Source organism: Paenibacillus sp. N22P23, from assembly GCF_059383735.1.
This window is the reverse complement of the sequence record NZ_JBXENT010000005.1, coordinates 230,687-288,357: the sequence shown is the minus strand read 5'-3', so window position 1 is coordinate 288,357 and position 57,671 is coordinate 230,687. Positions and strand designations below refer to the sequence as shown.

43 protein-coding genes (2 of these 43 running past the window's edge) are annotated in these 57,671 nt (G+C 49.2%); 37 read left to right on the top strand and 6 right to left on the bottom strand.

Annotated features, from left to right (window positions below; translation table 11 throughout):
* From AC506A_RS21445 to AC506A_RS21410, 8 genes are all read left to right on the top strand, one after another.
* A protein-coding gene (locus tag AC506A_RS21445) for a sensor histidine kinase (RefSeq protein WP_495463046.1) crosses the window boundary here: on the top strand, positions 1-1,466 show its 3' portion. Its footprint begins 325 nt before the window's first position; only the last 1,466 of its 1,791 coding nucleotides appear in the window; the start codon falls outside the window, past its left edge; it ends in the stop codon at positions 1,464-1,466.
* Positions 1,459-3,063, top strand: coding sequence for a response regulator (locus AC506A_RS21440; RefSeq protein WP_495463045.1), 1,605 nt, complete (start codon positions 1,459-1,461; stop codon positions 3,061-3,063). The genes AC506A_RS21445 and AC506A_RS21440 overlap by 8 nt, the downstream gene beginning before the upstream one ends.
* A 107-nt stretch (positions 3,064-3,170) precedes the next feature.
* Complete coding sequence (locus AC506A_RS21435; RefSeq protein ID WP_495463044.1) at positions 3,171-4,565, top strand: ABC transporter substrate-binding protein; 1,395 nt, start codon at positions 3,171-3,173, stop codon at positions 4,563-4,565.
* A 67-nt stretch (positions 4,566-4,632) separates the two neighbouring features.
* A complete protein-coding gene (locus AC506A_RS21430) occupies positions 4,633-5,511 on the top strand; it encodes a carbohydrate ABC transporter permease (protein ID WP_495463043.1) in 879 nt (292 codons plus the stop codon).
* Positions 5,511-6,329 (top strand): carbohydrate ABC transporter permease, encoded by an 819-nt coding sequence (locus AC506A_RS21425; protein WP_495463042.1) that lies wholly within the window; start codon positions 5,511-5,513, stop codon positions 6,327-6,329. The genes AC506A_RS21430 and AC506A_RS21425 overlap by 1 nt, the downstream gene beginning before the upstream one ends.
* Positions 6,330-6,362: 33 nt before the next feature.
* Positions 6,363-9,461, top strand: coding sequence for a discoidin domain-containing protein (locus tag AC506A_RS21420; RefSeq protein ID WP_495463041.1), 3,099 nt, complete (start codon positions 6,363-6,365; stop codon positions 9,459-9,461).
* Positions 9,462-9,489: 28 nt separating this feature from the next.
* Entirely contained in the window at positions 9,490-11,601 is a 2,112-nt protein-coding gene (locus tag AC506A_RS21415) for an alpha-galactosidase (protein ID WP_495463040.1), read from the top strand.
* 15 nt (positions 11,602-11,616) lie between these two features.
* Complete coding sequence (locus tag AC506A_RS21410; protein ID WP_495463039.1) at positions 11,617-12,537, top strand: aldose epimerase family protein; 921 nt, start codon at positions 11,617-11,619, stop codon at positions 12,535-12,537.
* A 50-nt stretch (positions 12,538-12,587) separates the two neighbouring features.
* On the opposite strand, the gene AC506A_RS21405 is transcribed toward AC506A_RS21410, so the two are convergent.
* A complete protein-coding gene (locus AC506A_RS21405; RefSeq protein WP_495463038.1) occupies positions 12,588-13,460 on the bottom strand; it encodes a helix-turn-helix domain-containing protein in 873 nt (290 codons plus the stop codon).
* A 203-nt stretch (positions 13,461-13,663) separates the two neighbouring features.
* Here AC506A_RS21405 and AC506A_RS21400 point away from each other — a divergent pair, with 203 nt between their 5' ends.
* The 15 genes from AC506A_RS21400 to AC506A_RS21330 all read left to right on the top strand — a co-directional run bounded on the left by AC506A_RS21400 (position 13,664) and on the right by AC506A_RS21330 (position 36,409).
* On the top strand, positions 13,664-17,020 hold the full coding sequence (locus tag AC506A_RS21400) for a DUF5107 domain-containing protein (RefSeq protein WP_495463037.1): 3,357 nt from the start codon (positions 13,664-13,666) through the stop codon (positions 17,018-17,020).
* A 146-nt stretch (positions 17,021-17,166) separates the two neighbouring features.
* A complete protein-coding gene (locus AC506A_RS21395; RefSeq protein ID WP_495463036.1) occupies positions 17,167-18,762 on the top strand; it encodes an ATP-binding protein in 1,596 nt (531 codons plus the stop codon).
* 164 nt (positions 18,763-18,926) lie between these two features.
* Positions 18,927-20,474, top strand: coding sequence for a response regulator transcription factor (locus AC506A_RS21390; RefSeq protein ID WP_495463035.1), 1,548 nt, complete (start codon positions 18,927-18,929; stop codon positions 20,472-20,474).
* Positions 20,471-22,198, top strand: coding sequence for a sensor histidine kinase (locus tag AC506A_RS21385; protein ID WP_495463034.1), 1,728 nt, complete (start codon positions 20,471-20,473; stop codon positions 22,196-22,198). Before AC506A_RS21390 ends, AC506A_RS21385 begins: the two co-directional genes overlap by 4 nt.
* Before the next feature lie 171 nt (positions 22,199-22,369).
* Complete coding sequence (locus tag AC506A_RS21380) at positions 22,370-23,332, top strand: ABC transporter permease (RefSeq protein WP_495463033.1); 963 nt, start codon at positions 22,370-22,372, stop codon at positions 23,330-23,332.
* Positions 23,326-24,222, top strand: coding sequence for a carbohydrate ABC transporter permease (locus AC506A_RS21375; RefSeq protein WP_495463032.1), 897 nt, complete (start codon positions 23,326-23,328; stop codon positions 24,220-24,222). The genes AC506A_RS21380 and AC506A_RS21375 overlap by 7 nt, the downstream gene beginning before the upstream one ends.
* Positions 24,223-24,281: 59 nt before the next feature.
* Entirely contained in the window at positions 24,282-25,928 is a 1,647-nt protein-coding gene (locus AC506A_RS21370; RefSeq protein WP_495463031.1) for a type 2 periplasmic-binding domain-containing protein, read from the top strand.
* Positions 25,929-26,030: 102 nt separating this feature from the next.
* Complete coding sequence (locus AC506A_RS21365) at positions 26,031-28,145, top strand: alpha-N-acetylglucosaminidase (RefSeq protein ID WP_495463030.1); 2,115 nt, start codon at positions 26,031-26,033, stop codon at positions 28,143-28,145.
* 9 nt (positions 28,146-28,154) lie between these two features.
* Positions 28,155-30,716: a hypothetical protein gene (locus AC506A_RS21360; protein WP_495463125.1), complete on the top strand. Its 2,562-nt coding sequence runs from the start codon at positions 28,155-28,157 to the stop codon at positions 30,714-30,716.
* A 23-nt stretch (positions 30,717-30,739) separates the two neighbouring features.
* Positions 30,740-31,978 carry an alpha-L-fucosidase gene (locus tag AC506A_RS21355; protein WP_495463029.1) on the top strand — a complete coding sequence of 413 codons (1,239 nt, stop codon included), beginning with the start codon at positions 30,740-30,742 and terminating at the stop codon, positions 31,976-31,978.
* Between the two features lie 337 nt (positions 31,979-32,315).
* On the top strand, positions 32,316-32,780 hold the full coding sequence (gene msrA / locus AC506A_RS21350; RefSeq protein WP_495463028.1) for a peptide-methionine (S)-S-oxide reductase MsrA: 465 nt from the start codon (positions 32,316-32,318) through the stop codon (positions 32,778-32,780).
* A gap of 17 nt (positions 32,781-32,797) precedes the next feature.
* On the top strand, positions 32,798-33,244 hold the full coding sequence (gene msrB / locus AC506A_RS21345) for a peptide-methionine (R)-S-oxide reductase MsrB (protein ID WP_495463027.1): 447 nt from the start codon (positions 32,798-32,800) through the stop codon (positions 33,242-33,244).
* A gap of 153 nt (positions 33,245-33,397) precedes the next feature.
* Entirely contained in the window at positions 33,398-34,282 is an 885-nt protein-coding gene (locus AC506A_RS21340; RefSeq protein ID WP_495463124.1) for a sugar phosphate isomerase/epimerase family protein, read from the top strand.
* Between the two features lie 241 nt (positions 34,283-34,523).
* The gene (locus AC506A_RS21335; protein ID WP_495463026.1) at positions 34,524-35,180 is read left to right on the top strand and encodes a GntR family transcriptional regulator; all 657 of its coding nucleotides are present in this window, start codon (positions 34,524-34,526) and stop codon (positions 35,178-35,180) included.
* Positions 35,181-35,236: 56 nt separating this feature from the next.
* Complete coding sequence (locus tag AC506A_RS21330) at positions 35,237-36,409, top strand: helix-turn-helix domain-containing protein (RefSeq protein ID WP_495463025.1); 1,173 nt, start codon at positions 35,237-35,239, stop codon at positions 36,407-36,409.
* A 75-nt stretch (positions 36,410-36,484) separates the two neighbouring features.
* Here the strand turns inward: AC506A_RS21330 and AC506A_RS21325 are convergent, their stop codons facing one another.
* Positions 36,485-37,393, bottom strand: a complete 909-nt coding sequence (locus AC506A_RS21325) for an RraA family protein (protein ID WP_495463024.1) — start codon at positions 37,391-37,393, stop codon at positions 36,485-36,487.
* A 312-nt stretch (positions 37,394-37,705) separates the two neighbouring features.
* On the opposite strand from AC506A_RS21325, the gene AC506A_RS21320 reads away from it, so the two are divergent.
* From AC506A_RS21320 to AC506A_RS21305, 4 genes are read left to right on the top strand one after another with little or no spacing between them, the layout of a single operon-like run.
* Positions 37,706-38,626, top strand: a complete 921-nt coding sequence (locus tag AC506A_RS21320) for a carbohydrate ABC transporter permease (RefSeq protein WP_495463123.1) — start codon at positions 37,706-37,708, stop codon at positions 38,624-38,626.
* Positions 38,623-39,453 (top strand): carbohydrate ABC transporter permease, encoded by an 831-nt coding sequence (locus AC506A_RS21315; protein WP_495463023.1) that lies wholly within the window; start codon positions 38,623-38,625, stop codon positions 39,451-39,453. Before AC506A_RS21320 ends, AC506A_RS21315 begins: the two co-directional genes overlap by 4 nt.
* Before the next feature lie 36 nt (positions 39,454-39,489).
* Positions 39,490-40,836 (top strand): ABC transporter substrate-binding protein, encoded by a 1,347-nt coding sequence (locus AC506A_RS21310; RefSeq protein ID WP_495463022.1) that lies wholly within the window; start codon positions 39,490-39,492, stop codon positions 40,834-40,836.
* Positions 40,837-40,857: 21 nt separating this feature from the next.
* Positions 40,858-41,820: a mannonate dehydratase gene (locus tag AC506A_RS21305; RefSeq protein ID WP_495463021.1), complete on the top strand. Its 963-nt coding sequence runs from the start codon at positions 40,858-40,860 to the stop codon at positions 41,818-41,820.
* Positions 41,821-41,874: 54 nt separating this feature from the next.
* On the opposite strand, the gene AC506A_RS21300 is transcribed toward AC506A_RS21305, so the two are convergent.
* Positions 41,875-43,263: a mandelate racemase/muconate lactonizing enzyme family protein gene (locus tag AC506A_RS21300; RefSeq protein ID WP_495463020.1), complete on the bottom strand. Its 1,389-nt coding sequence runs from the start codon at positions 43,261-43,263 to the stop codon at positions 41,875-41,877.
* Between the two features lie 248 nt (positions 43,264-43,511).
* On the opposite strand from AC506A_RS21300, the gene AC506A_RS21295 reads away from it, so the two are divergent.
* From AC506A_RS21295 to AC506A_RS21265, 7 genes are all read left to right on the top strand, one after another.
* The gene (locus AC506A_RS21295; protein ID WP_495463019.1) at positions 43,512-44,273 is read left to right on the top strand and encodes an SDR family oxidoreductase; all 762 of its coding nucleotides are present in this window, start codon (positions 43,512-43,514) and stop codon (positions 44,271-44,273) included.
* Positions 44,274-44,633: 360 nt separating this feature from the next.
* Positions 44,634-45,611 carry an ABC transporter permease gene (locus AC506A_RS21290; protein ID WP_495463018.1) on the top strand — a complete coding sequence of 326 codons (978 nt, stop codon included), beginning with the start codon at positions 44,634-44,636 and terminating at the stop codon, positions 45,609-45,611.
* Between the two features lie 15 nt (positions 45,612-45,626).
* Positions 45,627-46,493 (top strand): carbohydrate ABC transporter permease, encoded by an 867-nt coding sequence (locus AC506A_RS21285; RefSeq protein WP_495463017.1) that lies wholly within the window; start codon positions 45,627-45,629, stop codon positions 46,491-46,493.
* 42 nt (positions 46,494-46,535) lie between these two features.
* Positions 46,536-48,113: an extracellular solute-binding protein gene (locus AC506A_RS21280; protein ID WP_495463016.1), complete on the top strand. Its 1,578-nt coding sequence runs from the start codon at positions 46,536-46,538 to the stop codon at positions 48,111-48,113.
* A gap of 60 nt (positions 48,114-48,173) precedes the next feature.
* Entirely contained in the window at positions 48,174-49,100 is a 927-nt protein-coding gene (locus AC506A_RS21275) for a TauD/TfdA dioxygenase family protein (protein ID WP_495463015.1), read from the top strand.
* A 534-nt stretch (positions 49,101-49,634) separates the two neighbouring features.
* Positions 49,635-51,044 carry a sulfatase gene (locus AC506A_RS21270; RefSeq protein WP_495463014.1) on the top strand — a complete coding sequence of 470 codons (1,410 nt, stop codon included), beginning with the start codon at positions 49,635-49,637 and terminating at the stop codon, positions 51,042-51,044.
* Positions 51,037-52,548: a sulfatase family protein gene (locus AC506A_RS21265; protein ID WP_495463013.1), complete on the top strand. Its 1,512-nt coding sequence runs from the start codon at positions 51,037-51,039 to the stop codon at positions 52,546-52,548. The genes AC506A_RS21270 and AC506A_RS21265 overlap by 8 nt, the downstream gene beginning before the upstream one ends.
* Positions 52,549-52,635: 87 nt before the next feature.
* Here the strand turns inward: AC506A_RS21265 and AC506A_RS21260 are convergent, their stop codons facing one another.
* The gene (locus AC506A_RS21260) at positions 52,636-53,442 is read right to left on the bottom strand and encodes a sugar phosphate isomerase/epimerase family protein (RefSeq protein WP_495463012.1); all 807 of its coding nucleotides are present in this window, start codon (positions 53,440-53,442) and stop codon (positions 52,636-52,638) included.
* Positions 53,443-53,611: 169 nt separating this feature from the next.
* Positions 53,612-54,505: a helix-turn-helix domain-containing protein gene (locus AC506A_RS21255; protein WP_495463011.1), complete on the bottom strand. Its 894-nt coding sequence runs from the start codon at positions 54,503-54,505 to the stop codon at positions 53,612-53,614.
* 177 nt (positions 54,506-54,682) lie between these two features.
* Here AC506A_RS21255 and AC506A_RS21250 point away from each other — a divergent pair, with 177 nt between their 5' ends.
* Positions 54,683-55,579 (top strand): phytanoyl-CoA dioxygenase family protein, encoded by an 897-nt coding sequence (locus AC506A_RS21250; protein WP_495463010.1) that lies wholly within the window; start codon positions 54,683-54,685, stop codon positions 55,577-55,579.
* A gap of 194 nt (positions 55,580-55,773) precedes the next feature.
* Here the strand turns inward: AC506A_RS21250 and AC506A_RS21245 are convergent, their stop codons facing one another.
* Positions 55,774-56,157 carry a winged helix-turn-helix transcriptional regulator gene (locus AC506A_RS21245; protein WP_495463122.1) on the bottom strand — a complete coding sequence of 128 codons (384 nt, stop codon included), beginning with the start codon at positions 56,155-56,157 and terminating at the stop codon, positions 55,774-55,776.
* A 142-nt stretch (positions 56,158-56,299) separates the two neighbouring features.
* On the opposite strand from AC506A_RS21245, the gene AC506A_RS21240 reads away from it, so the two are divergent.
* Together AC506A_RS21240 and AC506A_RS21235 are read left to right on the top strand one after the other, a co-directional pair.
* Entirely contained in the window at positions 56,300-57,070 is a 771-nt protein-coding gene (locus AC506A_RS21240) for a DODA-type extradiol aromatic ring-opening family dioxygenase (protein WP_495463009.1), read from the top strand.
* A 538-nt stretch (positions 57,071-57,608) separates the two neighbouring features.
* Positions 57,609-57,671 carry the beginning of an amidohydrolase/deacetylase family metallohydrolase gene (locus AC506A_RS21235; protein WP_495463008.1) on the top strand. 1,047 nt of this gene lie beyond the right edge of the window, so only the first 63 of its 1,110 coding nucleotides appear in the window; it begins with the start codon at positions 57,609-57,611; its stop codon lies off the right edge, out of view.

Sequence of the window (57,671 nt, the reverse complement as noted above, 5' to 3'; positions counted from 1 at the left end):
TCGTTCAGAGCAAGAACAAAGATGTGATCAAGATCATGATGTACGGCCAGGACAATAAGCTGAGGGATTCTTGGTCAAGAGCAGCCAGCTACGATTCGATTCGGCTCGATGATTCCGTCCCCCACGCAGATCAATTGCTGGATTTACCGTTTCAGCATGCCCTAATGTTCACCTATTTGGACAAGGAGCAGGGAGAGCGGTTCTTCGTTTATGCCATCACCATCTATGATCCTTTCTATCGAAATAAATACGGCACGTTAGTTTTCTATACGAGGATGAGAGATTTCGTGAAGCAGATCGAAACTTACAATCGCTCCCCGAACACTATCGTCCTTCAGAACGATAAAGGCGAAACCTTTTATCGCACGAACAATCAATTCAGTGAAGCGGTCAAGACCTACATGCGTTCCGATAACTTTGCCTCTTACGGCAAGCGCGAGCTTCAATTCACGGACCACCGTCAAGCATTGATCAGCACTTCTGCGCTTGATAATGGGAATGTCGGGCTAACGCTTCTATACTCGAGCAGCGAGCTCGTACAGAACCGTAAAAATACGCTGTGGCTGACGGTTGGAGCTTTTGCCCTCGTTATGCTCGTAATAGCATTATTTTCATTTATGTCGCAGCAGTTTATTACGCGGCCTGTTCAGTCGCTAAGCAAGGCCATGCGGGCTGTCCGTAAAGGGGATTTCCATGTGACGCTTAAGCCGAGTCCGTGGCGCGACGATCTGTCCGAATTGACAAGAAACTTTAATTTCATGACAAACAAGATTCAAGAATTGATCGAGCAGGAATATCAGCTGCTTATTCGCAATAAGGAAGCGCAAATCATGGCGCTGCAAATGCAAATCAATCCGCACTTTCTTTACAATACCCTTCAAACGATTGGAGGCAAAGCCGTATTAATCGGGGAATATGACATCCATGAAATGTGCAGAGCGCTAGGTGATCTGTTCCGTTACAGTTTCTACGAAGGGAATAGCGAGTCTACAATCGGTCTGGAAATGGTCCACCTGAAAAATTATTTATATATTCAGCAGCTTCGTTTCGAAGAATCGCTCGTAACGGAGTTCGAGGTGGAGCATTCGCTGCTTGACTGCAGCGTCATCCGGTTTGTCCTGCAACCGATTGTAGAGAATGCGATTGTTCATGTACTGGGTAAAACCCAGGACAGACAGCTTCATCTGCAAATAACAGCGGTGCAGCAATCGGAACGGGTCATCATTAAGGTGCAGGATAACGGTCCTGGTATAGATGCCGAGCAGCTGGCTAGGCTTAGAGCGGTTCTGGAGCATAAAAACACCGAAGTATTCAGCGGCATATCGATCGGTTTGAAAAACGTGAACGAGAGAATTCGCATGTATTACGGATCTGACTTTGGGCTTAGAATCGAAAGCAATGAAGGCGAAGGTACGGAAGTTACGGTAACGATCCCCTACAGGAATAGAGGTATGCAGCATGTATAAGGTTATGGTAGTGGATGATGAGCCGTGGAGCCGTAAATCGATCAGTAAAATGATCAGTGAGCTTGCTCTGGAAGTCGAGGTAATCGCGGAAGCGAGGCATGGTGAAGAAGCACTAGCGCTTATCCCGATCAGACGGCCGCATATCGTTGTGACGGATATGAATATGCCGGTATTGGACGGCCAACAATTTTTGGAAGCGCTTCATGAACGGTTCGGCGATATCAAGGTAATCGTGATTAGCGGTTATTCTCAGTTCGAATATATGAAGGCGGCTGTCACGTATCAAGCATGCGAATATGTGTTAAAGCCAGTATCCGTTACGGATCTCGAGCATGCATTCAAAAAGGCGATCCAAGCCTGTAACACGTACATGAGCATTCAGCAGCAAATGCGGTTCAATCAGGAGGTTCGGCATCTCAAGCGGGAGACATTTCTGCAAACCGTTACAAGCCATCGGATTACGAATACGGCGGATATACAGCGGGAGGCAGGAGAGCTCGGCATTGCCGTGGACGGCGGTTATCGGGTTGCGGTGTGCATGTTTCGGCAGTTCAGCGAGGTGTCCCGAACGAAATTTCACGGTAACGCAGATCTGTTCTTGTTCAGTCTGGAAAATATTTTGTTCGAAGTGATGAGGGAGGACAAGCTGCATGTCTATAAATCCGATGACCGTACTCGTATTTGCTTGCTCTTCCCGGCTGTTTCCTATGAGGAACAACGGGTTCAGCAGCTACTGAATGAATATCATGAAGCTGTCAGTAAAATGCTGCTCGTCGGCGTGGTAGCTGGGCTTAGCCGTACTTATACAAAGCTCGAAGAGCTTCCTGCCGCGTATCAAGGGGCTATCGATGCGCTCCGAAATAATCGCCTGCTGGGGGAGTCATTCGCATTCTCATCGTCTGAAAGCCCGGGAGCGGTACAGCCAGTTGAGCTGCTAGGCTCCTTCGATTTGAAATCGATGAGGCAAGCGATCGGAGCCAATAATGCGAAAGACTTCAAGCGGCTGCTGAACGATTACTGCGAGAAGGTAGGCAGGCAGCCCAATGTCACCATTCGCCAGATCCAACGCGATTTGAGGCAGATTATAGAGTTATCCCTTTCCGAATTGAAGGGGATTGAGGCAACGCAGTCCGTATTGCTCGACGCTGACGAAGTGTCCCGAATTTTGGATGTAAAGGAGCTGCAGACGTTCCTCAGCCTGCTTATTCAAGCCATAGAAACCTATTGTGCCAGCGCCGGTGAGGCGGAGAATGTTCGCTCGGTTCGCGAAATCGCTCTGTTCCTGGACGAGCATTATTTTGAGGATTTCAGTCTCATCGACGTCGCGACGCGGTTCCATATGGATGCCGCGTATTTGAGCAAGCTGTTCAAGAGCATCACGCGCGAGAACTTCACCGAATATGTCACGCGCAAACGAATGGAGAAGGCTTGCGAGCTGTTGAAATCGTCTGAATGCAAAATCAACGAAATATCCGAGCTGGTCGGTTATGAGAATCAGCGTTATTTTAGCCAGGTATTCAAGCGATTTACCGGGCAGACGCCTTCCGAATACCGGGATGGAACGATTGGAGCAACAACGGAAATAACAAAAAATTGAACATTGCAAACACAAATTAATTCATTACGTGAAAAGCAGCCGACCGATAAGATAGACTCATGGACGAAACAACGTCCTCAGACAATACACGAAAAGGGGACTGGAAAATGAAAAAGAGTTTGGTCGGTCTGAGTGCCATCATCGCAATGCTTTCTCTTGCGGCATGCGGTAACTCGAACAATGATGCGTCGTCTTCCGAGAATACATCTTCAACTGCAGCTTCAAATTCGAATACAACTTCAACGGAGAACACGTCCAATGCTGCTTCAAACACAGCTTCAAACAACGCATCGTCGTCTAATGCATCGGAAGCGAGCACGGAACCGGTAACGATTTCGTTCATGCACTTCAAGAGCGACGTGACGGACGGCATTCAGAAAATCGTTGATCAGTTCGAAGCGGCTAATCCGAACATTAAAGTCGATGTTCAGCCCGTGAAATATGACGACTATTACACCATTCTGAAAACGAAATTGGCAGGCGGAGACATCCTGGACGTGTACACGTTGAATGCCGGCGCGCAAGCGAAATTGTTTGTAGACGGCGGTTACGTGGAGGATTTGACCGGGCAGGAGTTCCTGAACAACTTCGATGCGAACGTGCTGACATCGCAGGCAACGGACGGGAAGAACTATATTATGCCGCTGAACGCCGGGCCGATTGCCGTATTCTATAACAAGAATATCTACAATGAATTGAATCTTACCGTGCCAAGAACGTTCGACGCCATGATCGAGAATGCGAAGAAGATTAAAGAAGCGGGCAAAACGCCGTTCGCGCTCGGTTGGAAGGATGGCTGGCCGCTCGGTATGTGGATCGGCCGCGATTTGCCGAGTAATACGGCGCTTGCTGTGAACCAGCCGGACTTCTTCGATAAGCTGGAGACGGGCGGCTCCAAATTCGCTGACAATCCGGCGATGCAAACAACGCTTGATCATGCCCAGCAAATTTTCGATCTCGGCAACAAGGACCAGCTCGGTCTCGGTTACAACGATGTCGTCGACCTATTCGCCAAAGGCGATGTCGGCATGATGTACATGGGCACTTGGCCGCTTGCGGATATTCAGAAGAAGAATCCGGACTTGTACAATACCGGCATCGGGTACTTCCCGTATCCATTCAGCAATGACGAAAGCTTGAATAAATTAGAGTTTAACCCGGATGCATCGCTTGCGCTCGGCAGCAAATCCCAGCACAAAGACGCGGCGATGAAATTCCTTGCTTTCATGGCGAGCAAAGAAGGCGGAGACGCTTGGGTTAAGAATACGAACACGCTGAGCTACGTAAAAGGCGCAACGACCGACATCGCGCCTGCGTTGAACGATCTGCAGCCTTACTTCGATAATGGCCAACTGTACAACTCGCAAGCATACATGTCGAAAACAACGATCGATTGGACCGGTCAGCTTATCCAACATCTACAAAAAATGTTCTTTAAGAAAGAAACGCCGGAACAAGTCATTTCCGCACTGGATGACTGGGTGTCCAAGAACCATAAATAAATAATTGTATTCAAGATGACGGCATAGGCGGCGCCTATGCCGTTACCTATCGGAAAGGAAATCGTCTATGAATAGCTTAAAGCGATCGATCCGCAGCGAGATGTGGTATGTGCTGTTTATACTCCCGGGGTTGTGTCTGTTTGCGTTTGCGGTGATCGTCCCGTTAGTCATTGGCGCGAAATATTCGTTCACGGATTGGGACGGGGTCGCACCTACCGCGAAGTATATTGGATGGGATAACTACGCGCAGGCATTGCGCGATCCTGACCTGTGGGCGGCGCTTCGCAACACGTTCAAGTACGCGATACTGGTAACGCTGCTTGTGAATCTCGTGTCGCTGCTGCTTGCCGTATTGCTCGACTCTTATTTGAAATTCAGAAAGGTGTTCCGCACGATCTTCTTCCTGCCCGTTGCGATCTCCACGGTGCTGTCGGCTTATATTTGGAGCTACAACTACAGTAACGGTCTGCCAAAGCTGCTCAGCTATTTCGGCGTCGATATGACAAGCCCGCTCGGCAACCCGGATCATGCGATGACCGCGCTCATCGTCATCTCGCTATGGCAAGGGATCGGCTCACCGATGATCATTTATATCGCCGGTTTGCAGGGCATTCCGGGAGAGCTGACCGAAAGCGCTCGGATCGACGGCGCTGGAGCATTCGGCGCTTTCCGTCATATTACGCTGCCACTGCTTGCACCTTCGATCACGATTAATTTGCTGCTCGTGCTGACAGGCTCGCTTAAAGTGTTCGATCTCGTCTTCTTGACAACCGGCGGCGGTCCGGCTTTCTCGACGCAGGTGATCTCGACGTTTATTTATAACGTATCCTTCAATTCCGCTAAAGCAGGGTACGGTACAGCGTTGTCAATGCTGTTCTTCCTCATTCTCGTCATTGTCACCATCGTGCAGCTGGCTATTTTTAGAAGACGGGAGGTGGATATGTAATGAAACTGACGCATGGGATCGTCCTTACACTGATTGCCTTGCTGGCGCTCATTTTCGTTTTTCCGCTGTACGTCGCACTGCTCATGGCGCTGAAATCCGCGAAGGAAACATTCGACTCCTTCTACGCGCTGCCGTCGTCCTTGCATCTTGATAATTTCGTGCATGCATGGAAAACGTCGAAATATCCGTCCGCGATCCGAAACAGTCTGTGGGTAAACCTCATTTCCGTGGCGCTGATCATATTCGTGTCCGCGCTTGCTGGATACTCTATCGCACGGCGGAATAAACCCATCTATAAATTCATCTACGTACTGTTTCTTTCCGGGCTGATGGTTCCATTCCAGGTCATCATGCTTCCGCTGTATAAGATGGGCAAGATGGCCCATATGATCGATACCCACTGGGGAATCGCTTTGATTTACGGCGGTTTCGGTGTTCAGATGGGGGTGCTGTTCTATGCGGGCTTCATCCGCGGCATTTCGCTTGAGATCGAGGAAGCGGCGCGGATAGACGGTTGTTCGACACCGGGCATATTTGCCCGAATCGTACTTCCGCTGCTCAAGCCGGTCACCGCTACCGTCGTCGTGCTGAATGCGCTGTATATTTGGAACGACTTCCTGCTCCCGTTACTGTATCTGCAGGATAAAGCATATCGCACGATTCCGCTGCAGCAGTATTACTTCTTCGGACAGTACAGCAGTGACTTGAATTTGGCATTCGCTTATGCCGTCATGGGGCTTATTCCGATTATCGTGTTCTTCCTGTTCATGCAGAAATTTATTATTAAAGGCATTGCAGCAGGAGCTATCAAAGGATAAAGAAGATTCATCAATTTGGGAGGGACGCACAGAATGAAACGAAGCTTTCAAGGATTGTTCGTTTTGCTGCTCATATTTACGATGATTGGACCTATTAACGTTGCGGAGGCTAAACCTACGAAAGTATCTGTAGGACAGACGGGCTCTGTCGTAACCGCTGACAACGGATCGATTTCGCTCACGTACGATTTGTCGACGGGGCGCGGCAGCTTCAAGCAAGGCAGTACAATGTTGATCTCGAATTTCTATTCCGACTATGAGCTGTACGGGACAACCTCCCGCATTCATTCCTACGATCCCGGTAAGCGTTCGGCGAAGTGGGAGGCAATCGGCAATGACGGATATGGCAAGCATGGCGAGCGAATTACGATCAAGAGCGTGCTCGATTCAGGCTCGACCATCACGCTGCGGCTGACGATGTACGAGGACCAGCCTTATTTTCTGTCCGACATGACGGTGAGCAGTGCGGCAAGCCAAACGATTGACGTGCTGGAGCCGATTGCATCCGACAATCTGGATATCGGTTCGGGCACGGACAAACGGATCTATACGACGCCTTATACGAATAACTATGATTTCGGCGTAGCGCCTATCGACAATTTCGGCAAGAGCCAGAACGGTTACGATCGCCCCTACGGCGTAGAGGATCAGTGGAGCGCGTTTAACGGAACAAGCTACTGGGTCGCGGCGGTATTTGACAATGCGGCGAAGAATGGCATCATAGCCGGAGCGGCCACAACGAAAGCTTGGAAAAGCATGCAGCATCTGGGCCAGGCGGCAACACCGAACGGCCCGCTGAGTGGCTTCTCCGTCTACAATGCCGGCGGACAGCAGAGCGGTACTTCAGTGTCGTCGGATGCCTTCTTTATTGGGTATTTCGATGATTATGAGACGGGCCTCGAGACTTTCGGACAAGCCTATGCCGTCCAGGAGCCGATGCTGCAGTGGAAAGGCGACGTACCGAGGGGCTACAACACTTGGTACAACTTTTACAGCCAGTACGCCACAGCCGACGCGATGTATGCAATGACGGATTACTTCGTCGCGCATCTGAAGTCGCTTGGCTACAATTATATGAATTTGGACGCCAGCTATCAGGGAGTCAAAGGGCAGGAGCACATCCAGAATTTGAAGGATTACGTTACTTATGTACATAGCAAAGGGATGAAAGCCGGCTCTTATGAAGCGCCATTTGCGATCTGGAATAAGCTGACCGATCTTGTACCTACTACGAGCTATACGTTCGGCGATATCGCACTGAAGGATACGAACGGCAATCCGATTATGTCCTATCTGAATACGCCGATTGTCGATGCGACGCATCAGGGCGGACAGGCGTATTTGAAATGGCTGATGAACACCAATCAAGTCGAGCCGGGCTTCGACTACGTCAAACTCGACTTTCTAGAACTCGGCATGTACGAAGGCAGCTTCTATGATAAGAGCAAGAACGGGATACAGGCCTACCGAATCGGAATGAAGGTCATGCGCGATGCACTGCTCGGCGCGCGGCAGAAGATCTTCATCGACGAATCGATCGCGCCGCTGCTGCCTTCGGGGTATGCCCATGGCAGAAGAACCGGCTGCGACACGTCCATCGGCCTCAATGACGGCGCCGGCATTCATTATTCCGGCATTGAGCGCCAAGCGTTCAATGCGGCTGCATCGTGGTGGAGCAATGACACGTTGTACGCCTTTAACGATGCGGACATGTCGATGCCCGAAAATATCGTGCAAGGCGTTTACGGAAAAAATACGCTGAATCAAGCAACGCTGCTCACGACTGCGATCGTGATGGGCGGCGGTCATTTGCTGCTTGGCGACGATGTTCCGTTCATCTCGGAGGACCGGATGAAGACGCTCGTCATGAACAAGGAACTGCTGGACGTTGCAGACTTAGGCAAAGCGGCAAGACCGCTTAGCATGACGAACTTCTATTTGAAAGGCGAGCATTCGCCGGAGGCCCTGTATCTGAACGATAAGAATGGCGACGTCATCGTCGGCATTTCCAATTGGGATATGAACAACAGCAAGCCGGTCGTTATTCCCTTCAAGGATCTGCATCTCAGCGCGGACAAGGCGTACACGCTCTCCGAGTTGTACAGCCAGACGACGCTTGGATCGTTTACCGGCAGCTATTCACGCACGCTAAGACCCGGCGAATCCGTTATGATTCGCATCTCAGGTAAGGGCTCACGCAGCAACCCGGGAGCACCCGTCAACTTGGCGCTCGGCACAGGGGTAACAGCTTCGGCATCCTCATCCTACGGGGCAGGCTACGAAGCCTCGAACGTGATTGACGGCAATCTATCAACCCGTTGGAGCGCAGGCTGGCCTGCGAATAATGATTTCAGCAACCAGTGGCTCGAGATCAATTTCGGCGCACCGACGAGCGTCAACCGTGTCGTTGTCAGTGAGTACGGTTACGATAAGCAGGAATATGAAACCTGGAATTATGCGCTCCAGTATTGGGATGACGCTACATCGCAATATGTCGACCTGACCAAAGGGCTGACGCTTGGAGACCGGAGAGAGCTGGACTTCAAGACGGTCACGACTTCGAAAATCAGGCTTTATATGAAGTCCAGCCACTGGCTTGGCTCCGTCAATGAAATCGAAGCGTACAACATTCCGGGCAATACCGGTTCCGTCATTGCGCAGGACGACAGCAACGGATCGTTCTGGAGCTATTCGGACATCCGCGGGCAAACGCAGCGGATGCAAACTTTCACGCTGACGAGCGAATCTCTGCCTAAGATGGACGTGTATTATTACGAAAGCTATGTTAGCAAAGTGCCGGAAGACAATCTGTATATCGACATCGTGGAACTCGATACCAACATGAAGCCGGTGAAGAAGCTGTTTACCGCGGCCGTTCCGCCTTACAATCTCATGAGCTCCCCACAGCCGTACTCGATTTACCCGAGGCTGAGCGGGCTCGATACGACGAAGAAGTACGGATTTATTCTGCGGTCGCCGAATTCGCTGGACGACGGGTCCACCGACAACAAATACGGCTTCGCCTATAGCGGTGACGTTTATGCCGGCGGGAGCGCTCAGTATTCCGGAGACGGCGGGCAAACCTGGTCACCTCAGCCGGATACGGATTTGATTTTCACGATCTATAAATAAACTATTACACCTAAGAGGAGTGATCGCTGTGCCGATCGGCTATTTGGAAGATGCCCGTATTTTCACCATTCGCACCGCACGGTCATCCTATCTGTTCGGCATCAACGACAGCGGAACTGTGCAGCATCTCTATTGGGGGTCCCCGGTTCATGCCGGGGATTGCGCTGACTTGCTTAGAGCAAAGCATCATAGCTCCTTCGATGCTGCCGTAGACCGCGAAACGGAAGAGTACGGGGGCTGGGGCGGTTTCTTGTACGCGGAGCCGGCATTAAAAGCAACTTTCAGCGATGGCGTGCGCGATCTGTTGCTGAAGTTCAACGGCTACTCGATCGACAAGCCTGAGGAGCTGGTCGTTCATTTGGCGGATGATTACTACGCCCTGAAAGTGAATCTGCATTACAACGTGTATCCCGAATTTGATCTGATCGAGCGATACATCACGATAACGAACGGTGAGACGTCTTCCGTGCGCATCGAGCAAGTCATGTCTGCCGTCTGGTCGCTGCTTGCCCTCCCCGCATACCGGTTGACGCATGTCACGGGACGGTGGGCAGGAGAGTATCAATTGAGGACGAATGTGCTGTCCGAGGGGAAGAAAGTACTGGAGTCCAGAAGAGGCTTTACGGGTCCGCACGCTAACCCCTGGTTTGCGATCGACGACGGGACTGCCAGCGAAACGAACGGCAATGTGTGGTTTGGCGCGCTCGGCTGGAGCGGCAATTGGAAAATCATTGCAGAAAAAACGACGTTCGGACACCTCAGGGTAACCGGCGGAATCAATGATTTCGACGGCAGCTTCACGCTTGCGCCGGGCGAATCCTTTACGTCCCCCGTCTTTACGGGCGGTTTTTCCGAGAACGGCTTTGGCGAGATGAGCCGTAAGCTTCACCGCTATCAGAAAGCAGCGATCCTTCCGGGCTCACGCGAGCGAAAGGTGCTCTACAATTCGTGGGAAGCAACTGAATTCGCGGTAAACGTGCAGGATCAGAAAGCATTGGCGCGCAAAGCGGCGTCAATCGGCGTCGAGCTGTTCGTCGTCGACGATGGCTGGTTTGGCGCTCGGAGCAGCGACCGAGCAGGACTTGGTGATTGGCAGGTGAATCCGCAGAAGTTCCCGAACGGCTTAAACGAGTTGATCGACGAGGTCAAATCGCTTGGCATGGATTTCGGGATCTGGGTAGAGCCCGAATCGGTGAATCCGGACAGTGATTTGTACCGCGCGCATCCGGAATGGGTCTATCAATTCCCGACGCGTGCCGGCTCTCAGCTTCGGAATCAATTGCTGCTGAACCTCGGGCTTCCGGAAGTCAAACAGTTTGTCCTCCATTTTATGACGGATTTGCTCGATACCTATGATATTTCCTTCATTAAATGGGATATGAACCGAACGGTAACCGAGCCGGGAATTGCAGATGAGCGGCAGCAAAGGGAGCATTCGGACTGGATTCGCCACGTGAACAACCTTTATGAAATATGGGGAGAGCTCCGCAGGCGGTTCCCGAACGTCGAGTTCGAGACATGCGCCGGCGGCGGAGCACGAATCGACCTGGGCATATTGCGTTATGCGGATCAAGCATGGATCAGCGATAATACGGACGCGCTCGATCGATTGGATATTCAAGAAGGCTTCACCTACGCATATGACCCGTCTGTCATGATGTGCTGGGTCACGGAGTCCCCTCACGGTATGAATGGTAGAAGGCTTCCGCTTTCCTTCCGGTTTCATAGCGCCATGATGGGTGGTCTCGGCATAGGTGCGAACATCGACCGCTGGTCAGAAGAAGAACTGGCCGAAGCGAAGGACTATGTGGAGCAGTATAAACGAATCCGATCGATTACGATGCATGGCGATTTATATCGCTTGTCGTCATTACGGCATTCGAACATTGCGGCATGCCAGTACGTTGCCAGAGACGGGCAAGAATCCGTTGTGTTTGCTTTCCAGAATGCGCAGCATTTTGGCGCTTGGGAACGCCGGCTTGCTCTGCATGGCCTTGATCCGGATGCCTTGTATGAGGTCGATGCCGGAGACGGCCGAACGGTTGCGCTTCATGGCAGCTTCCTGTTGCGTATTGGCGTGGCATTAGGATTCTCTGGCGATTGCCAGAGCCGAATGATTCACTTAAAGCGAATTCAGTAGTGGAGAAGATGACCGATGAAAACAAGCGGTACGCAAATCTACGAAAGCAGCTATAGAGGATTCCTCTCGCTCGTAGCCGAAAATGAATCCATTCGAGTTGAAACCATACCTGAGCTCGGGGGTAAGCTCGTCTCACTTCTCTATAAACCTACGGGGAAGGAATGGCTGCTTGATGCGGGGGACCGATCTTTGCAGAAGCTGGCTTACGGATCGCCTTTCTGCGATGGAGATATGAGCGGATGGGACGAATGCTTTCCGACCATAGATGCCTGCGCAGCGGGGGAGGATGGCAGTCAGAACCTGCCCGATCATGGCGAGGTATGGGCACTTCCATGGCAGGCGGAGCTAAGCGTAGATGCGGTCGTTTGCTCAGTACAGGGGCGGCAGCTTCCTTACCGGCTGACGAGGACGCTGTCACTTCCTGGCGAGCGACACCTTCGGCTTAACTACACTGCTGAGCATATCGGCGGAGCACCGTTTTCTTTTCTATGGGCTGCGCATCCCCAGTTTGCCGTGAATGAGCCGACAAGAATTCTTACGCCAGCATCGGTGCGAGAGATGATTTGCGTTTACGGCAAGGCGGATCGCGATTTCATGATCCCCGATGTTTGGGCTTATGGACCCGAAACGACAGGCGAGGGCACCAAATTTTATTATAAGGGGTCTATTCCAGAGGGCTGGTCAGGTCTGCTTGGCATGAACAGTCAAACCTATATGATCGTTTCCGTTCCGAAGGACGCCGTACCCCACTTAGGAGTCTGGATCGACCAAGGTAAATTCAACGATCGGACTACCATTGCATTGGAGCCAGGCATTGGCTACTACGACTCGTTGGAGCGGGCTGAGCGCAATGGCACGGCAGTCCGTTTGCTAGCTGGCGAAAGTTATAACTGGTCTTTCGACATCCTGCTTGGACATGGGGAGTGGCACCAATAAGAAGATAAACAGCCCCGGATGATCATTCATCCGGGGTTTTCTTGCACAGGTTAGCCTTTAGGAATTTTTCGATATTCGGTAGGTGAGTAGCCCATGAGCTTCTTGAATAGGCGGGAGAAATAATAGGGGTCGGCAAGACCGACGGAGACGGCGATCTCTCGCACGGTTAAGTCCGTTAAATCCAGCATACTCGCGGCATGCTGCATCTTCAGGCGAAGGAAATAATCAATAGGTGAAAAACCGGTTTCCTTATTGAAGAGGTGAATCAAATGCTGCGTCGAAATGCCGGCGGATCTGGCAAGTTCGGGGAGCCGAACGGTAGTCCCCACGTGTTCATTCATATACCGCATCGCTTTCTCCAGATACTGGTCCCGTTTATGGTCTTGGCTTGCATGCATGAGTTCTTGGCCAACGCCGCTCAATACCCATCGGATGGTCTGCGAGACGTAAACGTGAGAGTGAATCGAATAGGGTCTGTCCGAAATGATCGCAAGCGATTGCTCGATGTTGGAGACGAATTCTGCAACAATCGAGTGAGGGAGAGGAACGGCCTTATGTTCGAGCCCATACAGTTGGGTCAATTCTCGAGCGTGGTCTCCCTTCAAATGGAACCAATAAATACTCCAGGGTTCTTGTTCGGAAGCCCAGTAGCGGTGAGGCATGCCAGCCGGAATCACGACAAGGCTGCCCGGCCCGATGTCGAGCGGCTCTCCGCCGTTTATTTCCACTTTCCCATGACCGTCGATGCAATAGATGAAGATATGGGCGTCCGTGCCTTCCGTCCGCTCCCTGTAGTGGTGCTTGGCACGCGGAAAAAAACCAATATCGCTAACGAACAGTTGCCGGGTCAGCTCGGTTCCGGCAAGCTCACGCTGCATATATTCCGGAAGGACGAAAAGACGTTGTTCTCGAAAACCTTCCATTTTTTTCGTAGCGTTAATAGGATCAAATCCTCTCGTTTCTCAGGGGTGCTTATTACTGCTATTGTATATAGGGTTCTGATGGTATGCAATAACAATAAATCAGAATATAGTCCATCATTATCCGTTGATGTTCAATTGTTCTAACAGATGCTGTTCGTTAATGTAGAGATTAGAAAACATATTTTAATAGGGAGTGACTGCAATTGACTCAACATAAGGGGCGTTCCCGCGTCTGGGAAGAGATCGTCGACATTCCTACGTACGCTGTAGGGAAACCCGACAAAAATCCAATGTTTCTGGAAAAACGCGTGTATCAGGGCAGTTCCGGCAAAGTGTACCCCCATCCTGTCATCGACAAAATCGAGGACGAGAAAAAGCCGCATCCCTATCGCATCGTCATCTTAGAAAACGATTATTTGCGCATCGAAATCATGCCGGAGCTCGGAGGCCGGATCTATCGCGCGGTCGATCGAACGAACAATTACGACTTCGTTTACTATAATCAGGTGATCAAGCCGGCGCTCGTCGGTTTGGCAGGACCGTGGATTTCGGGAGGTATCGAGTTCAACTGGCCGCAGCATCATCGTCCAAACACCTACGGCCCTGTAGAATACCGTCTGGAGGAAAATGAAGACGGCAGCGCCACCGTATGGGTGAGCGAAATCGACCGCATGTACGGGACGAAAGTGACTGCGGGCTTCACGCTGTATCCGGACAAAGCGTATCTGGAAATAGCGGCACAGCTCTACAACCGTACGCCGGAGCCGCAAACGTTCCTGTGGTGGGCCAACCCCGCCGTTGCGGTCAACGATCATACGCAATCGGTGTTTCCGCCGGATGTGAACGCCGTATTCGACCATGGCAAACGCGACGTGTCCAAATTTCCAATCGCCACTGGCATCTATTACAAAATGGACTATTCCGAGGGCGTCGACATCTCCCGTTACAAGAACATTCCCGTTCCGACCTCTTACATGGCGTACAAATCCGACTACAACTTCGTTGGGGGCTACGATCACGCACTGAAGGCAGGACTGCTGCACGTCGCGAATCATCATATTTCGCCGGGCAAAAAACAATGGACGTGGGGAAATGGGGAGTTCGGACAAGCGTGGGACCGCAATTTGACCGATGAAGACGGACCTTACATCGAGCTGATGACCGGCGTCTACACGGACAATCAACCCGATTTTACGTGGCTGCAGCCTTACGAAGAGAAGTCCTTTAAGCAATACTTCATGCCCTACAAAGATATCGGAGTCGTCAAAAACGCGACAACCGAAGCCGCGGTAAACTTGGAAGTCGACGAGAATCTTGCCTTGGCTGCCATCTACGTCTATACGACATCCCGAGCGGAAGGCGCAACTGTGGAGCTTTCGGGCAATGGCCAATCGTATTTCTGCGAGAAATTGACACTCACTCCGCTGCAGGGCTTTCAAGCCGAAGTTCGTCTGGCTTCAGGCGTTAAGGCGCACGAGCTAACGTTGTCGGTAAAGGATAGCCTCGGTTCATCGCTCGTGAGCTACACGCCTAAGAAACCGCAAATCGAAGAAATGCCCGAGGCGGCGAAACCTTTGCCGGAGCCGGAAGAACTGAAGACAAACGAGCAGCTGTATTTGGCAGGGCTTCACCTGGAGCAATACCGGCATGCGACCTTCGAGCCGGAAGCCTATTACCTCGAAGGATTAAAGCGGGACCCTAGCGATATCCGAATCAACGTCGCATACGGAACGCTGCTGCTCCGCAAAGGGTTGCTGGAAGAAAGCGAGCGTCACTTCCGCGTTGCGATCAAGAGCTTGACTTGGCGCAATCCAAATCCTTACGACGGCGAAGCATACTATCAGCTAGGCGTTTCGTTAAAGCTTCAAGGAAGGCAAGAAGAAGCGTTCGCGGCCTTTTACAAATCCGTATGGTCGGCAGCATGGCAAGACGTCGGCTACTTCTCCTTAGCACAAATCGCTACCGAGCAAGGTCGGCTGTCCGAAGCATTGGAGCTGGCCGAACGTTCGCTCGTCCGTAACTCGCGAAATTACAAAGCAAGAAATTTGAAGGCGGCGCTGCTTCGCAAGCTCGTTCGGCCAGAGGAAGCGATTACGTTCGCAAGCGAAACGATCCGACTGGATATCGCTGACTTCGGTGCTTACAACGAACTGAGACTGGCATTGGAAACGGCAGGGGATATCGAGAAAGCTGAGTCGGTGTATGAGGAATTCCTTTTTTTATTGAGAGCGGACGCACATAATCACTTGTCATTAGCTTCTGACTATGCCGATGTCGGGCTATACGCCGAGGCTATCGAAGTATTGAATATGATAGCAGACAGCAGTTCGGACAACACGTATCCTATGATCCATTACACGCTTGGCTATTTGTATGGCAGAGCGGGTCAACCAGCGCTGTCGATCAAGCATTTGCAAGCCGGAGGAGCGGCATCCCCGGACTATTGTTTCCCGAATTCGTTGTTCGACTTAACGGTTTTAAAATTCGCAACGAGCAACGTTCCGGGAGATGCCAAAGCGCACTATTACATCGGCAACTTGTACTACGACAAGAAAGTCGCAGACAAAGCGATTGCTCATTGGGAGACGTCTCTGTCAATTGATCCTTCCTTCCCGACCGTGAGCCGGAACTTGGCGCTTGCTTACTACAACAAGCTCGGAGACAAGGATAAAGCCCGCCAAGCATTGGAACGAGCTTTTGCTTGTAATCAGGATGATGCAAGGGTCTTCTACGAGCTGGATCAATTGTATAAAAAAATCGGTATCTCCCCTGAAGATCGGCTCGCTCGTTTGTCCGCGCACGTACATCTCGTGGAACGCAGAGACGATCTCTACTTGGAGTATGTCACGCTCCATAATCGCCTTGGCCGCCATCAGCGTGCAGTTGAACTTCTCGCAGCACGCCAGTTTCATCCATGGGAGGGCGGGGAAGGTAAAGCAACAGGCCAATACGTGTTTTCTCACGTAGAATTGGCAAAAGCATGCTTATCCGAAGAGAAATATGACGAAGCAATCGAATGGCTGAAGAAGGCGCTCGTCTATCCGGAAAATCTCGGCGAAGGAAAACTCACGGGAGCGCAAGAAAACAACGTTTACTATTATCTCGGGTGTGCGTATGCGGAGCTAGATCAAGCGGAAGAAGCCCAAACGGCATTCCGTACCGCATCGGTTGGGATCGAGGAACCGGCCAGCGCGATGTTTTACAACGATCAGCCGCCGGATATGATCTATTATCAAGGCTTGGCTTGGCTAAAGCTCGATAACGGTAAAGAAGCAAAAAGACGGTTCTACAAGCTGATCGATTACGCTGAGAAGCATATGTTCGACGACGTCAAAATCGATTATTTCGCGATTTCGCTGCCGGATTTCCTCGTATTCGAGGACGATTTGAACTTCAGGAACGAAATTCACTGCCGGTACATGAGAGGGCTGGGCTTGTTGGGACTCGGAGGCGGCAAGGAAGCAGCTGAAGAGCTTGCTTCCGTTCTCCGACTTGATGCGAATCATCTTGGTGCATTCCTTCATTCCTTCCATGCCATTTCTCAAAATAAGTCATCTTAATCTGGACATGCAAAGCCACTCGAGGCGCTCGAGTGGCTTTTTTATTCACGTGATTTTTACTTGCCTGCAAAAGGGTATTGCGTCGTGCTTATCGAATGAACAATGAGTAGGGAAATATTAACAATAAGCGCAAAGGTGACATGGATATGGCGAACAGCATTCTGTTTAAAATATTGCTCCCTGTTCTACTTGGGATTATTTCGTTTTCATCCATCTACTTAGAGCGGACGGATTACCCTCTCTTCATGATTGCTGCGGGTATTGCCGTGTTTCTGTCCATTAACCTCATGCGGAATTCTACCAAGCAAATCTACATCCAAATGGTATGCTTAATTGTTTTTCATTGGTTGAGTGAACTGAATTGGTGCCTGACTCTCTACGTGATCGTACTCATCAGACTTCTGACACGCAGTGAAAGTATGAAAAGGAGTTACTACCATGCACTTCTATTGATGGGCTTTTACAGTCTTGTACGCTACACGTATTCGGAAATAAATGATTACTCCGTGTTAGTTACGTTGTCTGACATTGCAAGCTCTTTAGTACTTGTAGCCATGATTTGGATCATAAAAAGCAAACAAAAGGAAAAAGAGGAGCTGCAGAAAAAGAACGATGAGCTATTGAAAAGGGATGTTCTTACTGGGCTGCTTAATTACCATGAATTTCGTCATGAATTAAATCGAATGCAAGAGTGTGGCGAATATTGCTTAATCATTATGAACTGTCAGGATTTGAGAGTCGTCAACATCCAGCATGGGTTTGAGAAAGCCAACAATGGGCTGAAGGATATCGCCAGACAGTTGACGGTACATTTCAGCTCCTCGAGTGTATCCCGTTACGGCGGAAGCGAATTCGCGATTGCGATGGCGTTTACCGATCAACAAGCTGCTGAAGATTATGTGAAGCATGTAATCGAAACCATAATTGAGCATTCATCCCACTTAGATATCATCTACGCTTATGCTTTTTCCAATGGACGCTCGACGAATGAAACGATAGAGGATGTAGAAGATCAGCTGTTTTTTCAAAAGAAAGAGGTTTGGTTGAAAAGAGACGAGCACTTCTTCCGTTCGGACAAGTTAAAGGTGATTGGCGAGCTGGCGGCGGGAATGGCCCACGAAATCCGCAACCCTTTGACAACGATAAAAGGGTTTCTGCAGCTGGCCTATCAGCACGGCTATAAGGATATCGATAAATACCACCCGATGATCATGGATGAAATCACGAGGGTTAGCGAGCTAACGTCCGAGTTTTTGCAATTCTCCAAACCCAATCTCTCTCAAATGAAAATCGAATCGATGCGCTCCTGTATGGAAAGGGCCCTCTCGATCATGGGCACGGAAATCGAGAGAGCAGGACATGAACTCAGGGTCGATTATCCCGAACAACCCTTATATGTGTTGATAGACAAGGACAAAATCGTGCAGGTACTCGTTAATTTGTTCAAAAACGCAATTGATGCGATGGACGATATCGGGAAAATCGGCGTTAAGATTTACGGTAGAGAGAGCGGCGTATTCATTGAATTGTCTGACACGGGAAAAGGGATGTCCGCAGATACAAGAGCGAAGCTGTTTGAACCTTTCTATACGACAAAAGCTCACGGGACAGGGCTTGGTTTGTCCATATCGCATAAGATTGTCCAAGATCATGGCGGACGAATGGAAGTGGCGGAGACGAGTGCGGCGGGGACGGTATTTGCGATCATGCTGCCTGCTGCTGCTCCGATTGAAACCGAATAATCGATACAAAGTAACAGCTGCCGGTTACACCTGGCAGCTGTTACTTTTGTTTGTAAGCTATAGAATGTTTCCCTATTAACAATAGAGGTAAACGCCAATTATTGTCGTATTTTCAGATAAGAATGTGCACAAGCTCTCACCTTCAAGCAAAGGCGGTCAACCATATGCTTCGGATGTTAATTGTAGATGATGATCAATTTGAAAGAGATGGCGTTAAATTTCTTATTGAAGAATATGGCCTGAATCTGGAAGTGTACGAAGCGGAGAGCGGGGAGCAGGCTTTAGCGTTCATAGTAGAGCATCCAGTGGACATCTTGCTTACCGATATAAGGATGCATGAAATGGATGGGCTGCAGCTGGCGGAGAAAGTCCGGGAGTTGAACCTGCCGATAAAAGTGATCTTTCTAAGCGCCTATGGGGAATTCGAGTATGCTCAGAAAGCAATTGATCTTAAAGCGAATAAGTACATTCTAAAACCGGTGCAGATCAGCGGATTTCTAAAAGAGATCTCTAAGGTTATGCAGCTCTGTGAGGAAGAACGCAGGCAGTTGGAGCATCAAGAACGTATTCTGGAGGTTCAGTCCAATGGAATGCGTTATGAAAGACAACGATTAATTTCAAATTTGCTTAGGTCGAGCTCTGCCGAAAGTGGAGACTTGTCGCTCATTAAGCTGGATGGAAGCAATCAGCTGCGTATGATTCTGTTAGACTCGAATACTCGAATCTTTGACTTGCCTGAGACTGAAGATTTTGAGAAAAGCCTAGAAGAGTTCCTGTCGCCAGCTTATGATGTCGTGCAGCTGAATGAATTTCAATGCTTAGTTTTTATTTCGGCCATCAAGGCCGCAGATGTATCGAAGGATCATCTTCTTGAGATCGGACAGCAAATCAGAAACCATATTAAAGCTCGGTTTAAGCAGGATGTCTTTATCATATTTAGCGGAGCGGTGGATGGCTTCGAACAGCTCCGCAGCGAATATAACCAGATGGAATCCATATTGGAAAATAAGTTTTTTCTGGCGCCGGGCAGCATTCAATTTACAAGTCATGCTTCGATTGAACGGGATAACATTATTGAGTTCTCGGACCAGATGCTCGAAGATATGATTGGTCATATCGGTCGTCAGGAGTTTACAGCGCTTCGGATGAAATTCGAACAATTTTTTGAGGCGATGCAGTCAGGCGGACACTTCTCAGCCGTCTACGTAAAATACATTTGTTCGGAGATTATGAAGAAGATTTATGATCTCGGTACGAAGAAATCCATTGCCGAGTTCCAAGAGAAGCTGGAGCAAATTTATCGAACGCCGCAACTAAATCAATTGAAAGCAATCGTAAGCTCCGTTATCGATCAACAAGAGCTGCAGCATGTCCCTCCTGTAGACAATGTTCGGAAAGTCATCGAGAATGTAGTAGGCATTATCGAGCAAGAGTACCACACCGATATTGCGCTCGAAGATTTAGCGGAACGCGTGTTTCTGAACCCTAGTTACCTTAGTCATCTATTTAAAAAACATAAAGGGGTCAGCATCATCAAGTTCGTGACCGAGCATCGTCTCGAGGTGGCGAGTGACCTTATTAAGGATACGAATCGGAAGATGATTGAAATTAGCCAGCAAGTAGGATACCCGAACTTCCCTTATTTCTGCACGTTGTTCAAAAACTATTATGGCGTGACGCCATCCCAATTTAGAGAGAGGTTAGGCTCATGAGCAAGTATATTTACCGCTCATTCAATAAATTGAGGTTTAAGCAGAAGCTGTTTATGTCGTACCTGATCGTGATTTTAATCCCAATTTCGATATTAGGGTTCTATTCCTATCATCAAAGCCGGTCGCTGCTCAATGATCAGTCAATGGAAAGCATCAACAAGAACGTAAGCACGATCGCAGACAGTATCAATTATAAGTTTGATCGCTACAATATGATGGTCAACCATATCATGTTCAACAATGTCATTCAGAAGATTCTGGAGAACAAGTATTATGAATTGTCCAATCTTCGGTCGGATTTAATCAACTACTTCAACCCGTATATCAATATGATCATGGCGCTGAATAAAGAGATTGAACAAATTACGATCTATTCGGGAAACAAGATTCCGGAGTATGGCAACTATATCAGCTCGATTGAGAGGGTCAAAGATAAGGCTTGGTATCCGAAGGTCATGCAGCAGTCGAAGCCCCTATGGCAGATGGAAAATAAGAACCTGTACGTCGTCTCCAGATTCAACCAATTCGCCAATCATAATCAGGACAGTGTCGTGTACATGAAGGTGGCCAGCCAGGATCTGCAAGACAATTTGAAGGATTTAACGAACGACTTTGGCGTATTAATTACGGACTCCGAGGAAAATGTATTATTCTACGACTATCATTCCATCTCGGATAAGGAAATAAGTACCGCGTCGATTCTCAAACAATCCGAGGAAATCGTGGAAATCGACGGCATGAAGATGATCATGATCAAGAAGAAAATCCCGCAAATGGAGTGGGTTCTGCATGTATTCGTACCGGTGGAGGCCGTGACGAAGAAAGCAAACTCTATTCTTAACGCGACGCTAATTGTTATTTTTATTTGTTTAATCCTGCTCTTGTTTATTATCTATATTTTCTCGAATACGATGATTAAGCGAATTCTGATCCTGAACGGATTGATGAAACGTGTTGAGATGGGAGATTTAGAGGTCGCGGTGAAGAATAACTACGGCGATGAAATCGGAGAGCTGACGAATCGGTTTGGCCTTATGCTGCGCCAAATCCGGGAGCTCATTCAGGAGGCTTATAATAATAAGCTGATTCAGAAGGAAGCAGAATTAAAGGCGCTGCAGTACCAGATGAATCCGCATTTCTTATATAACACGCTCTCGTTTATCAATTGGAAGGCGATTCGAAGCAAATCGCACGAGATCAGCCATATGGTGACGACGCTCTCTACGTTCTATCGAACAGCACTGAATAAGGGCGATAAGCTCATCTCCATTCGCGACGAAATCACCAATATAAAGTCGTACATAGAAATCCTACAGGTGATGTACAACTATCGGTTCGATGTTCAATACGACATTGATGAAGAGGTGCATGCCTTCGAGATGATTAATTTGATCTTGCAGCCGCTCGCGGAGAATGCCATTATGCACGGCCTGAACAAGAGGAAATCGACCGATGGGGGGCTGCTGCAAGTTGGTGCAAGACTGGGGAATGGGGTTATTGAATTGACGGTAACCGATAATGGCCAGGGGATGACGGAGGAGAAGAGGGAGCAGGTGCTTTCCATTCAGTCCGGCGGCTATGGGCTTCGAAATGTGAATGACCGCTTAAAGATGTTCTTCGGAGCAGAATATGGATTGTCGATCGAGAGCGCGGAAGGACAAGGTACAACGATGAAGGTTACGATTCCTATGTATCGAAGCGAGGAACCCAAATTGTTAGCTTAGCTTCAAGCAGCCTGTTCTCTATGGAGAGCAGGCTTTTTTATTTCAGAAAGTAAAGTCTCCAAAAAAAGTGAAGCATTTCAAAGATATTTGAAAATTACCGCTTTCCAGGCAGATGTTATAGTTAGTACATCGAATTGAAAGCGCTTCATGAGAGCGGAGAGGAGGCAGGTAGTGAACGATACCATAGCAGCGATAACGAGGCCGGAAACCATCGAAACTGTGAAGAAAACAAAACGAGCGAGCAGGTTTAGAGGATACGGCGGTTTATTGATTATGATGATTCCAGGGATGCTGTATTTCTTAGTCTTTCATTACTTACCTATGTATGGTGTGATTCTGGCCTTTAAAGATTTTAAAATGCTCGAAGGAATTCTGAACAGCCCATGGGTCGGGTTTAAACACTTTGACAAAGCATTTTCGGACTCGAACTTCTACAAGGTTCTCAAAAATACATTGATCATTAGCGTTTATAAATTGGTGTTCGGGTTCCCGGTGCCGATCGTGTTCGCCTTACTAGTCAATGAGATTCGAAGTGCAAGATTCAAGAAAATCGTACAAACGATCTCGTACTTGCCGCATTTTATCTCTTGGGTCGTATTGTCGGGGATATTCATCATGATTTTCTCCCTGGACGGCCCGGTCAATGTAATTATGAAGCTGCTGGGCATGGACCCCGTGCTCTTCATGGCAGACGTCTCCTACTTCCGTACGATTCTAGTTATCACCTCTATATTTCAAGGGTTTGGATGGGGCTCTATCATTTACTTCGCGGCCATCTCGGGTATCGACCCGCAGCTCTATGAAGCTGCCATCATGGACGGAGCGGGCAGATTGAAGAGAATGATCTATATCACGATCCCTATGCTGATCCCGGTCATCTCGATTCTTCTCATCCTATCGATGGCGGGTATTCTGGATGCAGGCTTTGACCAAATCTTCAACATGTACAACGCGAAAGTATACGGCGTCGCAGACATCATTGATACGTTCGTCTATCGCAAAGGATTAATTGATATGAACTACAGCTACTCTACGGCAGTCGGGCTGTTCAAATCCGTAGTGGCGCTCATCCTCATCGTGAGCGTGAACTGGATCGTGAAGATGATTGGGGGCAAGGAGCACACGTTATGGTAAAACGAACTAATAAGCGGGAGTCCTTCGGCGATCAAGTGTTCAATGTCGCTTTGTACGTGATCATGGTGATCCTTATGCTCGTTACGATATACCCATTCTGGAGCCAAGTTGTTCTATCGTTTGAAGCGGGTTCGGCGGCGTATTCTACCGGCTTTCTATTAATCCCTTCCAAATTCACATTCGAGAGCTACAAGCTGGCTCTAGAATACAAGATGCTATGGATCGGCTACGGGAATACCATTATCCGGACAGTCAGCGCTGTCATCATTAGTATCACGGTCACATCGCTTACCGCCTATCCCTTATCGAAGAAGGGACTGCCCTACAATCAGCTCTTTACGTTAATCATTTTGTTCACCATGCTGTTTGGCGGCGGTTTGATCCCGAATTATTTGCTCATTAAGAAGCTGGGTCTCTATGACACCATGTGGGCGCTGATTCTGCCGGGCACGGTAAGTGCCTTCAACGTTCTGATCATGAGAAACTTCTTTCGCTCCATTCCGGAGAGCCTGGAGGAATCGGCGAAGGTTGACGGTGCAGGCCATTTCCGCATCTTTAGCACAATTATTCTCCCATTATCTACGCCGGTGCTTGCAACGGTTGCACTGTGGGTAGGCGTTGCACACTGGAATGCGTGGTTCGACGGCATGATCTACATCTCTGATCCGAACAAGCAGGTGCTGCAGGTTATTCTCAGGCGAATAATCGTGGAGAATAATGTCACAGACCTCAATGCGCTATTGCTCAAAATGCAGAACAAGACCTCGTTTACCGGTCGCCAGCTGCAAGCGACGATGATTATGTTCTCCATCATTCCGATGTTGATTGTGTATCCGTTTGTTCAGAAGTATTTTGCGAAAGGGATTATGATCGGTGCTATAAAAGGCTAAGGGCGGATCCCCCTCAAGCCTTCCTATAGATGACAAAATCATGAAAGGGCGGTCTAAATATGAACAAGAAACAAAAACGTATCATGACAGCTGTTTTCTGTGCAGCATTCTCCGTTTCGATGCTGGCAGGCTGCGGCAGTAATGCCAACAATACATCTTCGGGCTCGAATGAAGAAACGAACACATCGGCAACGAATACCACAAACAATGCTTCAAATAATGCTTCGACGACACCATCCGATGAGAAGATGAAATTGATGTTCTGGTCCTTCTATGCGGATAAGAACAACCTTAATGGATTTGCAATGAATACGCTTCGCGAGAAATTCAACATCGATGCCGATTTCTATACGACAACGGGCGAGGCGTACAAAGAAAAGCTGCAGCTCATGCTCGCTTCCGGCGAAGTACCGGATTGGTGGAAAATGAACTGGTGGGAAGATTACGACAAATTCGTCGATCAGGGCGTTGGTGCGGAAATTCCTGAAGAGCTGCTTAATGATTATGCACCGCACTACGTAGCCTGGCTGAAGAAGAATGCCGGCGAAGGCGATCCGTTTCGCTATGTCCGCCGCAACGGAAAGATTTATTCCATGCAGGATATGTGGACGCTTGGCTCTACATACAAGGTGCTTGGATTCCGTGAGGATTGGCTGAATAAAGTCGGGATTACGAAGACTCCGGAGACGATCGATGAAATGGAAGCCGCATTGACGAAGTTCCGTAACGATGATCCGGACGGCAACGGCAAGAAGGATACGTATGGAATTACCGGCACTGCTGAAACAGTCAGTTCCATGTTCTCCTCGGTATTCGGGGCGTTTGGCGTATATCCGGGTGCATTCGTGGAGGAAAACGGCCAAGTTGTCCGCGGTGAGGTAAGTCCGAAAGCGAAGGATGCCCTTACTGTATTGAATAAGTGGTATAAACAAGAATTGATCGATCCCGAGTTTATCGTCAATAAGTCCAGCAACGTAGACGATAAAGTCGTTTCCCAGAAGGTCGGGGCGGTAGAGAACGCATGGTGGGCGTTCATTCCGAAGGATGCGTTCTACGAAGGTCTCTACTATGAGAAAATTCGCGAAACGAATCCGGATGCGAATTGGTCCATCATCGGAGGTCCTAAAGGACCGGATGGCACCTATGGCATGACGCAAGATAATCCGTTCAACGCACCCGGCATTCAATTCGGGAAGCAATTGGAGAAAGATCAACCGAAGCTAATCAAATACTTGCAGGTGTTCGATGATACGATTTCCAACCTGGATACGTGGGAGAAAACGAATTACGGCGAGAAAGGCAAGACGTTCCAAGTTACGGCCGATGGATCTTATGAATTTCTTGCTCCTTACGACAAAGAAGACGAACAAATTAAGTTTGGCGTAGGTCCTTATTATTCAATTCCAAGATCGTTTAACGACTATGATATGCAAGCCCCATTCATGACGAAGAAGGCGCTAATGCCGATTCGCCAAGAAGTGGAGAGCAAAGGAAAGGGTAAATACGACATTCTGCAGCCGCTGCAAAAGCCTGTATACAATGAGTTCGTAGAGCCCTTGCAACAACTAACGATCCAGAACTTTATTGACTTCATTACCGGGAAACGTCCAATTGACGAATTCGATAAATTCGTTGAGGAGTGGAACAACGCAGGCGGTAAACAGGTCATGGAAGAAGCACAGCAGAAGTTTGACGAAATGAAATAATAGATTGATTACGATGTCGATGCGGATAGTCATGTGCTGAGTAAGCCATCATTATCCGCATTTTCATTACTGCCTATTGGATAGGACACTAAGGAGGATACCATGTCATCTTTCATTCATGCGGTTCAAGGAGTAGTTGTCAGACTATTGAAGGCGCACGCCGATCAGTTTGAAATCGAAGAGATTGCGCAAGAGAACGGGACAGATGTATTTGAAATCGAAAGCATAAACGGGAAAGTCAGACTCCGGGGTTCCAGCGGAACGAGCATCGGCTCCGCGCTCCACTGGTATTTAAAATATACCTGTCATTGCCATGTCTCTTGGTCCGGCGATCAATTAGAGCTGCCTGAGGTGCTCCCGCAAGTAGAATCGCTGATTAGAAAAACAACGCCGTATGCCTACCGGTATCACTTGAATTTCTGTACCTTCAACTACAGCATGACATGGTGGAATTGGGAGCGTTGGGAGCGGGAAATCGATTGGATGGCGCTTCACGGTATCAATATGCCGCTTGCGATGACAGGCCAAGAAGCTGTTTGGATGAATGTAGGTCGAAGACTTGGCTTATCAACCGAGCAAATGCTGGCGTATCTGCCGGGTCCTGCTTACTTGGCATGGCATTACATGGGGAACGTAGATGGTATGGCGGGACCGCTTCCGCAGAGCTGGATCGAAGGTCAGCAGAAGCTGCAGCTGCAAATCCTTAAGCGCCAGCGCGAGCTCGGGATGACGCCGGTTCTGGCCGGATTCTATGGCCATGTCCCAGCAGCTCTGCGAAGTCTCTATCCGGAGGCGAACATCACGCAGCTGGAAGCTTGGTTTGGCATGCCGGGCATTCATTTCTTGGATCCAAGCGATCCTGTATTCGCGCAAATTGCACAGGTGTTCTATGAAGAGCAGGAGAAGCTTTATGGGACGAACCATCTCTATGCCATGGATTTGTTTCATGAAGGAAGCTCGCCGGATTCGTCGCCGGCTTATATGGCACAAGCAGCGATGAAGGTTTGCGATACAATGACCGCTAATGATGCGGATGGGGTCTGGGTGATGCAGAGCTGGTCGATGTCGGAACCGATCGTAAACGCACTGCCGGATCAGCGTGTCATTCTGCTGGATTTATATGCGGAGAAACATCCGAGATGGAAGAAAACCGATGCCTTCTACGGCAAGCCATGGATTTGGTGCATGCTGCATAATTTCGGCGGACGCAACGGCATGCATGGGGATTTGAATGGCATGCCCGGAAGCATCGCGGAGGCACAGCGGTCGCTGGATAAGGGGCAAATGTGCGGGATCGGATTTGCGCCTGAAGCGATCGAAGAGAACCCGGTCTTCTATGATCTTGTCAGCGAAATGGTGTGGCGTACAGAAGCGCCGGATATGGATGAGTGGACTGCGCAGTATGTCCGGCGCAGATACGGCGCGCAATCAGATGCAGCCGTGGAAGCCTGGAAGCTTCTTCGGCAATCGGTTTATTCGGAGAACGCGAATCCTGAAGCGCTGCTGTGCGCGCGTCCAAAGCTTGAGCTTGATCGCGTATGCAACGGTTCGATTGTTCCGTTCTACAAGATGGACATCTTGTTTGCGGCATGGGAGCTTCTTATCACTTGTGGGGATGAACTTGGTTCATCTGAGAACTACCAATATGACCTGATTAACGTAGGGCGTGAAGTGATGTCGCATCAGTCACACCACATCTACATGCGATGGATCGAAGCCTTTAAGGCAGGAGATCGCAGTGCGTTCTATGAACAAGGGGCAAACATGCAGGAGCTGATTACGGATCTTGATAAGCTGGTAGGGACGAACCGATATTTCTTAACCGGTCCTTGGCTTGCTCAAGCTGCCGCTTGGGGCTATACAGACAAGGATAAGGCGCTTTACGAGTTCAACGCGCGGGCGCAGATTTCAACCTGGTGGCCTGAAGTGAAGTTCGACGATTACGCACATAAGCAATGGTCTGGTATGTTGTCCGGATTTTACTTGGAGCGCTGGAAGCGATTTGCCGCAAGCTTGGAAGAGGCCTTGCATCAGCCAGAGAGCTTCGATGAGGCGAAATTCGATCAAGAGATTCGCCAGTGGGAGATGGAGTGGATGAATCGAACCGGTAACGAATTTGCGTGCAAGCCGTCAGGAAGCCCTGTTGAGGTATCGCGGATGATGATTACGAAGTATAAAGAGATGGTAATTCAAGCACGTGTTAACTCGGAGGTGTGAGAATTGACTATGACCGCCAGTAATAATAAGCTGCAAAAGTTGATGGAAACGTACCCGGATTCGGAATTTGTGCTGTTCGCTGCATCGCGGGAGCATCCCATTCTGACTTGGGAGGATGTTCCGGAGCTTTGGGGAAGCAGCTCCGCTTCTGCGCAAGAACCCTTTATTGCAGAGGCACGTCCGGGTGAGTTTTTCCCCCTGCAGTTGGTTGTGGCTGCGATAGGAGCACGATTGGACGATGTAGAGATCCGTTTCAATGATTTGGTTTCAGATCGGCAGGATGCCATTGCTCCGATAAGGGAAGAGGCCATGACTTGCTTTCTATCGGAAGGAACCGATTACGTAGGACGACCCTTTCATAGGAAGGTATCTGTGGCCGAAGGCGCGGTTCAATCCCTGTGGGTCGGCGTGATGATTCCCGTTGATACAGATGCTGGCATTTATACCGGCGAATGGGCGATTAGCGCCGGATCTGATGTGAAGCGGCTTCAGGTCTCTCTTCATGTATCAGGGCTGCCGCTTGAGAATGGTGGAGACGCAGAGCTGTGGAGGCTTTCACGTCTTCGCCACTTGAATTCTCGAACCGCATTGGATGACGAGGTAGCAGCTCCGTTTGTTCCTGTAAGTGTAGAAGGGCAAACCGTTTCCTTGTTAGGAAGGAAACTAACCTTAAACAATCAAGGTATGCCGGAGTCGATCGTAAGTTATTTCTCCCCTTCTGTAACTGAAGTTTTGGAGTCCGGGCGGGAGGTACTTACATCTCCGATAAAGCTTGCTGTCTCTGCTGATGGCCATGAGCTTGTGTGGGAGGGCCGCGGCTGCAAGTTTGTGAGCGATACGGATAGCCGCATAGAATGGCAGGCTAATAGCGAGAACGAGCGATTCAATATGCATGTGGCGGGAGCACTCGAATTCGACGGTATGGTGCAGTATCGCATTACGATGAAAGCGAAAACAGCCGGAGCTGTCGATGATATCCGACTTGAAGTGCATTTTCCGGCTGATGTCGCCCGTTATTCAATGGGTATGGGGAGTAAAGGAGGAACTAGGCCGGAACTAATAGAATGGAAATGGGATGCGGCGCTGAACCAGGATTCCATATGGATCGGCGATGTGAACGCAGGACTCCGCTGCTTGTTGAAAGACCGGGATTACGTGAAGCCGTTCGTCAATATTTACTATCGTCATCGTCCACTGCAAATTCCCGTGAGCTGGGGGAATGAGGGGAAAGGAGGAGCAAGGGTTCATAGTGCGGGAGAGGCCGTAATCTTGAATGCTTACTCAGGGGAGCGCGTCGTAGAAGCAGGGCAAGAGTTATATTTTGACTTCGATCTCTTGATTACACCGCTTAAATCGATTGCCATCCAAGAGCATTGGAACCGCCGCTTCTACCACAGACCACCGGAAACAGCAGTTATCTCAACCATGCAAGAGGAAGCTATTGCCAGCGGTGCGAACGTCATTAACATCCACCACGGGACAGATCTGCACCCTTACATCAATTATCCGTTCTTTGAGACGGAAGAGCTGACAACGTTTATTAGCGATGCCCACGAGAAGGATATTCGCGTAAATGTGTATTATACGGTGCGTGAGATGACGGATCGTATGAAGGAGATGGAGGCACTCCGCAGCTTGGGTGAAGAACTATTTCCAGCCCCGAACGGTTCAGCCGAAAGTATTCTTTGGCAAGGCGATGCAGCAGCATGGGTTCGACAGCATCTTGGTGATGATGTCATTCCTGCTTGGAAGCAGACGCTTATAACGCCCAAGTATGTCGGTGAAATAGACGCAGCGATTATTACTGACGGAACCTCGCGAATGGTCAACTATTATCTTGAAGGCTTGCAGTGGTTGATCGATCAGGTCGGAATAGACGGTATTTATATTGATGACGTTGCCTACGATCGCACAACGATAAGAAGAGCTCGCAAACTTCTAGATCGTGCTAAGTCGAACGCGACCATTGATTTTCACACCTGGAATCATATGAATGACTTGGCTGGCTTCTGCAACAATTTGAACATGTACATGGAGCTGCTGCCGTATTTAGATAGTCTGTGGATTGGCGAGGCTTTCGAATATGACAAAGAAAGCGCAGATTACTGGCTAATCGAGATTAGCGGTATTCCATTCGGGCTAATGGGGGATATGCTGGAAGGCGGCGGTAATCCGTGGAGAGGGATGGTCTATGGAATGACCAATCGCCTTGGATGGCATGGCCGTACGCCTGAGTTCCTCTGGCAGTTATGGGATGAATTTGGCATGGAGCAAGCCAGCATGCTTGGATATTGGCATACGGAGAACCCCGTTCGCACTGGATCTGATGAAGTACTGGCGACCGTGTACCGTAAAGAAGATCGATTGCTTATTGCAGTTGCGAGCTGGGCGAAGGAATCGGTGAAGATTTCTCTTGATGTTTCGTGGGACCAGCTAGGTTGGGATCGAAATCGTGTGAAGTTGACCATACCAGCTATTCCACAGCTTCAGGAGATAGATGATAGAGCTACACTAACCGATTTGCAAGTGGAGCCGGGAAAAGGAAAGCTGCTCATTCTTAGTATTGAATAGAACAAGAGGAGATGTATCCTATTATGGCAATGCCGATTCCGTCACCGCGAGTGGCGAAGTTCGAGAAGCAGGCTTTCGGTATGTTTATTCACTGGGGGCTCTATTCCCAGCTGGGACAAGGGGAGTGGGTGCAGCATTTGAGGAAAATCCCGATGGAAGAGTACGCGGTGTTAAAAGATACGTTTACCGCCGAGGATTTCGATGCCCGGCACATAGCGAAGACAGCCAAGCGGGCAGGCATGAATTATATCGTCTTGACTACAAGACATCATGACGGATTCTCGTTGTACGACACGCGCGGATTATCGGATTATGATGCACCTCACAGCGCGGCTAAACGGGATTTGATTGCCGAATTTGTTCAGGGGTGCAGGGAAGAGGGCATTACTCCGTTCTTCTACCATACCACTTTGGATTGGTACCAGCCGAGCTTTAACGACGATTTCGATAGCTACCTGGAATATCTGCGATCTTCTGTAGAAGTACTGTGTACGCATTACGGACAGATTGGCGGCTTCTGGTTTGACGGCAATTGGAGCAAGCCGAACGCGGATTGGAAGCTCGATGAATTATATGGGACGATCCGCCGATTACAGCCCGAAGCGATGATTATCAACAACACCGGTTTGGATCTTCGCGGTGAGCTTGGGCATCCGGAGGTGGACAGCGTTACGTTTGAGCAGGGGCGGCCTGAGCCGATGAATCGCGAAGGCATGAGCAAGTACGTCTCCGCCGAGATGTGCCAAACCATTAATGGTCATTGGGGCTTTGGACGCCAAGATTTCTCTAATAAATCAACGGGCGAGCTAATCGCCAATCTGCTTGCCTGCCGCAAGGTTGGAGCGAACTATTTGCTCAATGTGGGTCCTCTGGCCGGCGGAAGAATATCGAAGCTGCAGGAAGCTACGCTCGAGGTTATCGGAGATTGGATACACATGTATGGCAATCTCATCTACGAAGGAAAGCCGAGCACCATTAAAGGACAAGGGCATAACTTTGCGCTGGAAACGGAAGATGGAACCACCTATCTGTTTGTTCATGATATAACGATTGACGGCCATGCGAATGTGACAACCACTGTGGGTGGAACTGGACCTAGAGTGTTCACGAACGTAACGGGTAATGTATCCAGTGTTCGATGGCTCGATAACGATGAAGAATTGTCTTTCACGCATGATGCGGCGTCTGGTCTATTATGTTTCCATGCGACTGGCTATCAATACGGAGATAATTTTGTTGTGCGGGTAGCGATTATTTCTTGATGGGCAGAACGTTTCGTCATTATTCAGGTAAAGTCCATATTAGGTTGTGACAATATTCAATAAAGTATGTGTGTAAAGCCGCCAACTGTTATGGCGGCTTTTTGGCGTTCTTGATGCGTAACTACCAAAAATAATTTAAATAGTTACTTGCCATCCTTTTTGGATCATGGTATATTACATTTTGTAACCTTCTAACTAATTTTAAGTGGTTTCATTAATGGGGGAGGGAATCGCATGGACTAGTAAGCACAAGTCGTGTTTTCTAATGAAGTTCACCAATTGAACATACAACCACAACCAAACTCAAATATCCTACATTAAAAGGAGATTATATATAATGACACAACAACATGATAATTCGAAGGAGCGCTTAGAAACCGCAATTTTTGCAGGGGGTTGCTTCTGGCACACCGAGGCGGCTTTTCGAAAGCTTGATGGTGTTTCGACTGTGTATGCCGGTTATACGGGGGGATTAATGAAATATCCGACGTATCGACAAGTTGTTTCTAATACAACGGATCATCTCGAAGCCGTCGAGGTTCATTACAATCCGGACGCGATTACGTTTAACGAGTTGCTTAAGACTTTCTGGCTCAACTTTAATCCTAGGGAATCTGCTATTTATTACACCAGCCATGAACAGAAAGAGTTGGCTGAAGCATCCCAAGAGGACACGGCCAGACGTTTAGATCGACCGATTGCAACAAAGATTGCTGCTGCAACAACGTTTTATAAAGCGGAGGAAGAACATCAGAACTATTACGGGAAAAATGGTTTAGCTTCTTGCGCAATTAAATCCTGAAGGGGAGGGAATTGAACATGTCCACAAAACAAGGTTCCATTGGAAGTTTCAACAAACAAGAAAAGCTGAAATCGCTGACTGAACTTCAATATAACGTCACTCAAAATGGCGCGGACGAGCGACCTTTTCACAACGAATACTGGGATAACCAAGATGAAGGGATCTACGTAGACATTGTTTCAGGCGAGCCGCTGTTTAGCTCAAAGGACAAATACGACGCGCAGACAGGTTGGCCTAGTTTTACAAAGCCCGTGGATTCGGACAGCGTTGTGCTTAAACGCGATGGTTTTTTCGGAACCGCAGCCAGAAGCAAGAATGCGGATTCCTTCCTTGGCCATGTGTTCAACGATGGTCCTCCATCTACGGGACTGCGTTTCTGCATGAACTCTGCCGCCATGGAATTTATTCCGAAAGCGGATCTTGAGAAAAGAGGCTACGGCGCTTATAACGCATTATTTGAATAGTGAGCTGATAGGTAAAGGAACGGCAGTCGTAAGTTGGCTGCTGTTTCTTTTGTGATGTGATGCGGAAATGAGTTAGTGCCCTGCAAATCTAGTGTTACAATGGGCGTATAGTCATTATATAACTCATCAATAAAGGTGGTAGTCAAAGTGGCAATGAAGCAAATTCGAATCGGCACGGTAGTCGGCGGCGGAAACGCAGTGCAGGTGATTCCACAAATCGCGCAATATGGCTTCGAATCCTACAGCTTCACATTTGGGCAATCAACAAATGGCATAGATCTGAAAGAAACAGCAAAACAAGTCAATGAATTGGCAGCAAAGCATAACTTCGTTATCTCTTCTTTAGGTGTATACGGTAATCCGCTGACTGGAGAAGGCGACAATGCGGATACACTAGCCAGTTGGGAACGGTTGATTGATCACGCACATTTATTCGGAACGGATATCGTTGCCGGCTTTACAGGGAGACTGACGGGACAATCCATTGAGGCTTCGATTCCCGCATACGCCAAAGTATTTGGTGAGCTGTCCCGCAGAGCTGCCAGTAATAATGTTCGGATTGCGTTTGAGAATTGCGCTATGGGAGGCACATGGGCTTCCGGGGACTGGAACATCGCACATAATCCGACTGCTTGGGAGATGATGTTTCATGCCATTCCATCGGATAACATCGGCTTACAATGGGAGCCCAGTCATCAAATGGATTCGTTGATCGACCCGATTCCGCAGCTGCGTAAATGGGTGGACAAAGTGTTTCATGTTCATGGCAAAGACGCTACCATCGCCTGGGATATCATAAAGGAGTACGGTATTCGTGGGCCCAAGCGTTTTGTTTGGGATCGAACACCGGGTTTCGGCGATACGAATTGGTCGGATATTATTACCATTCTCATGCAAGCGAACTATCAAGGAACAATTGATATCGAGGGCTGGCATGATCCCGTTTATAGGGACGAGCTTGAAATGACAGGACAAGTCCATGGATTGAATTACTTAAAACAGTGCCGAGGAGGAGCCTACGTTCCCAACCCCATCTAAGCGGCAAATAGACAGCTAGGTTCCGGCCGCTTTGCATCCCTGAGGGATGCAAAGCGACCTCTATTTGCATGGAAGTAAAGTGCAAAAAGCTTATTATGAGCCGTTGGCTCTACGACTCTTTACTCAATACAAGTTACAAAATGTTACAAAACTAGCGATTGTTGCTTCGGCTGAAGAGCTCTATAATAGAGCTATACACAACATTATCGATAATCGATAATCGATAATGTTAAAAGGAGCAGTGAACGCTATACGCAGCCCTCATGTGGATTACCCGGTCAACTCGATAAGCGAACATGTTTATGCAGACTTGAAGAAGGCTATTCTCGAAGGTGTTCTTCAGCCGGGCTCCCGCATAATCGTCACGGAGATCGCGGGTAAATATCAGGTCAGTCAAGCGCCGGTACGGGAAGCGCTCGAAAGGTTGAAGCAGGAAGGCCTTATCATCGGCGTTCCGAACAAAGGCTCTGTCGTATCCACGATCACTGCGAAGGAAATAAAGGATATTTACGTGCTGCGTGAAATCATCGAAGGTTTCGCTGTCCGGCAATCCATGCCGCTGTTAACGGAAGAGGACTTTGATTATCTGCATCACATTATTGGCGAAATGGACATTGCCAATCGACAACAAGAGATGATGCGCATATTGGAGCTGGACATGGATTTCCATGCATTCTTTTATAAACGCTGCGATAATCAGGCCGTTTTGGAGCTGTGGAATCATATGCGCACCAAAGTGATGCGGTTTATGGCGATTTCCAATCGGCACTATACAACCGAGGTATTGGCCGAGTGGCATCTTCTGCTTATCGATGCCTTACGCTCGGGAGATCCGGATGCGGCAGCGTCGGCTTTTATCGAGCACATGCACGCCTATAAAATGATTGATCTTGATTAGCAGCATGAGCAGCATCGCACACCTTGGTGAACATCCATTCGTAAAGGGGATAGAGCATGCTAAGCGAAGGGCTGTTGTATAAGGATGATGTCATTTTGACTTGGATGAGAGACCGATTTCTGCAAGATCTTGTTTTGGGTCGCAAATCTAAAAGCACGAATGTGAAAGAAAACTTATCTCGTTTGAATTTGAATCCGTATTTCACTTATCCTGCATTAGCGCTACTTGAGCCGGCCCCGTCTAATTTAGGTGAGCACGAGAAAGTGCTGCTTGAGGAAATGCGGGATTATTTGGAGCAGCAGGTACCTAGTCACACCGGAACGATTGTGTTTGTAGATGATCAGAACCGAATTGGCATGTTGTTCTCGTGGGAATCCAAGGCGGATCTGGAGACGATTCAAGCCAAGCTGAGCGGGCAATTCGGCCTGCAGGTCAATATCGCTGTAGGAAACCCGTGCAGCCAATTGATTGACATCAACCAATCGTATAAACAAGCATGCTACGCACTGCAAGATAAATTTTATCGTGGAACCGGCCATATCAGCTATTACAGTGAGCTCCCAGAGTATCTGGAATGTCCGGATTATCCGGGGGATAAGGAGATTCAATTGCATGAAGCTTTAAAGACGGCAGACTCCGCTTCCGAAATTGAAGAGGCTGTTGAAGACTTTTATCATTCATTGCTTGTACAAGGACCGGTCGATATCAAGGCTATGTATGAATTAACGGCTCGCTTATTAATGGGAACGGAGAAGCTGATGCTTTCTGCAGCCAATAATGATAACGCTTACAATAAATTGGAAATTATGTGCATTGCAAAGATGCAAACCCTGCAGGAAATTAAACACTATGTCTGCCATTTCTTGTCCGGCGTAAGAGACGTCATGTCAACCGATCAGAAGGAGAGCCACCGCAGCATTATTAAGAAAACGATTTACCACATGGAGCAGGAGTACCAGGAGTTGTCCCTGCAAAGCGTAGCGCAGAAGGTCTATATGACACCGACCTACTTAAGTCTTCTCTTCAAGCTGAACACCGGCAAAACCTTTATCGAGCATTTGACTGACATCCGGATTGAGAAGGCTAAGAAGCTGCTCTGCAGCACGCATTATAAGAATTATGAAGTGGCCGAGCAGGTCGGTTACCAAGATCCTCGTTATTTCAGCCAAATTTTCAAGAAGAAGGTTGGCGTGTCCCCGACGGAATATCGGGAAACGGTAGTGAATTAGACGATTCGTCAGCCAAAGAAAAAGACTCCGGAGAGCGTTCTAAACGCATCCGGAGTCTTTCTTATTTGCTCATAACTACAAACGTACCTCATGACTGTGACTGTCACCGTCGTCTTTTTGCGCTGCTGCTTCAAGTTCCGATTCCCACGTTAAATGGCGGTATTCCTCTGCTGCCTGATCACCCTCGAACCAGCCCATAAAGTCATTCCACATGGCAATCGTCCAAGGGGAATCGATTTGGGCCGTGGAGTAGACGCCTGCCTTCAGACGGACGAAACCGAAGATGTCGCGGACCTGCGATTTCTCAGCCTGCACGACCGTAAGCTCGGCGAGGTGCGGCGGAATGAAGATTACGCCTGCAGGGGTACCGAGCACGATATCGCCGGGAAGGCAAATCGCCTTGCCGATGCGAGTGGGTACATTCATGCCTACCATCGTAACATCCGCGATGGCAGTAGGATCGCTCCCCCGATAATAAACATTGATATTGTCGATTTCGACAATCTGCTGGTTATCGCGAATGCCGCCCCATATGACTGCGCCGCCGCGTTTCGTGCGGGTCGATATCGCAGTGCTCAGATTGCCGCCAACATACGTGCCGAGGTGAACCTTGTCGAACATATCGACAACGACGACATCATCCTCCACAAGGGAATCAATCACCCACTGGTTGAAGAACCCTTTCCGTCCTTCCTGCTCATGGCCATACTTTAGAAGCGTTTCATGCAGATCGGGACGCTTAGGAACCATGACGGCGGTTACTGCCCGGCCGACCATGATCTTGTCCGGATGAACGATTTTGAAATCACCCTCGAATTGAAAGGTGTAGCCGTGGTTCCAAAGAGGGCCCCATGCTTCCTCCAACGTGATCTTTCGCATGCGGCGCAGTACATCCTCCGAAACTTTAGGACGGCCATTCGGGAAGCGTTCCCCTTCCCATTGGGGAGTAAGCTGTACAATATCCTCCGGGTTATCGAATCTCACTTGCAAGCACCTCTTTCATTCGGGTTAGGAAATCATTGCCTATTCTTAAATCTATTGTTAAGGACATTCCGGGAATTGTCGATGCGACATTTTTAAGGCATTTCAGGAGGATCGCATAATAATTTCACCTATCGCAAAATCGTTTTAAATAAATCAAACAAATTCGTAAAATCGTCTCCTTCTCTCATGTAACCGTTTTCTATTAGAGTAAAGACGAGCAATACCTTACAGTTTCATTACAAACGATCAAGAGAAAGAGGAGGAGATCCATGGGTGACAACTGAAACGTTAGCCCAAGCATCCCGCACTGAGGTGGAACGAGCTTCCTTGCGCAAGCGCAAAAACAGGGAAGAGACCAATGTGGCCGGGTATCTATTTATCGCCCCGTGGCTGATCGGATTCCTATTGCTTACGCTCTGGCCGATCGCCCAATCCTTCTATCTATCCTTTACGGAGTATTCACTGCTGGAAGCCCCGGTTTGGACCGGGACGGACAATTACGCCAACATTTTCAGAAATGACGATACCTTTACCAAATCATTAAGCGTGACGTTCATCTTCGTCCTGATCTCGGTTCCGCTCAAACTGTTCTTCTCGCTGCTGGTCGCGATGGCGCTGAGCAAGAACATTCGAGGGATGAATGTTTACCGGACGGCGATCTACTTCCCTTCCTTAATCGGCGGAAGCATCGCGGTAGCCGCACTTTGGCGCAATATGTTCGGTTTAGATGGCTACGTCAACCAAGTGCTGTCATGGTTCGGCATTCAAGGCTTAGGATGGATCACGAATCCGGATACCTCGCTGGGCACGCTCATTCTTCTGAACACGTGGCAATTCGGTTCAACGATGGTTATTTTCTTGGCCGGGCTCAAGCAAATCCCTCAGGAACTATACGAGTCCGCCTCAGTAGACGGCGCTGGACGATTCCGCAAGTTCGTCAGCATTACATTGCCGATGCTCTCGCCGGTTATGTTCTTTAACCTCGTGCTTGGCGTTATCGGTTCCTTTCAAACCTTTACTTCGGCCTTCATCATCACCAAAGGAGGACCGATCAACTCCACTTACATGTATGCGTTGTTCCTGTATGAAAAAGCCTTTAAACACTACCAAATGGGCTACGCTTCCGCACTGGCATGGATATTGCTGGTCATCGTCGCTGTACTGACCGCGCTTAATTTCTTGGCCTCACGGTATTGGGTATTTTACGAGTCGGATGGAGGGAAGGCCAAATGACTACGATTCGGTTCAAGCTCTCCAATCATCTGTTTCTCTCCCTATTCTCGCTCTTGATGCTTTATCCGGTGATCTGGTGGATCGGCGCTTCCTTGAAGAAAGCGGAAGAGCTGAGGTTGCCCACGATATGGCCTTCCATTCCCATGTGGGAGAACTACAGCAACGGCTGGAATTTCTCTGCCGACTACAGCTTCGCGCACTTCTTTGGCAACACGCTGCTGATGGAGCTTGGCAACGTAACAGGCGGCGTGCTGACCGCTGCGATCGTGGCTTACGGCTTCGGGCGGCTTCAATTCAAGCTCCGCGGCTTCTGGTTCTCGATTCTATTGCTTACGATGATGCTGCCGGGCCAGGTTACCGTGGTGCCGCAATACATTCTGTTCAATAAGCTCGGCTTGGTGGACAGCTATGTTCCGCTGGTGCTGCCGCACTTCTTCGGCGGGGGAGCGTTCTTCATCTTCCTGCTCGTTCAATTTATTCGCGGCATTCCGCGTGATTTGGATGAAGCGGCCAAAATCGACGGCAGCTCGGTGTACGGCATTTTCTTCCGCATTATTTTGCCGTTGATCAAGCCTGCGCTTGTTACGGTAGCCATCTTCACCTTCATCTGGAGCTGGGATGATTTCTTCGCACAGGTTCTGTACATAAGCTCCATCGATAAGTTTACCGTGGGTCTGGCGCTTCGCATGTTTATCGACCAGTTCGATATCCAGTGGGGACAATTGCTTGCAATGTCCTTCGTGTCCATCATGCCATCTGTCATCATCTTCCTATTTGCCCAGAAGTATTTTGTGGAAGGGATTGCTACGACCGGTTTGAAAGGTTAGCCCATCATAAAGCTAATTCGAGAGGAGATTGAACGGATGAAAAGAAAAGGATCAGCTAGTTTACTGCTAATGAGCTTGGCTCTGACACTAGTGGTAACAGGGTGCAGCAGCGGAGGGGGAAACAGTAAGAATAACGGCAATAATGCCGCCGTTGCCGAGACGGGGTCTGACAATGAACCAACGAAGGATAACGCGGAGGCGACACAGTTAAGCATCATGTGGTGGGGGCCGGATGCGCGCCATGAAGCTACGAAGAACGCGCTGTCGATTTACACCAAGCAGCACGCCAATGTGACGTTTAAGCCAGAATTCATGGCCTGGGATGCTTACTGGCAGAAGTTACCGACGCTGGCTGCATCCAAATCGATTACCGATGTGCTGCAAATGGATGCCGCGTTTCTTCAAGAGTATGTAGCGAGAGGGCAGCTGGAGGATTTGTCCGATGTTGATTTAAGCGGAATCGTGGATCCGAAGGTCATTGAGAATCTGAAGATCGACGGAAAATTATACGGAATTCCTCTGAGCCAGAACGCGGCGGGAGTCGCATTCAACAAAGAGGAACTGGAGAAGTACGGCATTGCACTGCCGAAGCAGAACTGGACCTATGATGAGTTTTTCCAATGGGCGAGGGATGCCCGCGCCAAGCTGCCGGAGGGCAAATATCCGATCGGGGATTCGGGCACATGGGATTCATTCAATTTCTATCAGACCTCCATGGGCAAGGATCCGGTCATGGCCGATGAGGGCAAGAAGTTTACGCTCGACAAAGATTTGTTTATGACCTACTACAAAACGTACGAAGAATTCCGTAAAGCCAAAATCGTGCCGCCCGCGGAACAAGCAGCCGCATTCCTCGAGAATGATCCGCAAGCTGATCCGATGGCATCCGGCGTGCTTATGACACGCGGCGCAACGACCGGTTCGGTAAGCGCGCTGGAGCAGCTGATGCCCGGGAAAGTAGGCGTCGTCAACATGCCGGTCGGTCCGTCAGGAGGCGGCTGGGCCCAATCGACGATCTTCCTGAGCGTCAGCGCGAATTCCAAACATAAGGATGAAGCCAAGAAATTCGTACAATGGTTCATTTCGGACAAAGAAGCCGGCAATGCACTTGGCCTGACTCGCGGGATTCCGATTAACCCGGAGATTTATAAGGTTCTTGAGCCGACGCTCGAGCAGAAGGACAAGCTGGGCAAAGAAATCTATGACCTTTCGGTTGAGAAGGCGCTGCCGTTCTATTCGGCCGCTCCAGGGTTTTCGGAGTGGGTGGATACGTATAAGAAGGAGATGGAGGTCGTCTCCTACGGTCAGCAATCCATCGAGGACGCGTATGACAAGATCAATAAAATGGGTATGGATTTGGCGACAAAAGCCGCATCCAAATAAATATAAAAGGAGACCAAGCCTATGAAGCTCGCCGAATTTTTCTCCTCTCAGCCTTCTCAGCTGTGGGAGCTTGCGAAACAAATGAACATCAATTATGCGGTCGGAGGCCTTCCATGGGAAGAGAAGACCGAGAAGTCTTGGGATTTAATGCCTCTTATTCGAATGAAGCAGCGTTATGCCGATCACGGCTTAGAGCTGTCCGTCATCGAATCGATGCCTCCGAGCAATCATATTAAGCTCGGTACGGCGGGACGCGACGAGGAAATCGAGATTTTCCAGAAGTTCATCCGCAACATGGGTGCAGCCGGCATCCCGGTGCTCTGCTACAATTTCATGGCTCAGTTTAACTGGTTCCGTACGTCCACAACGACCAAGACACGCGGAGGCGCCCTTGTCTCAAGCTATGACCACAGCCTAATGAAGAATGCTCCGCTGACGGAAGCGGGAATTGTCACGGAGGAGCAGCTGTGGGAGAATCTCCACTATTTTATGGAACGGATCGTTCCCGTTGCGGAGGAAGCCAAAGTCAAACTGGCGCTGCACCCGGATGATCCGCCGATTACGCCGATTCGCGGCGTCTCGCGTATACTTCGAAGTGCGGATGCGCTGCAGCGGGCAATTGATTTAGTCCCAAGCCCTTACAACGGTATCACGCTGTGCCAAGGAACAATGGCTACGGCAGGTGAGGACATTCCTAGTGTAATCCGCCGTTTTGCCAATCAGGATAAGCTGTTCTTCGTCCACTTCCGCGATGTGCGCGGCAACCAGGAGAAGTTCGAAGAAACTTTCCATGATGATGGCAAAACGAATATGCTCGAAGCGATGAAAACCTACTACGAAGTCGGATTTACAGGTCCGGCAAGACCGGATCATGTGCCGACGATGGCCGGTGAAACGAACGAGAATCCGGGTTATGAGCTGCTCGGAAGACTGTATGGCATCGGTTATATCAATGGATTAATAGAAGCCGCTTCGGCAGGGTAACACAAAAAGTCCGCCGGTCATCTTAATGACCGGCGGACTTTCATTGTATAAGCTTTAGCTCCAGAGCCGGTCACTGGAATGGTAGATATTCCAATGATCCGTCGATTCCCATAAGCCCGGAATTTCGGGATGCAGATGCTGCTTTAGCACCTCATCATTCAAATCGTCTATGCCAAGCCCCGGCGCATCCGTAAGGGTCATAAATCCGTTCTGCACCAGCTTCTTCGGCAGCGTATTGCCAATGATGATGTCATCCCACCATTCCACTTCGCAGGAGTGATACTCCAGCGCAAGGAAATTCTCGGTGGCGGCGGCGACATGTGCGGCCGCCAAACATGCGATCGGACTTTCTGCCATATGAATCGCCATGGCGACTCCATAATCCTGCGCCATATCGCCGATTTTCTTGGTTTCCAGAATTCCGCCTGAAGTCAGAACGTCAGGATGGATGACGGATACGCCGCCAGCTTCGAGAAGCGGTCTGAAATTCTCCTTCAAATAAATATCCTCGCCGGTGCAGATTGGTGTCGTTACCGCGCGCGCCAATTTCGCATACTGCTCTGTATATTGCCACGGAATCATATCTTCCATCCAAGCCAGATTGAATTTCTCGACCCGGCGGCCTAGCTTAATGCAATCTTCCAGCCCGATATGGCCGAAATGGTCGATCGCAAGCGGCACTTCATAGCCGATTACGGCACGTACATCCGCTACATATTGCTCAAGTATATCAAGTCCTTTCTCCGTCACATGAATGCCTGTGAACGGATGAGCGATATTATTTATATCATAATGACGATTTCGGTTGTCGCGAATTTGATCCTCTGTCAGTTCTGCGGCGTTTTGGCCGTAGCGTCTTCTCGAAGTGTTCCTCATTTCTTCAAGAAAACCGAGGGGAGCGCTCAAAGTTCCGGGCTGGTCCATGAGCTGCCCGATGCCGAGGTCCATCTTCAGGAACGTAAATCCTTCTTCCATACGTTTCCTTAAAGCATGTCCCATGGCCGTACCGGTATTTTTCCCGCTGACGTCCGTGTCGCAGTACATCCTGATTTTGTCGCGGAACTTGCCGCCGAGCATCTGATAAATCGGCACACCATACGCTTTGCCTGCCAAGTCCCAAAGCGCGATTTCAAGTCCGCTGACGCCGCCGCCTTGACGGGCATGTCCGCCAAATTGCTTAATCCGGCGGAATAGTTTGTCGATATTGCATGGGTTTTCGCCCAGCAGCCTGCCTTTCAAGTGTGCCGCGTATACCTTGTCCGCTCCGTCGCGTACCTCTCCAAAACCAACTAGGCCTTGGTTTGTATACACTTTAATCAAACTGCTATGAAACGGACCGCCAACAATGTCGGTGAAACGGATATCGGTGATGCGCAGCTCCGATGGATTGGAATGCGTGGATACGTGAGCAAGTGTTTCTTCATAGGTGTTTGGTTTGTTCATCAATTTCATTCACCCCGATTTATGGAAGTTGCGATGCAACTTAATCTTAGTGAATTGCGGCGGTCGGTTACGATACCGTAAAGTTATGATTTTGTTTGATTTCTTTGGAGAAAATATTGACATCGAAAATAGATAAATTCTTGTGTCACACATTGAAGTCCTCCGTCGTTATATCTGTGTAAAACGCAAAGAAAGAAAATAATCAACACTAGTCCTTATAGGACAAATTATAAATAGGAGGAATTATTATGAAAATTGTAGTTATTGGTGGAAGTGGACTTATTGGATCCAAAGTTGTGAAAAACCTTCGTGAGCTTGGTCATGATGTAGTGGCGGCATCACCATCCTTAGGCGTCAACACGATTACAGGTGAGGGGCTTTCTGAAGCGCTGGTTGGTGCGCAGGTAGTCGTCGACGTGTCGAACGCACCTTCATTTGACGATGAGCCCGTAATGGAGTTCTTCCAAACGTCGAACAAGAACCTTCTTGCTGCTGAAGCAGCCGCCGGAGTAAGTCATCACGTGGCACTGTCGGTCGTAGGAACCGAGCGCCTTCTCCAAAGCGGATATTTCCGCGCGAAAATGGCCCAAGAAGAGCTAATCAAAGCTTCTAACATTCCGTATACGATCGTCCGTGCGACGCAATTCTTCGAATTCATCGGCAGCATCGCCTATGTAGCGACTGAAGGTGATACCGTTCGTTTACCTTCCGCCCTTACGCAGCCTATGGTTTCGGATGATGTTGCAGCCGTAGTAGCGGATTTCGCTGTGGGATCGCCTGTGAATGGCATTGCGGATACAGCCGGCCCGGATCAAATTCCACTCGTCGAACTCGTTCGACAGTTCTTGAGCGCAACGGGAGACCCGCGTCAGGTGATCACAGATGAGAATGCGCGCTACTTCGGTACAATAGAGGTGAATGATCAATCTCTTGTTCCGGTCGACAGCAACCCACGGATTACGGAGACTCGTTTCCGGGATTGGCTCAGCCGTACCACGTCTCAAGGATAATTGAGTCGCGTTGCCTAGTATGAAACAGAAAGGAGCAGATGCCGCGGCATCTGCTCCTTTCTGTTAATTTGGAGAAATCAGGAAATAAAGGTTGACGGCGAAATTCTCGCATGATACTATAATCCACATAATAACAAAGTAATCTCATCGGAATAATAAAATATCAACCGGACAACCGGAGACCACGCTTTAACAAAGGCGCTGAGTCTCCTTTTTTATTGGGTAAACGACTGGATGACCAGAGGTTCAAACCGCTAATTTACTTGATTGATGAGATGAATACGAGTCGACCGTTCAACCGGAGACACAACATGTACCCTATGTTGTGTCTTTTATTTTACCGTAAGGGAGCATTCATGGATGGAATACGTTGACAGCGAGGCCGCTCTGCAAGAGGCCAGAGTGCTGCCTCACAAAAAGCCCGTTAGGCGAAAATTAAAGCTCATGAAGTACGTCTGGTTTAATCGTTATCTGTATTTGATGCTGGTGCCGGCACTCGTCTATTACTTGATTTTTCATTATATCCCGATGTATGGGGCGGTCGTTGCCTTCAAGGATTTCAGCATTATGAAAGGGATACTGGGCAGTGATTGGGCAGGCATGAAGCATTTCGAATACTTGTTCTCCCAGGATAAATTCTGGCAGGTCATCAAAAACACGGTGATCATTTCGCTATACCGGCTTACCTTTGGATTTCCGGCTCCGATTATCGCAGCTCTGCTCTTGAACGAGGTCAGGGTGAAGGTGTTCAAGCAGACGATCCAGACGATCATTTACCTGCCTCACTTTATTTCCTGGGTTATTCTTGGCGGCATTCTTATTAATTTGCTATCCACGGACAGCGGCATCGTCAATAACGTGATTAAGCTGTTTGGAGGTACGCCTATCGGATTTTTGAGCGATGAATCTTATTTTCGCAGCACGCTTGTCTTCTCGATGATTTGGAAAGAGTTCGGCTGGAACACGATCATCTACATGGCTGCGTTGTCCGGAATCAGCCCGCATCTGTACGAAGCGGCGGTCATCGACGGTGCCAATCGTTTGCAGCGGCTAGTATATCTCACGATCCCGCTGATCAGGAGTACCATTGTGCTCATCCTCATTCTTCGGCTGGGCGGTATTATGGAAGCTGGCTTCGAGCAAATCTTCGTGCTCTATCATCCGGGTGTATATCGTGTCTCAGATATTATCGACACCTATGTATACCGAATTGGCTTAACGGATGGAAGATTCAGCCTAGCGGCAGCGGTTGGATTGTTTAAATCCCTGATCAATTTTGCGCTGCTCGTTATAGCAAATTGGCTTTCCAGGAAGATGGGGGAACAGGGTGTTTACTGATACAGGAGGGGGACTATGCATTACACCAGCAGGGCAGGAAAGCTATTCAACTCGTTCAATGTCATCTTTCTGACCATAGTAGCTATCGTTACGGTGTATCCATTCTGGGATACGCTCGTTGTATCCGTCATTCCGCTGGAGGAGTACCTCGGTTCCAGCATTCATCTATTCCCCAAACAAATCACATTGGAAGCTTATACGTACTTGTTCTCGATGAACGAATTATGGAAGTCATACGGGGTGACGCTGTTCATCACGGTTGTGGGAACGGCGCTTAATATGATCCTCACGGTGCTGGCGGCTTATGCGCTTTCGAGGCCCGGACTTAAGGGGCAGCGCGTGATCATGTTTCTTCTCGTATTTACGATGATGTTCAGCGGCGGTATTATTCCGACCTATCTATTGGTCAAAGAGCTAGGCATGATGAACTCGGTATGGGCGTTGATAATCCCGAGCGCTCTCAATACTTATAATCTGATTATTATGAAAAGCTTCTTCTCTTCGATGCCGGATAGTTTGGTTGAAGCAGCCAAGATCGATGGCAGCAACGACCTGGGGATCCTGTTCAGGATTGTAATTCCTTTATCAATGCCGGCGATTTCCACCATTACACTCTTCTATGCCGTAACCCGGTGGAATGATTTTTTCAACGCGATCTTCTTCATCAGCGACAAGGAGCTGTGGCCTTTGCAGCTGTTCTTGCGAAGCATGCTGTTCGAGAACGAATCGTCCTACTCGGGAGGCGGCGACAGCCTGTTTCTCCTAGGGCCATCCATCAAGATGGCGACTGTCATGGCGGCTTCCATTCCGGTCATGCTCATGTATCCTTTTTTCCAGAAGTATTTTATCAATGGCGTCTTGATTGGCGGGGTCAAGGAGTAACTCCTTCACTATAAAAAAATGATCTAACGGGAGGAAAGAGAAATGGTTGAGAGGAAAGGGTTAACAATGAAAAAGTGGGTGATCGGTCTGGCTGCGGTAGCGCTGATCGTAACGGCGGGCTGCTCCAATAAGCCGGACTCCACGGAAGCGAGTGCGAACAATTCCGGTTCCAGCTCCGGTTCCGCTGCGGAAGAACCGTATGAACTCGTGTATTTGACCACCGGCGATCAAGGAGCAAAGCCGCTGGTGCCGAACGATCGCATTGTTGCCGAGATCAATAAGCGGCTGAACATCAAGCTGACGATCAAGATATCACCGGAGTTTTCGTATGACAAGATTAACGTGGCTATTGCGAGCGGGGATCTTCCTGACGTTGTGACCACGCTGTATCCTTCCTCTTCCATTTCCCAATGGATCAAAGAAGGCATTCTGGTTCCGCTGAACGATTATTTTAAGGATACCCCTACACTTAAAGCCAAGCTCGACAACGGTTTGCAGTGGACGGCCGTAGACGGAAAATATTACGGATATCCTTTCGTGAGCGGCATGGAAAAGTCGAATTACACCGTTCAATTTCGCCAGGATTGGCTGGATAAGCTGAGCCTGCCGCATCCGAAAACGCTGGATGAGTTTCACAGCACGCTGAAAGCCATCGTGGAGAAAGACCCGGATGGCAACGGCAAGGCCGACACCTTCGGCTTTATCACGAACAAGCCGGTTGCCGGAGACGCACTCACCGCATTCGATTTTGTTCTATATGCGTACGGACTGCCATACGCTGACTATGCCTTGAACGATAAAGGAGAAGTTATCCCACGGTTCGAAGACCCCGCCTTCAAGAAAGGGATTGAAGAGCTGCGGAAATGGTACGAGGAGAAGCTGATCGATCCCGAATATATCATTTATGACCGACCGACCAAGGAACAAAAGTTTTTCCAAAGCAAGGCAGGCGTTATGGATGGTCCATTATTCCGCCACGTGAGCCGCGTCGAAGGCAGCCTGCAGCAGGTCAATCCCGATGGGAAGCTCGGATTCGAAGCGCCGCCGGCAGGACCGGACGGCAAACAAGGTATGGCTACGCGTCCGAAGACCGCTTTTTTCACAGCGGTTACCAATAAGGCCAAGAATCCAGAGAAGGCGGCCCAGTTCATCGAGTTCATGCTGTCCAAGGAAGGCCGCGACCTGCTGCAGCTCGGCATTGAAGGGGTCCACTACACGAAACAAGGCGATAAAATTACGTACAACGAGGCGGAACGCGAGAAAGACGGATTTGCTCCGAACGGCTGGAGCCATCCGCTTGCATGGGGTAACGTGACTTGGCCAATCGACGAGAACTACTTGCCGCAGACGGAGAAGAACATTGATCGTGCCATCGAATCTGTCAAAGTCGCATCGCAATATTTTGTGCCAAATCTCATTACCCGCAAGACGGATTCTGAGATTGAATATGGAAAAGCGGTTAATGAAGTGTATAACCAATATTTCGTAAACCTCTTGAACGGCAAGCTTGACGTGGATAAGGGGATCGAAGAGCTGGGTAAAGAATGGCGTCAGGCCGGCGGCGATAGCATCCTGACAGAGATTAACGAAGAATACAAGAATCAAGATGCCGGCAAATAACCGGAGAAATGAAGGAATTTGAACTTATTTCAAAAACAAGAATAGTGAGGAGAATGTGCGATGGCTAAAACGATTACGACTGAGGAACGTCCGCGGCAAATTCCAGACCGAGGTATTAAAGGCGGCCCTCGTATTATTAATCGGCTGCCGGAAGGCGTAGAAGAGCAGCCGTATACGCTGTTTCGCGTAAAGCCTTACGGCCCGCTGATCGGCGCAGAAATCGAGGGAGTCGACCTGCGCAATCCTGTCTCGCCGGAGTTGCAGAAGGAGCTGAACCGCGCACTGCTGGAATGGAAAGTGATTTTCTTCCGTGATCAGGACATTACGAGCGAACAGCAGCAAGCGTTCGCCCGTTTATGGGGGGAGCTGGAAACCCATCCTTTCCTGCCCCAAGGAAAATCGAATGAGGTCGTGCGCTTCGCGAAGAATGATAAGAAGCCCGGGCACGAAAATAACTGGCATTCGGATGTTAGCTGGCGGCTGACGCCTGCGCTTGGCTCGGTCTTACGCCTGACAGAGGTGCCTCCACTCGGAGGAGATACGCTGTGGTCGGATCAAGCGGCTGCGTATGATAATCTGCCTGATGAGGTGAAGCAGCGAATCGACGGACTTACGGCGATTCATGATTTCACTCATGTCTTCGGGGTGAATCTTCCTCCCGAGGAATTGCAGCTCAAGCAGGAGGAATTCCCGGCAGCCGAGCATCCGGTCGTACGTACTCACCCTGAAACGGGAAGAAAAACGCTGTTCGTCAATCCGAACTTTACGGTGCGAATCGTAGATCTGGAAGCGGATGAAAGCGAGTCTCTCCTGTCGTATTTGTTCCGCCATTCGCAGCTGCCCGAGTTTCAAGTCCGCTTCCGCTGGGAAGCGAACTCCATTGCATTCTGGGACAATCGCGCCACGCAGCATTACGCAAATTCCGACTATTTCCCGAACCGCCGCGTAGCGGAGCGGGTGGCCATTGTAGGCGATCGGCCTTATTAAAATATAAGAAAGTATAAGTTTCACCTTATACCATGCTTATATTTCACCGGAATGAAACGCGCTTCTCCGCCGAAAGGACGGCGACAGCCGTTTCACCTTGGGAAGAGAAGAGCCCGCGATTGACGTGGGCTCTTCAGCCGTTGACAAATGGCTTGGACAGGCACAGATCGCAGTTCTCGGTGCTTGCGAAAATAGCGATATCAGTGGAGTTATTTGGCATCCGCGAAACTTCGCTCAACGGTTTGGTGCCACAGATAGTCGGTGGAATGCGCTAACGAATCGTATGGAGCTTATTTGTCCAATAATAGCCCCGAAATAATTCTAACGAATCGTAGGAGCCCTATTTGATGGTTTTGGAGGTGTTGGGAGCCGATTATCTCCAAATAAGGCTTCTACGGTTCGTTAGACGCTCCAAGCCTCGAAATTCGGCCAAATAACGCCTCTACGATTCGTTAGATTTTCAGCTTTATCGAAAGTTTGAAGAACCCGCGATTGAAGTGGGCTCTCTTCCTATTTTGGGATTGGAGGAGAACAATGTTGAGTAATACGAAAGAGAAGCCAAATCTACTATTTATTTTAATCGATGACATGGGCTGGATGGACCTCGGATGCTATGGCAGCATCTTCTATGAAACGCCTAACTTGGACCGGCTTGCCGCAGAGGGGGTGCGATTTACCGATGCTTATGCTGCCGCACCTGTCTGTTCGCCCACCCGGGCCAGCATCATGAGCGGTAAATATCCGGCGCGTGTTGGCGTAACCAACTGGATCGGCGGCCATACGGAAGGAAAACTGATCGATGCCCCTTACATTCGGCATCTTCCGCTGCAGGAGAAAAGCGTGGCAGCCGCATTGAAGGAACAAGGCTACCAGACGTGGCATGTGGGTAAATGGCATCTCGGCGGTCGTGAGCATTATCCGGACCGGCACGGTTTCGATGTCAATATAGGCGGAAGCAGCTGGGGAATGCCGATGAATGGCTTTTTTAGTCCGTATGGCATTGAGACGCTCGAGGAAGGGCCTGACGGTGAATATTTAACTGATAGGTTGACGGACGAGGCAATAACGCTGATCCGACAAAATGATGGAACGCCATTCTTTCTGAATTTATGGCATTATGCCGTGCACATCCCGATTGAGGTCAGTGCAAAGCTCACCAAGCGTTTCGCGGAAAAGGCGAAAGCACTTGGACTGGATCGGGTGGAAGCGTTTGTCGAAGGAGAGCCCTTCCCGTGCGAACATAAGAAACATTTGCGTGTACAGAGGCGCATCGTGCAGTCGGACCCTGCATACGCGGCGATGATTTATAATCTCGATTGGAATATCGGTCGATTAATAGACGCCTTGGAAGAAACGGGGCAGCTGGACGACACGGTGATCGTGTTCACGTCCGACAACGGCGGTCTGGCAACGGCCGAAGGTTCGCCGACCTGCAACAGTCCCCTTCAAGAAGGAAAAGGCTGGATGTACGAAGGTGGCGTGCGGGAGCCTCTCATCATCCGATGGCAAGGCATTACAAAGCCGGGCAGCATCAGTGAGGTTCCGGTAACGAGCCCTGATTTTTATCCGACCCTGCTGGAGATGGCGGGACTGGACCTGCTGCCGGAGCAGCATAGGGACGGCGTAAGTTTAGTTCCCGTACTCAAAGGTGAGGAGAGCCTCAGCCGGGAAGCTATATTCTGGCATTACCCCCATTACGGCAATCAAGGGGGAACGCCGGGGTCGTCGGTGAGAGAGGGAGAGTACAAGCTCATCGAGTTTTTCGAAGACGGGCGTTTGGAGCTGTATAACTTAAGAACCGATCTATCGGAAGAGCACAATATTGCAGAGCAGCATCCTGAACGGACCGAACAGTTGCGTCAGAAGCTTCATCACTGGCGAGAGCAGATTCATGCCATCATTCCCGAGGAGAATCCTAAAGGAGGAGCCGCAGTTTATGAATAGTAGGCCTAATATATTGCTGATTACCAGCGATCAGCAGCACTGGAATACCATTGGGGCGTTTAACCCCGAGATTTCCACGCCTAATCTGGACCGTCTGGTCCGAGAGGGTACCACCTTCACGAGGGCTTACTGCCCGAACCCGACATGTACACCGACTCGAAGCTCCCTAATCACAGGGCTTTATCCAAGCCAGCATGGGGCATGGACCTTGGGAACAAAGCTGTCCGAGAAGGTGCGGACGGTCGGGGAGGATTTCCTTGAGGCAGGGTATGCAACGGCTTTGGTAGGGAAAGCTCACTTTCAGCCGCTTATTTCCACGCCGGAGTATGCTTCACTGGAATCCTATCCGGTGCTTCAGGATTTGGATTTCTGGAAAGCGTTTGATGAGACCTATTACGGTTTCCGGCATGTGGAGCTGGCCCGAAACCATGCGAATGAAGCCCACATCGGCCAGCATTACGCCATTTGGCTGGAGGAGAAGGGCTGTTCGAACTGGAGAGAATACTTCGTAGGTCCGACCGGTACGATGGATAAGTCAGTTGCCCATAAATGGGACATTCCGGAGCAGTACCATTATGATACTTGGATTGCGGAACGGACGAATACTCTATTAGAGCAGTACAAACGGGATGACACGCCATTTTTTCTATGGTCCAGTTTCTTCGATCCACATCCGCCTTATCTCGTTCCGGAACCTTGGGATACGATGTACGATCCCGCCAAGCTGACGGTTCCGCGGGCTGCAGCCCATGAGCATGATTCGAACCCGCCGCATTTCCGGATGGTGCAGGAGGAGAACCCGGATTTCAGCAGCTATAAAGAAACGGGCTTCGGCATCCATGGCATGCATTCGCACAGGCATGAGGAGGACGAACTTCGGAAGGATATTGCAACCTACTACGCCATGACCAGCTTAATGGACAAATACATCGGACGCATTCTCGACAAGCTGGATGAGCTTGGTCTTACGGAGAATACACTGGTTGTGTTCACATCCGATCACGGCCATTTCTACGGTCATCACGGCTTGACGGCAAAGGGGCCGTTCCATTATGAGGATCTTATCCGTGTACCCATGCTGGCCCGTTTTCCTGGACAGGTTCCAGCGGGAGCAGTGAACAACTCCATGCAATCATTAGTGGATTATGCGCCAACTTTTCTTCGATATGCCGGACTTCAAGTGCCTTATACGATGTCTGGTAAGGATCAATCACAGGTGTGGAACGGTCTGCAGCCTGCCGCAAGGGATCATATTCTGTGCGAGAACCACCATGAGCCTACGACCATTCATCTGAAGACTTATGTGGACGAACGTTATAAGCTTACGGTTTATTACAAGCAAGAGTATGGGGAGCTCTTTGATCTGGCAGAAGATCCAGAGGAACGGATTAACAGATGGAATGATCGGGATTATGCGGATATTAAATCTAAGTTGCTGCTCAAGTATGCCTGGGCCGGATTGGAGCAGGAACCGCTGTTTATGCCGCGTATCGCGCATGCGTAGTTTCGAGAAAGCACCTAGCAAAGTTTGTGAAACGAAATGCAGAAGAGCACTCCAGGAAATCAAAGACTGGAGTGCTCTCCTGTATGTTTATTGGAATGTTGTCCTTAGACGCTCCCCCATCCAAAGGCAAGTGTCCCATAAATCGGACACCGGCTGGCGGGTGAATGGAAGCGTATGCATATACCCGGGCGGCCCGAATTCCGGCGTGAAGGTTGTTGTTTGGAATCCCTGCTCCTCTCGCTGAGCGAGAATGCTGCTCCACCACTGTTCATGTCGCTGTAATTCCAGCGCATATTCCGGGGCGGCAGGATGGGGAACTTGCGGTCCTTGCGCGTAGCCGACCCGTGCGTGGATGTGAATTGTACGTTCGAAAGCGATCTGAAGCGCATCCTCTTGATCCGAGAGCAGCGTTTCACAGACACAGCACCAATGGCTGAAATCTGCCGTAATGCGCAAATCCGGCAGCTCTTGGAGCAGCTTGGCTGTGTTCCAAGGCGTGTACAAGGCGCGGTGGCGATGCGTTTCGTGTCCAACGCGTACGCCGGCAGCCTGCTCTGCGCGAAGTGCCGAACGGAAGAAGCGGACTTGATCCTCAAAGGACCAACAATCCCGGGCACTATGGGAAATAGCGAGCAGCGGGCTGAACGCTGCTGCTCTCTCTATTCCTGCAGCAAACACCTCTTCATGAGCGCTGACAGTCGCGCCGCTTGAGCCGATAAGTGCGATAAAATCCAGTTGATGCTCCTGCAGAAGCTCCTTAAATTCGTTCGTATGTTCAGGAGCAGGCAATGTCGACTCCACGCCGTCGTAACCGGCAGCCGCGATCTGCTCGATACTTTCCCGGTAGGACAAATGCTCCATGCCCCATAGCGATTTAAACAATTGAATGCTCATCGGTGATGTGCTCCTTTATGCGTATGAATAGCTTCTATATCGTTTCATGGTAGCATCAGGCTGAGTATCGCACCATTTCTAATCGTCCTGCATGTTTATATATTTGTAGATAAAAAAGAACCAAGCAAATTGGCGGCGCCTTAGAGGGCCTGCTTTTTGCTTGGTTCGTTTACTCCGTAGTTGTGCTATTGAAATTGCGGAATTGCTGAGGCGAGACCCCCATCGCTGTCCGAAACGCATGGCTGAAATGGCTGGTTGAAGAATAGCACAGGGAATGGGCGATTTCTTCCACGCTGATCGATTGGTGTTGCAGCATTTTTTTGGCCTCGCGAATTCGGATTCGCTGCAGGTACACAGAAGGTGAGATTCCATAGACGAGTTTGAAGCATTCATGCAAATAGGTCCGGTGAACATTCAATTGTGTGGATAGAGTCGAGATGTTCATCGGCGAATGGAGATGATATTCCATCCAATAGGCTGCCTCCCGCGCAAGCTTCATCTGCGAAGGCTTGATGCCGGAAGAGGGAAGCTGATGATTTTGTGTGGAAATAAGCTCGGATGCCAGGTTGCCGATAAAATCCAAAATGCTGGAATGAATCTGCAGCTGCTTAACAGAGGCAGCCATTTCATCTGTAATCGATTGTTTCTTATTATCGCGAGCCATCATCTGCTGCAAGTGCTCACCGAAACGAGTTATGAAATGCGTCACCCATTCCGAAACGTTTCCATGCGATTCGCTGCGAAATACGGGATCGGAGGTGAGCTGGAAGATCATATTGATGGCATTGATTTCGACTTCAAAATGAAAATCGAAATAGCTGCAATCGACTCGCGTTTCGGTACGATGGAGCATTTCTGATTGGATGATAATCGCATCTCCTGGGTACAGATGGTACATCCGCCCGTTGACCCATTGCTCGATCTCGCCGGAAATGCAGAACAGAAACTCGAAGAAAGGATGCCGGTGATCCGGATATGACCATCCGGCTTCTTGTTTGGCGTACTCGATGCTGGGAATACGTATGGCATTGTACAAATCAGGCAATTGAAACATATGATCCATCGTGATCCACCTCTGTTATAGATCGTTTTTCTACAAATATATCAGTATTTGAGGGATATGATTAATTATAGACTACATTTATGTAACAAATCCATACCGTTCTGAATGGTTGACTTCGATATCGGGTGTTATGATTCGGTTATCAAGAAGAAACCACTCAAACGGGAGGAATTACCAATGAAAATCATGATGGGAAATGCGGAACTGGAGATGGGCAGCAAGTATTTGACGGAGCTTCGCAGTGCGAATGAGCTGCTGCACGATATAGATGCTTTGAGAAATCGTCTAGAAGAGGACGGCTATTTGCTTATTCGCGGTTTCCATGATCGCGAGGATGTCATGAGGGCGCGCAGAGGAATTCTGCACAAGCTTCATGACATGGATAAGCTGGATTCCGGCTTCCCGATTGAAGAAGGTGTCATTGCTCCAGGCGCAAAAGGCGCGATGTTCGGCGGCGCCGTGAATGAGGACGATGCGAACATGCTGCCGTTCTATCATCTTGTTAACAGCGAGAAAGTGATGAGCTTCTTCGATCGTCTGCTCGGCGGGGAAGCGATGACCTACGATTACAAATGGCCGCGTGCAGTAGGAAACGGCGACTTTACCGGAGCCCATTACGACATTGTCTATATGGGACGCGGTACCAAACAAGTGTATACGATGTGGACGCCACTGGGCGATGTTCCATATGAGCAGGGACCACTATCGATCTGCCTAGGATCGCAAAACTTCGAGAAAATTAAAGCGACTTACGGGCAAATGGATGTCGATCGTGACAATATCGAGCTCGGCTGGATTTCCAAAGATCCGATTGAATGCGTGGACAAGTTCGGCGGACAATGGGCAACGACGCCATTTGAGGCTGGCGACATCATTATTTTCGGTATGTTCCTGCTGCACGGCTCGGTCAATAATACGACCAACAGATTCCGCATCAGCTCCGATACGCGCTATCAGCTTCGCTCTGAGCCCGTTGATGAGCGCTGGGTAGGCGTTAAGCCGAAAGGCCATTACGCGTGGGGCAAAGAGAAGTCGAAGACGATGGAAGAAGCAAGGAAAGAATGGTCGATTTAATCTACCGTCTGATCGTTACTTTAATTTACCCAGAAAGAGGTAGAGTTCCGAATATCTGCTGACGATAATCATGTCTCTCTCCTGCCGGGCTTGTTCAGTCGTGCGATTCGTTTTGCTTCACAAGCGCCGGAATGAAAACAGTCCTGATCATCAAGGGTTCTTGATGGTCAGGACTGTATTGTTGTTGAGGCGGCTCACTTGCCTGCAAGCTTGTTCTCTTTCGTTTCAAATATCTCCACTGCACGGTCAGCACCGTAAAGCTCGTTCAAATGCTGCACATGAGTCATTCCCCAATTGCCAATCGCTTGCAGCAATGGCGTCATCTGAGTACCGTATTCGGTAATGGAATATTCCACTTTCGGGGGAATCTGACGATAGACCTCACGGTGAACGATATCGTGATACTCCAATTCCCGCAGCTGCGAGGTGAGCATTTTTTTGGAAATATCGGGCATGGCGCGCTGCAGCTCGCTAAATCTCATCGTACCGTTGCCGAATAGATGAAAGAGGATTACGGGTTTCCATTTGCCGACAAGAATTTCTAACGCGGTTTCGATCTTGCACCCACCATCATTCATCATCGTAATTCCTCCAGTGTTTATCTATGGTTACTTTTTGGATACTAGGTTATTTGATTGTGCCTACTTCCCAATAATGTAGCTAGGTTATATTATAAGCCCATAGCTGTAATCATTCAATGGAATAGTAGGAGGTCATCATTTGCTCTCACCTGTCTTTTTGGCGCATGGCTCGCCATTTACGATTTTCGAGAAATCGGAATTCACCGCCTTCTTGAATCGCTTCGGTAAATCAGTCCGTCCCAAAGCGATCGTTATCTTCTCCGCGCATTTCGAGAGCCAAATCACAACAATCGCGGCTACGGATGACATTCATGAGATGGAATATGATTATTACGGCTTTCCACCGGAATATTACCAGGTTCAATATCCGGCGAGAGGATCGAATATCGTCGCATCTATTGTGGAAGAGCGGTTGCGCAAGCATAACATCCCGGTTCAGCGTAAGTATCGGGGCCTCGATCATGGGGTATTTCCGATTATGCGGCACGCTTACCCGGAGGCTGATATCCCGATTGTCCCGGTTTCCGTAAATGCTTTCTTGCCAGCTAGGCAGCAGATTGCAATCGGAGAAGCGCTGCAGGGCCTTGAGAAGGATGGCATCCTCGTGATTGGCAGCGGCTTCTTGACGCACAACTTCAATGAGTTTGATCGGAATATGGATGCCCCGCCTCGTGCATGGGCCGTTGAATTCACGGATTGGATTACGGAGAAGTTGCTAGCGAGAGACATCGAGGCACTAAGCAACTATGAAACGTTAGCCCCGCATGCGAAGAAGGCCGTGCCTCGGGCCGAACATTTCGTACCTTTGCTCATAGCGCTCGGAAGCGGAACGCCTGGACATGAAATTCGTGTCTTATACAATGAGACAATCAAATATGGTTCTATGAGCAATCTCAGCTATCAGTTCTAAATAATGCCCACTTGTCGATAGGATAGGTGGGCATTATTTCGCGGTTTGTAAGGAAACCCAACGTTTTTTATTACGTCGGGTTTCTTTTCGTTTTCGGTTAAACTGAGGGCAATCCTCTTCATGTTCTGCTTAGCCGCGGTGATGAGCGCCTGTTGGTACCGAATAAATAAACGTTAACGGTTGTCAGCGTGGCTATTTGTTGCAAAATGGTTGATTTCTATCGGAAAATGTCCGAATAAGCGCTATGGCAACCGTAAGAAAATTAAAACGAGCTTATAAGGCCAAATAACCACTGTCACAACCGTTACAGTTGGAGGATGGCTCGTATGCCGTTTCCGAAAACGTGGGTTTCTCGACACTCCGGAAGACTGCCCATTCGTCTATAGGACAGGCGGGCAGTCCTAATTAGTAGATTGCCAACTTAAACATTATAATGTTTGTTGACGCTAAATCGGTTTCCCTGTAGATTAAACATTATAACGTTATAATCTAGATTCAAATGGCTAGTCGTTTTAGCAAAATAAAGGGTGGGTTTACGATGACTGATCGGTTGGTTTTGCGCGGGGCAACACTCATGGACGGTCGGCAGGTTGATATTGTC

Bases quoted from the DNA above. Each gene is read 5' to 3' on its own strand.
- AC506A_RS21440 (WP_495463045.1), top strand. From the start codon at position 1,459: ATGTATAAGGTTATGGTAGTGGATGATGAGCCGTGGAGCCGTAAATCG.
- AC506A_RS21435 (WP_495463044.1), top strand. From the start codon at position 3,171: ATGAAAAAGAGTTTGGTCGGTCTGAGTGCCATCATCGCAATGCTTTCT.
- AC506A_RS21430 (WP_495463043.1), top strand. From the start codon at position 4,633: ATGAATAGCTTAAAGCGATCGATCCGCAGCGAGATGTGGTATGTGCTG.
- AC506A_RS21425 (WP_495463042.1), top strand. From the start codon at position 5,511: ATGAAACTGACGCATGGGATCGTCCTTACACTGATTGCCTTGCTGGCG.
- AC506A_RS21420 (WP_495463041.1), top strand. From the start codon at position 6,363: ATGAAACGAAGCTTTCAAGGATTGTTCGTTTTGCTGCTCATATTTACG.
- AC506A_RS21410 (WP_495463039.1), top strand. From the start codon at position 11,617: ATGAAAACAAGCGGTACGCAAATCTACGAAAGCAGCTATAGAGGATTC.
- AC506A_RS21405 (WP_495463038.1), bottom strand. From the start codon at position 13,460: ATGGAAGGTTTTCGAGAACAACGTCTTTTCGTCCTTCCGGAATATATG.
- AC506A_RS21395 (WP_495463036.1), top strand. From the start codon at position 17,167: ATGGCGAACAGCATTCTGTTTAAAATATTGCTCCCTGTTCTACTTGGG.
- AC506A_RS21390 (WP_495463035.1), top strand. From the start codon at position 18,927: ATGCTTCGGATGTTAATTGTAGATGATGATCAATTTGAAAGAGATGGC.
- AC506A_RS21385 (WP_495463034.1), top strand. From the start codon at position 20,471: ATGAGCAAGTATATTTACCGCTCATTCAATAAATTGAGGTTTAAGCAG.
- AC506A_RS21375 (WP_495463032.1), top strand. From the start codon at position 23,326: ATGGTAAAACGAACTAATAAGCGGGAGTCCTTCGGCGATCAAGTGTTC.
- AC506A_RS21370 (WP_495463031.1), top strand. From the start codon at position 24,282: ATGAACAAGAAACAAAAACGTATCATGACAGCTGTTTTCTGTGCAGCA.
- AC506A_RS21365 (WP_495463030.1), top strand. From the start codon at position 26,031: ATGTCATCTTTCATTCATGCGGTTCAAGGAGTAGTTGTCAGACTATTG.
- AC506A_RS21360 (WP_495463125.1), top strand. From the start codon at position 28,155: ATGACCGCCAGTAATAATAAGCTGCAAAAGTTGATGGAAACGTACCCG.
- AC506A_RS21355 (WP_495463029.1), top strand. From the start codon at position 30,740: ATGGCAATGCCGATTCCGTCACCGCGAGTGGCGAAGTTCGAGAAGCAG.
- msrA (WP_495463028.1), top strand. From the start codon at position 32,316: ATGACACAACAACATGATAATTCGAAGGAGCGCTTAGAAACCGCAATT.
- msrB (WP_495463027.1), top strand. From the start codon at position 32,798: ATGTCCACAAAACAAGGTTCCATTGGAAGTTTCAACAAACAAGAAAAG.
- AC506A_RS21340 (WP_495463124.1), top strand. From the start codon at position 33,398: ATGAAGCAAATTCGAATCGGCACGGTAGTCGGCGGCGGAAACGCAGTG.
- AC506A_RS21330 (WP_495463025.1), top strand. From the start codon at position 35,237: ATGCTAAGCGAAGGGCTGTTGTATAAGGATGATGTCATTTTGACTTGG.
- AC506A_RS21315 (WP_495463023.1), top strand. From the start codon at position 38,623: ATGACTACGATTCGGTTCAAGCTCTCCAATCATCTGTTTCTCTCCCTA.
- AC506A_RS21310 (WP_495463022.1), top strand. From the start codon at position 39,490: ATGAAAAGAAAAGGATCAGCTAGTTTACTGCTAATGAGCTTGGCTCTG.
- AC506A_RS21305 (WP_495463021.1), top strand. From the start codon at position 40,858: ATGAAGCTCGCCGAATTTTTCTCCTCTCAGCCTTCTCAGCTGTGGGAG.
- AC506A_RS21300 (WP_495463020.1), bottom strand. From the start codon at position 43,263: ATGAACAAACCAAACACCTATGAAGAAACACTTGCTCACGTATCCACG.
- AC506A_RS21295 (WP_495463019.1), top strand. From the start codon at position 43,512: ATGAAAATTGTAGTTATTGGTGGAAGTGGACTTATTGGATCCAAAGTT.
- AC506A_RS21290 (WP_495463018.1), top strand. From the start codon at position 44,634: ATGGAATACGTTGACAGCGAGGCCGCTCTGCAAGAGGCCAGAGTGCTG.
- AC506A_RS21285 (WP_495463017.1), top strand. From the start codon at position 45,627: ATGCATTACACCAGCAGGGCAGGAAAGCTATTCAACTCGTTCAATGTC.
- AC506A_RS21280 (WP_495463016.1), top strand. From the start codon at position 46,536: ATGGTTGAGAGGAAAGGGTTAACAATGAAAAAGTGGGTGATCGGTCTG.
- AC506A_RS21275 (WP_495463015.1), top strand. From the start codon at position 48,174: ATGGCTAAAACGATTACGACTGAGGAACGTCCGCGGCAAATTCCAGAC.
- AC506A_RS21270 (WP_495463014.1), top strand. From the start codon at position 49,635: ATGTTGAGTAATACGAAAGAGAAGCCAAATCTACTATTTATTTTAATC.
- AC506A_RS21265 (WP_495463013.1), top strand. From the start codon at position 51,037: ATGAATAGTAGGCCTAATATATTGCTGATTACCAGCGATCAGCAGCAC.
- AC506A_RS21260 (WP_495463012.1), bottom strand. From the start codon at position 53,442: ATGAGCATTCAATTGTTTAAATCGCTATGGGGCATGGAGCATTTGTCC.
- AC506A_RS21255 (WP_495463011.1), bottom strand. From the start codon at position 54,505: ATGGATCATATGTTTCAATTGCCTGATTTGTACAATGCCATACGTATT.
- AC506A_RS21250 (WP_495463010.1), top strand. From the start codon at position 54,683: ATGAAAATCATGATGGGAAATGCGGAACTGGAGATGGGCAGCAAGTAT.
- AC506A_RS21245 (WP_495463122.1), bottom strand. From the start codon at position 56,157: ATGAATGATGGTGGGTGCAAGATCGAAACCGCGTTAGAAATTCTTGTC.